Consider the following 57,671-nt stretch of genomic DNA (forward strand, 5'->3'; position numbering starts at 1 on the left):
CAAGGAGCACAACCCACCAAGGGACGTGCTCCTTGTTCTTTTAGAGGGCCAGCCCCTGACAACAAAGTCAGGGACCAGCCCTCTCTTGATCGTTTTGGGGGTTTCTGCATGGAGATTTGTTCCAATCGGGCCATCCAACCTTAAAGGTTGTTCGGAAAGTGACCCGCAGGTGCGCGGTGTTAGCTATGGGGCGCTAGTGTAGGGGAGATAGTTTTGTTTCATTTCATCCCTCACCGTTAGGAGACCCCTTTATGAGTCCAACAAGCAGCGCAGCGGCCCGCGCCGTCGAGCTATTCAAGCAATACGGTCAAGGCGATACCGCAGTTACTGCACTGGACCATGTCAACGTGGAATTCGAGCGCAACAAGTTCACCGCAATCATGGGCCCGTCTGGCTCCGGCAAGTCGACGCTGATGCACACAATGGCGGGCTTGGACTCCGCAACGAGCGGCTCGGCTTTCATCGGCGATACGGACATGTCGCAGCTCAAGGATAAAGAGATCACCGCGCTGCGCCGAGACCGTCTAGGCTTTATCTTCCAGTCCTTCAATCTGGTGCCTACCCTCACCGCTGCAGAAAACATCACTCTGCCGATGAACATTGCGGGCAAGGACGTCGACCAGGCGTGGTTTGAAGAAGTGACCACGCGTCTAGGGCTTGCGCAACGCCTTACCCACAGGCCGGCTGAACTCTCCGGCGGTCAGCAGCAGCGCGTCGCCTGTGCGCGTGCGCTCGTGGCACGTCCAGAGATCATCTTTGGTGACGAACCCACCGGTAACCTAGACTCCAATTCCTCGGCGGAAGTGCTCGATATTCTTCGTACCGCCGTTGACCAGGATGATCAGACTGTGGTCATCGTGACTCATGACGCTAAGGCGGCGTCATACGCAGATCGCGTAATTTTCCTCGCCGACGGCAAGCTCGTTAATGAGCTGGAGAACCCAACCATGGAATCCATCCACAAGGTCATGGCGGAGATTGAGATCTAATGGCAACAAACAACACTATGCGCAAGGTCTCCTTGCGCAATATCATCGCGCATAAGCTGCGACTTGCGCTGACGCTCCTTGCGGTGGTGCTGGGCACCGCGTTCATCGCTGGTTCCTTCATGTTCACCAACTCGCTTTCGAACACGTTTGATGCCGCGGTCTCCAACAGCTTCACCGGCGTTGACGCTGCGGTGAGCAAGAAGGACTCGGGCCCAGAACTCGACGAGAAGCTGCGAAGTGAGCTCGCCAAGGACGCCAAGGTGGGCAACGTTAACATCGAAGGCGCCCAGACGGTCGTTGTGGCGAACGATAAAGCAGAAGCCTTCCAGACCGCCGGGGGCACTGCCCACGTGCGCCCCTATTACCCGGCCGACCAGACCGTGGGCGAGCCCGGCGAGATCGTCGAGGGCGAGGCTCCACAGGGTCCCGGCGAGGTTCTCATCAATGACTCCGCAGCAGAAAAGTTTGGCGTCACGGTGGGGCAGCAGCTCATAGCGGTCCATCCGGACAAGCGTGACGAGGTGAAGGTGGTTGGCATCGAGAAGCCAGCTGTCGACGCAGGTCAGGCGCTGACACTGCAGATGGACAACAAGGCCTTCACAGAGCGCTATGGAAATTCCCAGCAGCTAAAGGTCTCTGCGGCGGAAGGTGAAACCCCCGAGCAGCTCGTGAACCACCTGAACAAGACATACGACGTCGAGGCAGAGTCCGGCGAGAAGCTAGCTGAGGAGATGTCAGAGATGATCTCCTCCGCGCTGAAGTTCGTGAACTATTTCCTTATCGCCTTCGGCCTCATCGCTTTGCTGGTGGGTACGTTCATCATCGCTAATACCTTCTCTATGATCGTCGCGCAGCGCACCAAGGAGTTCGCTCTCTTGCGCGCACTTGGCGCCTCCCGCCGCCAGATCACCCGCTCCGTGGTGGTCGAGTCCTTTATCGTGGGCCTCATCGGTTCCGCGGTAGGCGTCGTCGCAGGCATGGGCTTGGTGGCCATCATCAAGGCAGTGCTGAAGTCCCAGGGCATGCCGATGGACGGCAACCTTGGCTTGAGCCTGAGCGCCATTATCGTCCCCATTTTGTTGGGCGCCGCGGTCACGGTGGTATCGGCGTGGGCGCCGGCTCGCCGCGCCGGTACGGTGGAACCCGTCGAGGCAATGCGCACCACCGAATCGGCCGCTGGTTCCTCGCTGAAGGTCCGCACCATCATCGGCGGTTTGCTCATGGTGCTGGGCGTCATTTTCGTTGTGGTGGGTGTGCTTATCGACGCCGGTACCGGCATCCGCGCCAGCCTCGTCGGCCTCGGAGCCCTCAACTTGATTCTGGGATTTGCCCTCGCAGGCCCGGCGTTGTCGCTGCCCATCGTTCCTACTTTGGGAAGAGTCATCGGTGCACCTTTCGGGGCCGTCGGCAAGCTTGCGTCTACTAACTCCAAGCGCAACCCACGCCGTACCGCTGCTACCGCCTTTGCTTTGACCTTGGGCGTGGCACTGGTGACGGCGATCGGCATGCTTGGCGCCACGATGAAGTCTTCCGTTGCAGATACTCTGGAAAAGGACCTCAGTGCCGATTACCTGCTCTCCGGCCCATCCCAGGGCAATTTCCCGACTCCGGCCGAGACTAGCGAGCGCGCTGCAGAAGCCGAGGGCGTGGGTCAGGTGGTTACGGTGGGTACCGCTCCGGTAGAGATCGATGGCCAGGCCTCGATGCAATATGGCCCGCAATATTCCATGACTGAGACGGTCAGCGGCAATCCGAGCGATGTCTTCAAACTCACGATGACGCAGGGCGATACGGACATCGCCGATGGCGGATTCGTGGCTGATAAGACCACTGCGGAGAAGCAGGGCTGGAAAGTCGGTGAGTCCTATAAATTGACTGGCCCGATTCCTGGCAAGTCCGCCAAGGTGGAGCTCAAGGGCATCTACGAGGACTTCCAGATGCTGCCCAAACTTGCGGTATCCCAGAAGAGCGCCGAGGAGCTCGTGCCTGCCGACGCCATCACGGTCGCCATGGTGGGTGTCAACGGCGAGGAAGGCGTGGATCTCGAGCAGCTGCGCGGCAACCTCGAGGAAGCAGTTAAGGGCCTAGTCGTGGTCCAGGTTGCATCTGGTGAAGAATACGCCGGCGAAGCTGCTGGCATGATCAACCAGATGCTGTCGATCCTTTACGCGTTGCTTGCCCTCGCGGTGATCATCGCGGTGCTGGGCATCGTCAACACGCTTACGCTGGGCGTTATCGAGCGCCGCCAGGAGATTGGCATGCTGCGTGCGGTGGGCACCCAGCGTCGCCAGATCCGCACCATGATCACGCTTGAGTCTGTGCAGATCGCCGTCTTCGGTGCGGTCATGGGCATGTTGATGGGCCTCGGACTTGGTTGGTCCTTCATCAAGGTCTTGGCAGATGAAGGCCTTAATAACGCCGTTGTACCGTGGGGCATGCTGGCAATTCTGCTCGTGGGTTCCGCGGTGGTTGGTGTGCTCGCCGCACTGTGGCCAGCGCAGGGCGCATCGAAGACGCCGCCACTCGATGCCATTGCGGACTAGAAGTTGTTGTAGATAAGCGGGGCCCACATGGCCCCGCGCCAAGCCAGGACCACGCCGAGGGCGAGGGTCCAGAAGAGGTACTGGGTGAATTTCCAGTACCTCTTCTTTTTGATCATTTCGCCTAGCTCCTTGGCCAAGGTCGACCAGGTGGAAAGGCCACCTGCGAAACCTACGATGGCGAGGGGATAGATGGTGTTGGCTAAGGGGGCGTCGACAAGCATGGCGAAGCCATAAGCCAAGCCGATTGCCAGCGCTCCGCACATGTTGGAAGCGAAGGTACAGACCGGCGCGGGGAGCACCTTGGTGAAGCCGTAGCGCCCCATGCCGCCTAAGAAAGCGCCAAACAGGATATAGAAAAGTGTCATCGTGGGGCCACCTTGTCACCGATGAGGTAAGCGCCCACGCATCCAAGCACCGTGGCCACCACGTAGCCCGCAGCGATGGCGGGGGAGGCGCCCGAGGTGAGGTAGGCGAACGTGGCGAAGCTGGTAAAACCTCCCAGCACACCCGTGCCCCAGAAAGGCTTGGGCTTGAAATAGCCCATTAGTGCGCTGCCGAAGATGTTAATAATAAGCAGCGGCAACATCCCGCCGCCTAAGAGTGCGGACAAAAAATAGCGGGCCACGGCGCCAAGTGCGGCGCCGGACCCGACTACTAGTGCTTGAGGCATGCCCTACATGTTACTTCCAGTCCATCTGCTGGGAGCGCACGAACTCCTCAACGTCCTCGATTGGCTTGTTGAGCTTGGGATCGAACTCCAGGTAGGCCTTGGTCTCGCGGGCGATGAGACCGGAGAGGATAAGCAGGCCGATGAGGTTCGGGATGGCCATGAGGCCGTTGGCCAGGTCGGAGAAGGACCATACGACGTCAAGCTCGGTCACCGCGCCGATGAAGACGACGACGGTGAAGAACATGCGGTATGGGATGGTGGCCACGCGGCCGAAGAGGGAGGACAGTGCGCGCTCACCGTAGTAAGACCAGCCGACGATGGTGGAGAAGGCGAAGAAGATGATGGACAGGGAGACAATAGTGCCGCCCCAATGGCCGGGCAGGCCGGCCTCGAAAGCCTTGGCGGTCATGATGCCGGCTTCGTCGCGTCCCATGTCCCACACGCCGGTCACCACGATGACAAGGCCGGTGATGGTCACGACGATGAGCGTATCGATGAATGTCTGAGTCATGGAGACAAGCGCCTGACGGGCTGGGTGCGGGGTCTTGGCGGCAGCTGCTGCGATTGCGGCGGAACCCATACCAGACTCGTTGGAGAAGATACCGCGGGCGACACCGTATTGGATGACCATGATGATGGAGGAACCGATGAAGCCGCCCGCCGCGGAGGTGCCGGTGAAGGCATCAGTGAAGATGAGGCCCAGTGCTTCTGGAATCTGGCTGGCGTTGCCGATAAGGACTACGAGGCCGCCGACCACGTAGATGATGATCATCAGCGGCACGAAGGCGGAGGTGATGCGGCCAATGGCCTGGATGCCGCCCAGAAGAACTGCACCGACGAGTACGAACATGAGCGCGCCGGAGGCTACGGGGGTGACTCCGAAGGTGGATTCCATGTTGGTGGCCACGGAGTTGGCCTGCGTCAGGTTGCCGATACCGAAGGATGCAAATACTGCGAAGATGGCGAAGGCGGTAGCGAGAGTTGTGCCGAGTGGGCCTTTGATGCCGTGTTTGAGGTAGTACTGCGGTCCGCCGGCCTGCTCACCTTTGGAGTCGGTGGTGCGGAAGCGGACACCGAGGTAAGCCTCGGCGTACTTGGAGGCCATGCCCATAAGGCCCGTGAACCAGATCCAGACGAGGGCACCTGGGCCGCCGATGGACAGCGCGGTGGCGACGCCGACGATGTTGCCCACACCGACGGTGGCGGCGAGTGCAGTGGTAAGTGCCTGGTAGTTGGAGATATCGCCTTCTGTGGACTTGTCGTCGGGGTGGTCGACGAAGGCGTGGCGCAGGGCGCGACCGAGCGTGCGGAACTGAATGCCGCCGAGGCGGATGGTCAGCCATAGTCCAGTACCGAGCAGGAGCGGAATAAGGACGAAGGGTCCCCAGACCACACCGCCCACCGTATCGAGAGTATTTTGCACTGAATCCATGCTGAGAAACTACTACATAATAGAAATTCAGTTAAGTGAGTTAGTAATTTGAGTTCGCATTTTCCCCCTTGTGGGGGTTGAAAGTGCTGCGAAATCATGTGGGAAAGGGCAAGCTTGGCAGGAGAATCAATCGCAGACGTCTAAGGAGACTCCCCCCCATGGCCCACGAGCGCGCCGGTCAGTTGGCTCAGCCGAGTGACCTCATTGATATTGCTGAGCTGGTCACCGCGTACTACACCCGTACTCCGGATGTGGAGAATCCGGATCAGCAGGTAGCTTTCGGCACCTCGGGCCACCGCGGTTCCGCCTTGGATACGGCCTTCAATGAGAACCACATTCTGGCGATTACCCAGGCGATCGTGGACTACCGCGCGGAGCAGGGGACTACCGGTGCTATCTTTATCGGTCGCGATACCCACGCGCTTTCGGAGCCAGCAATGGTCTCGGCCTTGGAGGTTCTCTTGGCTAATGGCCTCGAGGTCCGCGTCGATGACCGCGGCCGCTACACCCCGACCCCGGCTGTCTCCCACGCGATTCTCACCAACCTGGGTACCGACGGCATCGTGATTACGCCGTCCCACAACCCACCGCGCGATGGTGGCTTCAAGTACAACCCGCCAACTGGTGGACCGGCCGATACCTCTGCCACGGACTGGATTGCGGAGCGCGCCAACAACTACCTGCGTGCTGACCTTGAGGGCGTCAAGCGCGTGCCTGTCGACGGCGTGCTCGACGAGCGCTGCGTCAAGCACAACTACGTGGATAACTACGTGGCTGATCTGCGCAACGTGGTGGACATGGATGCCATCAAGAAGTCTGGCCTGCGCATCGGCGCGGACCCGATGGGCGGCGCTTCTGTCGATTATTGGGCAGCAATCGCCGCGCACTACGAACTCAACATGACCGTGGTTAATCCGGAGGTAGACGGAACTTTCCGCTTCATGACCCTGGATACAGACGGCAAGATTCGCATGGACTGCTCTTCGCCGAACGCCATGGCTTCTCTCATCGGCAACCGTGACAAGTACGATCTCGCCACCGGCAACGATGCCGACGCTGACCGCCACGGCATCGTCACCCCGGATGCTGGTCTCATGAACCCGAATCACTACCTCGCTGTGGCTATCGAGTACCTGTTTAGCCACCGCCCCAACTGGGGCAATGCCGGCGTGGGTAAGACCTTGGTTTCCTCTTCCATGATCGATCGCGTGGTGGCCAAGCTGGGCCGCGAGCTCGTCGAGGTGCCGGTAGGTTTCAAGTGGTTTGTGCCGGGTCTCGTGGAGGGAACCATCGGCTTCGGTGGCGAGGAATCTGCGGGTGCTTCCTTCCTGCGCTTTGACGGAACCGTGTGGTCGACTGACAAGGATGGCATCATCTTGGACCTGCTTGCGGCCGAAATCACAGCGGTGACTGGAAAGACCCCTTCGCAACGCTACGCGGAGCTGGCCGAAGAGTTTGGTGCGCCTGCCTATGCGCGTACCGACGCCCCCGCCAACCGTGAGCAGAAGGCGGTTCTGAAGAAGCTGTCGCCGGAGCAGGTTACCGCCACTGAGCTGGCCGGAGAGGAAATCACTGCCAAGCTGACGGAGGCGCCAGGCAACGGTGCGGCCATCGGTGGTCTCAAGGTGACAACGCAAAATGCATGGTTTGCCGCGCGCCCATCTGGTACGGAAGACAAGTACAAGATCTATGCCGAATCCTTCCTCGGTGAGGAACATCTCAGGAAAGTCCAAGAGGAAGCACAGGCTCTCGTTTCCCAAGTCCTAGAAGTTTAGGGTTAAACTAAATCGCGTGACCAAGAAAATTGACAAGAAGCTGATTCTGGACGTCGTCAGTGCGTTTGCTCGCTTCTATATGGCTTATATCTGGATTAAGGCCGGCGTGGCCAAGCTTGGCGAACCGCTGTCCGTAATGCAATCCATCAAGGCCTATGAAATCTTTACCCTGGAATGGTCGGGGTACCTGGCCAACATCATCGGACCGCTTGAGATTATCGGCGGAGTGCTTTTGCTCCTCGGCTTGTTCCTGAAGACTTCCGCCAAGGTGGGGACCATCGTTTTGGCGCTGTTCATGATTGGAATTGGTCAGGCTTGGTTGCGTGGTCTTGGGATTGACTGCGGCTGCTTTGAAGCAAACCCGGAGCAGGATGCGCAGGTTATGAACTATATGATGACCTTGTTGCGCGATACCTTCTACATCTTCCTCATGGTGTGGACGATGGTGCGTCCGTTCAAGAAGTTTGCACTCCACCCATAGTCCCACTGATTTCCAAGACAATTCATTGCCAATGTCACGTTTTTTCTGATGGAAATGCCCAGTGTATTGGGTATATTCTCTGTTGAGATCGTGAAACAAAACCCGCGCGAGCGGGCAACCCATAAAGGCTAGGTTTATTCACTATGGCTTCTAAAGCTACAAAAGTTTCGGACCCTAACGCGAAGGGAAGCAGTGGCTTCCTCTGGGCAGTTGGTGTCCTCCTCGTCATCGTCGCCGTGGTCATAGGCTTCATTGTGTGGAAGGGCCAGGGTGCAAAGACCGAGGCTCTCGGCGATATGCCGACTGAAGAAACTTCCATGAGCATGGAGTACGCCGACAACGCGGTTGTCCTCAAGGCTGCTGACGCTAAGAAGGACGCCACTGAGGTTGAGCTCTACGAGGACTACTCGTGCCCTCACTGCGGTGAGCTTGCTATTGCGAGCGACGGCGACATGAAGACTGCCATCGAAGAGGGCAAGCTCATTGTGCATGTCCGTACCCTGAACTTCCTCGACGGTAGGGATATCGAAGGTAACACCGGTCACTCCACTAAGGCTGCCGCCGCGATGGAGCAGATTGCCAAGGCCGGTGACGTTAAGACCTACTGGAACCTCCGCAAGTACCTGATGGAAAACCAGCAGGAAGTTGCTAACCAGTGGTCCTTTGAAGACTTTGCTGATGCTGCTAAGCAGCTCGGTGCTGATGACTCCTTGGTTGACTCCATCAAGAACGTTGACATCAAGAATGGCAACAAGCTGGCCAAGTTCAACTACGACAAGCTGGAGAAGGACACCGGCTCGGTTTCCTCCCCGCGCATCATCAAGGATGGCAAGGACTTCCCGGAAGAAGGCTCCGGCAAGTCAATTATGGAGTGGGTCTCCCTGATCACTGCCTAATGTGCAGGACAATCGGCATCTAACTGGATGCTGTTCTGCTTTTCAAATTTGCGCGCTTGAACACCAGAAATGTTGTTCAAGCGCGCGATTTGGTTGGGTGAAACATTAAACGATATATTTAAACGAGTTGCAACCGTCACGGTTGTATCTCGTAAGAGGGGCTATGGCGCAGTTGGTAGCGCACCACACTGGCAGTGTGGGGGTCACGGGTTCGAATCCCGTTAGCTCCACCGCATCGCAACTACGCGAAGCAACCACAATTTAAATACCTACTCTGGGGCTATGGCGCAGCTGGTAGCGCACCACACTGGCAGTGTGGGGGTCACGGGTTCGAATCCCGTTAGCTCCACCACCTAGAGGGCAGACCGTGATGTCTGCCCTCTCTTTTTGTTTTCCCATGGCCGAGGCGCTGCTTTGGCATTGGATCTGCGTATCTGCCAACGAAGGTGTCAGTTTCTCGTTGGTGGGGCGCTTCGTTGTCAGTTATGCAGGTTTTGGGCCTAGGTAGTCTGGGCGCCATGGATGTTTACACCAAGAAAGTGCGCACCGCCGACCAAGCTGGCGCCGAGGCCGCTGGTCTGCGGTGGCTGGCCGAAGCCCGCCCCGACGTGGTGGTAGAGGTGACGGGGGTTAGTGCGACGTCGATAAGCACGCGGCGTGTTGTGCAAGCGACGCCAACCGCGGAAGCTGCCCGTGCGTTCGGCAGGGCGCTGCGCGAGGTCCATGAAGCAGGCGCCCCGGCATTTGGTGCGCCGCCAGCGGGATGGGAAGGCAAGAACTACATCGGACGAATCGAGCAGGACTGCACGCCCACCAGCAAGTGGGGTGAGTTCTACGTGGAGCAGCGCGTTTTACCCTTTGTGGAAGGCACGGATCTGCCAGGCGACGTCGCAGACGTAGTGCGCCGGGCTGCCGACGCCGTCCGTCGCACGCAGTGGGACGTGTCCCCAGCCCGCATCCATGGCGACTTGTGGGCGGGCAACGTGCTGTTCACGGCAGATAGTGCAGTGATGATCGATCCGGCAGCGCACGGCGGTCACCCGTATACCGACCTAGCCATGCTGGAGCTTTTTGGAACGCCCTTCTACGACGACATCCTCCGCGGCTACGGTGCCGGGGACGATGTGGCGACGTGGATTCCGACGCATCAGCTGCATCCGCTGGCGGTGCACGCGCTTACCCACGGACCGGTGTATTACCGGCCATTGGGTGCGGCAGCGCAGGCTACGTTGGAAGCGCTGGGGGAGAGCTAGCGCGCCAGCGTGTGCGGGCCCGGCGGCATGATGCGCTTGTGCGCGCCGCGGTACCAGAGTTCCTCGATGCGCTGGCGTGCGGCCGCGGGAACATCTTTGCCCTCGAGGTAGTCGTCGATGTGGGTGTAGGAGACGCCGAGTGCTTCTTCGTCGGCTAACTGTGGGCGGTCTTCTTCGAGGTCAGCCGTGGGGATCTTTTTCCAGGTGGACTCAGGAGCGCCCAAGTGCTGGAGCAGCAGTGCGCCCTGGCGTTTGTTGAGGCCCTCGAGTGGGAGCAGGTCGGCGGCACCGTCGCCCCACTTGGTGAAGAACGCCGTGATGTTTTCTGCAGCATGGTCGCTGCCGATAACGAGTGCGCCGACCTCGCCGGCGATGGCGTACTGCGCGGTCATACGCACGCGAGCCTTGACGTTGCCGCGGTTAAAGTCGCCGAGGTTGAACTCGCCGTTGTCAGAGTTGCCGAGTGCAGTGGCGACGGCGTCGTCAAGCTCCTTGGTCGCAGGGGCAATGTTGACCGTAAGGCGGTGATCCGGCTGGATGAAGTCCAACGCAATTTGAGCGTCGTCCTCGTCGGCCTGCACACCGTGCGGCAGGCGCACAGCCCAGAACTGGGTTCCCTCCACGCGCGCCACAGCAAGCTGTGCCAAGCGGCCGGCCAAAGTGGAGTCTTGGCCGCCAGAAATCCCCAGCACGAAGCCCTTCGCGCCAGTCTTGCGAAGGTAGTCTGCAAGAAATTCGACGCGCGACTCCACCTCTTGTTCTGGATCGATCAAGGGCTTTGTACCCAGGTGTTTTATGATGCTGTGCTGCAGTTGCGCTCCGGTCTGTGACATGACGCCCATGGTAGCTGCCTGTAAGGATAAACGAGTGAAAAATCATTCTTTCGTCAAAGCCGTTGCCATCGTTGCCGCGCTCGGTGGGCTGCTCTTTGGCTACGACACCGGCGTCATGTCCGGTGCCCTTTTGTTTATTGGCCCCGAGTTCGACATGAATTCCCACGAAGAAGGCTGGGTCACCTCCATGCTGCTCGTGGGCGCGGCTTTCGGTGCGCTCGTTGCCGGCCGCGTGGCAGATGCGTTGGGCCGCCGCAAGACGCTGATTCTCGGCGGCTGCGTCTTTGTCCTTGGCTCCATCTGGTGTGCCGTGGCCGACTCCGTATTTATGCTGGCCCTGGCGCGCGCGTTTCTCGGCGTGGCGGTCGGTGCGGTATCTATTGTCTCGCCGATGTACATTTCGGAAATCTCACCGGCGCGTGTGCGTGGGCGTTTGGTCTCGCTTAATACCTTGATGATCGTGGTGGGCCAGCTGCTGGCCTATCTGGTCAATTCCGCACTGGCTGGAACCGGCTCCTGGCGCTGGATGCTAGGTCTTGCCGCAGTCCCTGGTCTGCTGCTGGTGGTGGGCATGTTCTTCCTGCCCGATACGCCGGTGTGGCTGCTTAAGAAACGCAGAGTCGATGAAGCCTGGAAGCTGGCTGCGCGCGTGGGCATCCGCGGCACGGAACTCGGCACGGGTGGGGTCCGCGGATAGCGGAGCCGCTGGGGGAGCGGTTAAGCGTAGCGAGTGGCAGCGCCTGAAAGGGGAGCGTTGGCTCCAGGTCACCGTCCTGCTCGCAATGCTCATGGGGCTCACGCAGCAAATCACGGGTGTAAACGCGATTGTCTACTTTGCCCCGACCATGATGAATCAGGTGGGTATTTCCACCTCGAACGCGGTCTACACCTCGATCCTCATCGGCACCGTGTCCGTCATTGCCTGCTGGTTCGGGCTCAAGGCTGTGGACCGCATCGGGCGCAAGCGGCTGCTCATGATCGGCCTCATCGGCAATGTGGTTTCCTTGTTGGTGCTCTCTATCGCCTATCGCTTCGCCGAAGGCTCTACCACGATGGCTTTGGTTTCGCTGGCGTTCATGGCGCTATTCATTGCTTTCCAACAAGCTGCGGTCTCGCCAACGACCTGGCTGCTCATCTCGGAACTCGTACCCGTTGAGGTGCGCGGCATTGGCATGGGCATCGCGGGCCTGTCCCTGTGGGTGACTAACTGGGCGGTGGCGCAGTTCTTCCTGCCAATGGTGGACTGGTTGACTGGCCCGGTTGCTTTCATGGTCTTCGGTTTTCTTGGCATCTTGGCGATTGCCTACACCAAGCTGCTCATCCCGGAAACGATGGGGCGCAGCCTCGAGGATGTGGGCGATGAGATGCAAGCGCGATACGCTAATTAATCAGTGTTTTGGTTATGACGCGCGCGTGGGGTAATATTTTCCCTCGTGTCATGGCCGAGCATCATCTCGGTCACGCTTTAACTATTCAACCGCATGATGTTTGCGCATAACGAAAGGAGCGCCCGATGAAGGTTCGCAAGTCGCTTCGGTCGCTGAAGAAGAAGCCGGGCGCCCAGGTTATTCGCCGCCACGGTAAGGTCTTCGTGATCAACAAGAAGGATCCGCGCTTCAAGGCTCGCCAGGGCTAAGAGTAAAAGGATTTACCTTCCAGACGCCTCCCCGGGACTTCGGTCTCGATGGGAGGCGTCTTTTTGCTTTGGGCTACGTTTGGGCGGCGTTTGGGCGGCTTCTGGGTGGCGTTTGAGCACTGTGCTTGGCGACGTCTTCCTGGGGCACCGGCGGCAAGCGGTACAGGTGGTACGTGAGTGGCTGGAGTGAATGATGGGTTAAAATCCAGGGGCTAAATGTGTTCTTTGTCATAGTTTTAGGTTACGGCCAGGTAAACCTGCAGGAATCTCATCGGTGTAGTTACAGGGCTGATCGACCCTCGGGTCAACATGTGGGGTGTGGCCGGGTTGTATCCTGGGAATATCAGGCATGTAACTACTACATGTAGTGCCGGTTGCGGCTTTTGGGCACAAAGTATAGTGTCATTGATGTTGCTCCGGAGGGCTTAGGGGAGCGCGATAAGCGCACCTGCTCGGCCGGAATCCCAGCACACTGCATACTTGAAAAACGCGTCAAAGGACTTCCCAAAATGAGCATCACCCTCTACACCAAGCCAGCCTGCGTCCAGTGCAACGCAACCAAGAAGGCTCTCGACCGTGCGGGTCTCGAGTACACCTCCGTGGACGTTACCCTCGACGAGGAGGCTCGTGACTACGTGATGGCTCTCGGATACGTCCAGGCTCCAGTGGTTGAGGCTAACGGTGAGCACTGGTCCGGTTTCCGTCCAGAGCGCATCAAGGCCCTGGCTACCGTCGCTGCTTCTGCCTAAGCACCAGCTGCGCTAGGAGTTAAGCAATGCTGGTCGTGTATTTTTCCTCAGCGACGGAAAATACCCGCCGCTTTGTAGACAAACTGGGTCTGCCAAGCGCTCGCATTCCTTTGTATAAGAATGACGAGCCGCTTATCGTGAACGAGCCCTACGTCCTCGTTTGCCCCACGTACGGTGGAGGCGCTTCCATTAGCCACGAGAATTCGCGCCCGGTACCTAAGCAAGTAATTCGATTCCTAAATAATGAGCACAACCGCGGTTTGATTCGAGCCGTCATTTCTGGCGGCAACAGTAACTTTGGCGCAGACTTCGGTAAGGCGGGGGATGTCATCTCCGCAAAGTGCAAGGTCCCTTACGTCTATCGCTTCGAGCTGATGGGCTCAGATGAAGACGTAAAGATCTGCAGGGAAGGCCTCATTTCCCAGGCGGCAGCCCTCGGGCTGGACGCCGCGGCCTAAACCTTGAACAATAGGTAACTGTGAATCGAGCCAAGATGGCTTGGGCCAGTTACCTTACATATTCTCTCCACTATTTTCTCCAGCAGCGCTGCGGCGCTGTTTCACACCTCAAGAGAAAGGCTCCATCAGCCGTGACCACGCAATTGGGCAAGACCGTAGCCGAACCAGTAAAGCCAGAAGAACAGCTGGATTACCACGCGCTGAATGCATTGCTCAATCTCTATGACGAGAATGGAAAGATTCAGTTCGATAAGGATCGCGAGGCTGCGAACCAGTTCTTCCTGCAACACGTCAACCAGAACACGGTCTACTTCCATGACTTGGAAGAGAAGATGCGTTACCTGGTGGAAAACAAGTACTACGAGCCGGAGCTGCTCGAGCAGTATGACTTTGACTTCATCAAGTCCCTGTTTAAGCGCGCCTACTCCTACAAGTTCCGTTTCAAGTCCTTCCTTGGCGCGTACAAGTACTACACCTCCTACACTCTGAAGACCTTCGACGGCCGCCGTTACCTGGAGCGCTTCGAGGATCGTGTCTCCATGACTGCTTTGTTCTTGGCAGACGGTGACACCACCGTGGCTGAGCACTTGGTTGATGAAATCATGACTGGCCGCTTCCAGCCGGCCACCCCAACCTTCCTCAACGCCGGCAAGGCACAGCGCGGCGAGCTGGTTTCCTGCTTCCTGCTGCGCATCGAGGACAACATGGAGTCCATCGGCCGTTCCATCAACTCCGCTCTGCAGCTGTCCAAGCGCGGTGGCGGCGTCGCCCTGCTGCTGTCGAATATCCGCGAGTCCGGTGCGCCGATTAAGCACATTGAGAACCAGTCCTCTGGCGTCATCCCGGTCATGAAACTTCTGGAGGATTCCTTCTCCTACGCTAACCAGCTGGGTGCTCGCCAGGGTGCAGGTGCGGTCTACTTGAACGCACACCACCCAGACATCATGAACTTCCTTGATACCAAGCGCGAGAACGCTGACGAGAAGATTCGCATCAAGACTTTGTCTCTCGGCGTCGTTATCCCAGATATCACCTTCGAGCTGGCCAAGAAGAACGACGATATGTACCTGTTCTCGCCATACGACGTCGAGCGCGTTTACGGCAAGGCCTTCGCTGACATCTCCATCACGGAGCACTACGAAGAGATGGTCGAGGATCCGCGCATCCGCAAGAAGAAGATCAACGCCCGTCACTTCTTCCAGACCGTTGCTGAGCTGCAGTTCGAGTCCGGCTACCCGTACATCATGTTCGAGGACACCGTGAACAAGGCCAACCCGGTCAAGACCGGCTGGATCAATATGTCCAACCTGTGCTCGGAGATCCTCCAGGTTAACTCTCCGTCCGTGTTCGCCGATGACCTGAGCTACGAAACCATGGGTTCCGATATCTCCTGCAACCTAGGCTCGCTCAACATCGCGATGACCATGGACTCGCCGGACTTTGGCTTGACCGTTGAGACTGCTATCCGTGGCTTGACCGCCGTGGCAGACAAGACCGCCATCAACTCCGTGCCTTCCGTGCGCAAGGGCAACGACGACTCCCATGCCATCGGCCTTGGCCAGATGAATCTGCATGGATACTTGGGCCGCGAGCACATCGAGTACGGCTCTGAGGAAGGCTTGGACTTCACCAACGCCTACTTCGCGGCAATCATGTATGCAGCGCTGCGGGCTTCCAACAAGATCGCTCGCGAACGCGGGGAATACTTCTCCGAGTTCCCACAGTCTGAGTACGCATCTGGCGAGTTCTTCGACCGCTACGATCCAGAAGAGTTCAAGCCACGTACCGCACGTGTGCAGGAGCTTTTCGACGCCTCCTCCATCCACACCCCAACCGCTGAGGACTGGGCGGCGCTGAAGGCGGACGTCGCCAAGCATGGCCTCTACAACCGTAACCTGCAGGCAGTGCCGCCAACGGGCTCGATTTCCTACATCAACAACTCGACCTCCTCGATCCACCCGATCGCATCGAAGATTGAGATTCGTAAGGAAGGCAAGATCGGCCGCGTCTACTACCCGGCGCCGCACATGGATAACGACAATCTCGAATACTTCAAGGACTCCTACGAGATTGGCTACGAGAAGATCATCGACACCTACGCTGAGGCCACCAAGTACGTGGACCAAGGCCTGTCCCTGACCTTGTTCTTCAAGGACACCGCCACCACGCGTGACATCAACAAGGCGCAGATCTACGCATGGCGAAAGGGCATTAAGACCCTGTATTACATCCGCCTGCGCCAGATGGCACTGGAAGGTACCGAGATCGAGGGCTGTGTCTCCTGCATGCTCTAGAAATCGGCAGCGTCTAATCAGCAAACGAATCACGCCCCCAGCCACTCACGGTGGTTGGGGGCGTGATTCGGTCTTGTTAAGACTTTTACGGGGGAACTATGGACTTTACGCGTTCTCGTCGACGCTAGCGCGTGCTTCGTCAAGGATGGAACGAGCAATTCGCTCGGCATCGTCAGGGCGGGAATTCTGGATCGCGTGCGCCAAGTCCTGGTGCAGATCGGAAGTGCCGGCGATTGGGTTTCGCTTTTCAGAGCCGAAGACGGACTTGCCCTTGAGCATCGAAAGAAGGGAAGGCGTCAAGGCGGCGAACATCTCGTTTCCTGAAGCATGCAGAACCATGCTGTGGAAACGCAGGTCCGTCGCAAGCTCTTCGCCAACTCGGCGGGAAGGGTTGATCTCAAGTTCGTGGAGGCGATCTGCCAGTTCCACGATCTCTTGCTTCTCGGCCTCTGAGGCGCGGGTAGCTGCCATACGGGCGGCGATAGGCTCGATGGCAAGGCGCAGTTGATTGAGTGAATCTAGCTGTTTTTGGCGGCCTTTTTCGCAGGCTAGACGCCAATTAATGATGGATTGATCGAAGACGGCCCATTCACTTAATGGCAACACAGTGATTCCAACTCGGCGAGATGAAGATACCATGCGCAGTTGCTCGAGTGCACGCATCGCCTCTCGGGCGACTGTACGGGAAATGTCGAAACGTGCACAGATATCTTGCAGGGTAAACCGTTGTCCGGTTTCGATAGTTCCGCTAACAATTTCGGCCCCTATTTGATCGAGCACGGTGGTGAGCAGAGGAACTGGAGACTCGCTGGAATTAGCCACGGTAGGGGGCCTCCTTGTGCAGAATTTGAAAATTAAAAGCGCTTACCGGCAATTGAATGCGAAATCCATATCAAGAAAAGAATGGCCTTGAATTGGCACCCCTTCCATGAAACGTAAATACATCCTAAGGGATGCCAATGTTAACTACCCGTAAGAGCTGTAAAACTATTGAATTGCGTTCAATTTACCGTTTATTCTGGGGTTGAGGAAGTTTTCTTCTGTGGAATGGGCCGAAGTGTCTGTCGAGGCGCGGCGCAGATCTGCCCAATTGCTGCTTTATGGAGCGTTGATACGGCTACCAGTGGCAATGCGTTTAGACAGTCGATTGAGTATGATTGAGCAAGTTAGAGTCCATTTAAATAAAGAGGTGCAAGCCCTTTGTCTCACGAGTATGATGAGTACATCGCAAGCCATGCGGAGCCAGTGAAAGCCATCAACTGGAACACTGTTCCGGATGACAAAGATTCTGAGGTGTGGGACCGTCTCACCGGTAATTTCTGGTTGCCTGAAAAAGTGCCAGTGTCCAATGATCTGCAGAGCTGGAAGACGCTTACCGAGCATGAGCAGCAGACCACCATGCGCGTTTTTGCTGGGCTGACCCTCCTGGACACTATCCAGGGAACCGTCGGTGCGGTTTCCTTGCTGCCTGACGCCAAGACCCCGCATGAAGAGGCGGTCTATACAAACATCGCCTTCATGGAGTCTGTGCACGCGAAGTCTTACTCCAACATCTTCATGACACTGGCCTCCACGCCAATGATCAATGATGCTTTCCGTTGGTCTGAAGAGAATGAGAATCTTCAGCGCAAGGCAAAGATCGTAATGTCTTACTACAAGGGGGCAGATCCGCTGAAGAAGAAGGTGGCCTCCACGCTGTTAGAGTCCTTCCTTTTCTACTCCGGGTTCTACCTACCGATGTATTTCTCTTCCCGTGCGAAGCTGACCAACACCGCTGACATCATCCGCCTTATCATCCGTGACGAGGCAGTGCACGGTTACTACATTGGCTACAAGTTCCAGAATGGCTACAACGAGCTGCCGGCTGAGAAGCAGGAAGAAATTAAGGAATACACCTTCGATCTTCTCTACGAGCTCTACGACAACGAGATTGATTACACCGAGGATCTCTACGACGAGCTCGGCTGGACCGAGGATGTAAAGCGTTTCCTGCGATACAACGCCAATAAGGCGCTGAACAACCTCGGCTTTGAGGGGCTGTTCCCGGCTGACGAGACCCGCGTTTCCCCGGCCATCCTGTCTTCCCTCTCGCCGAATGCGGATGAGAACCACGACTTCTTCTCTGGCTCCGGTTCCTCCTATGTCATTGGCAAGGCTGAGGACACTACTGACGATGACTGGGACTTCTAAGAACTAGAAACCTCAAGGGGGAGTGGACGGCTTTATGGGCCGTCCACTTCTTTGGTTTTCGGGTAAATTAAATGCTGAATAAAAGGTGGAATAGTTCACTGCAGTATTCTCTTTTATGCGGAAATCCCATTGGGTGCACCTGTAACAGGTGAATTGGGGGAGCGGGAGGGACTCGCTGCGCCGCCCGCGAATCAATCTTAAGGATGATTACCTTAGGGGGTGTGTTTTTCCCTTCTGGCTCAAAGGTCCGAATAAAACTTGTGGCGAGGATCACGTGCTTTGAGGTGAGTTTTTGAGCTTATTGCAGAAACGCAGCCCGCGTGCTGGGGGTTCTTTAGTTGGGGTGCCTAAAAACGGGGCTAACTAGCTTTGATGGGCATTGGGGAAAGCTGGAAAATTCACAAGTGAGTCCCCTAATATAAGTCGAGTAAACCTAGGTGTTGTGTCGACAGGTCCATTTACCAGGAGCTGGCGTGCATAACACTTGTTCTTCAGGAGGAATTAAATGACCGCTGTGGCGCCAAGGCTCGACGATTACGTCGCGCCAACTCGTCCAGAGCCGACTGGCAATGCCAAGACCGGCTCTAAGGCTTGGGTAATGCTCACCACCACCGACCACAAGCAGCTGGGCATCATGTACTTGATCATGTCCTTCAGCTTCTTCTTCCTCGGTGGCTTCATGGCCCTGCTGATTCGTGCTGAGCTCTTCAGCCCGGGCCTGCAGTTCCTGTCCAACGAGCAGTTCAACCAGCTGTTTACCATGCACGGCACCGTGATGCTGCTGCTGTTCGCTACCCCGGTTGTCTGGGGCTTCGGTAACTACATCCTGCCGCTCCAGATTGGTGCACCTGACGTGGCCTTCCCGCGTTTGAACGCATTCGGCTTCTGGATCACCCTGACCGGCGGTATCGTCATGCTGCTCGGTTTCGCCACCCCAGGTGGTGCTGCTGACTTCGGTTGGACCATGTACGTCCCGCTGGCTGACTCTGTCCACACCCCGGGTATCGGTGCTGACATGTGGATCGTCGGCGTCGGTGCAACCGGTGTCGGTACCATTGCTTCCGCAGTCAACATGATCACCACCATCCTCACTCTGCGTGCGCCAGGTATGACCATGTTCCGTCTGCCGGTATTCACCTGGTGTATCTTCACCGCTTCCGTCATCGTTCTGATGATCTTCCCGCTGCTGACCGCAGGTGCACTCGGTGTGCTCTACGACCGTAAGCTTGGCGGCCACATTTACGACTCCGCTAACGGCGGCGCGATCCTGTGGCAGCACCTCTTCTGGTTCTTCGGCCACCCTGAGGTTTACGTCCTGGCACTGCCATTCTTCGGCGTTATCTCCGAGGTCATTCCGGTCTTCTCCCGTAAGCCAGTCTTTGGCTACATCGGTTTGGTCTTCGCGGTTCTGGCTATCGGCTCCCTGTCCATGGCCGTGTGGGCGCACCACATGTTCGTGACCGGCGCCATCCTGCTTCCGTTCTTCTCCTTCATGACCTTCCTCATTGCCGTTCCTACCGGCGTTAAGTTCTTCAACTGGGTTGGCACCATGTGGAAGGGCCACATCACCTGGGATACCCCGATGATTTGGGCAATGGGCTTCCTGTCCACCTTCCTCTTCGGCGGCATGACCGGCGTTATGCTCGCTTCCCCAGCACTTGACTTCCACTTGGCAGAGTCCTACTTCCTGATTGCTCACTTCCACTACACCCTGTTCGGTACGGTTGTGTTCTCCGCTTTCGCAGGCCTCTACTTCTGGTTCCCGAAGATGACCGGCCGTATGCTCGACGAGCGTCTTGGCAAGATTCACTTCTGGTTGACCTTCATCGGCTTCCACGGCACCTTCTTGGTCCAGCACTGGGTGGGCAACATGGGTATGCCACGTCGTTACGCTGATTACCTTGAGTCCGACGGCTTCACCGTTTACAACCAGATCTCCACGATCTTCTCCTTCGTTCTCGGCGCTTCCGTTATCCCGTTGGTTTGGAACGTCTTCAAGTCCTGGCGCTACGGCGAGATCGTCACCGTCGACGACCCATGGGGCTACGGCAACTCCCTCGAGTGGGCTACCTCCTGCCCGCCGCCACGCCACAACTTCGTTTCCCTGCCGCGCATCCGTTCCGAGCGCCCAGCGTTCGAACTGCACTACCCACACATGGTTAAGCGCATGCGCGAGGAAGCACACGTCGGCCACACTCCAAAGGATTCCGGTGCTCACTAAAGCTATAGGCTAAGACACCTAACTCCTGGCAAACCGCCTCCCCAACAGCACCACGCGGTGCACTGGGGAGGCGGTTTTGTGATCTCTCCCGAACAAGTGGGCTTAGTTGAGTAACAGAACAGGCCGAATAGCCCCAATTCTTTCCAAAAATATGTCTTGACGTGCGATACTGTGCACGTGGAAAACCAAACTGAAAACAATGTCACGCACGCACAGGCTCCTGAACCGGCCACCAACCTGGATACCTTTGCCGTCATTACGACCTCGGGGCCAGATAAGCCGGGCGTGTCTGCGGCATTCTTTCGAGTGCTGTCGTCGCACAACATCGAACTGGTCGACGTCGAACAAGCCATCTTCTCTGGCCGCATTTCGCTCGCAGCTTACGTGCGCCTCGATAGCGCGCGTCTAGAGCAACTAGAGCAGGGACTGCGCAATACCCTGAGCATCTACAACCAAGTCATCAGTCTCGATATCAAAGCGGATGAAACGACTTCCCGCGCGCGTTCGACCCACTCGGTTGTCATCCTGGGGGAAAGCGTCACAGCGCGCACGATGTCGGCAGTCGCACAGGAGCTAGCAAACTTCGACGCCAACATTGATCGCATCCGCGGCTTGTCTACCTATCCGCTGATGGGCTTCGAGCTCTTTATTAGTCTGCAGGGCTCTGGGGACCCCGTGCGTTCCGCGCTGGCGCAGCTATCGAAGGAACTCAGCGTCGACATCGCAATTGAGCGTGCCGGCCTTCAGCGCCGCGCTAAGCGTCTCGTTTGCTTTGACTGCGACTCCACCCTTATCACCGGCGAGGTCATCGAGATGCTTGCCGCACACGCGGGTAAGGAAGCAGAGGTCGCTGCCGTAACCGAGCGTGCCATGCGCGGCGAGCTCGACTTTGAAGAATCTCTTCGTGAACGTGTTGCCACTTTGGCTGGGTTGGACGCTAGCGTCATCGACGAGGTGGCCGCGCAAATTCAGCTTACGCCGGGTGCTCGCACCACAGTGCGCACTCTCAACCGCATGGGATACCGCACAGCGGTCGTCTCTGGCGGCTTCATCCAAGTGCTTGAAGACTTGGCAGCGGACCTGCAGTTGGATTACGTCCGTGCCAACACGCTCGAGATCGTCGACGGCAAGCTCACCGGCCGCGTCATAGGCAAGGTCGTTGACCGCAAGGCCAAAGAGGAGTTCTTGCGCGAGTTCGCTGCAGACTCAGGTTTGCGCATGAGTCAGACCGTTGCGGTGGGCGATGGCGCTAACGATATCGACATGATTAGTGCCGCTGGCTTGGGAATTGCCTTCAACGCAAAGCCAGCGCTGCGCGAGGTCGCGGATGCGTCAGTCAGCCATCCATACATGGATGAAATCCTGCAGATTCTCGGAATCCCAGCTGAGGAGGTCGTCAGTGAGTGACCCCGAGTCACTGCGGGTAGCCCACGAGCGGCTGGTGCGAGCTTGCGATGATCGGAGCTGGCGAGAAGACCCTGAGGATCCCGATCGCCCTGAGACCATCCAGGCCATGCAGCTGGCGCTGAACCTGCCGAAGGAGGATACGCCTGCACGCTCGGTGGTCCTAGAGTCCGCCGCTCGTGCCGTCGTGGCGCTGTGCTTAGACGACCGCGCCGGCCAGGACTCAGCCTTTGCTGCGGCCCTGGGCCAGTGGTACGGCCATCGTATCCGCAAGGTAGCGCGTCGCGCGCGTAACAAGGCATGGACGGACGTTCAAACGGTCCCCGGTGTCACCGTAGATAATATCGCCCGCGCCTTCGTACCATCGGCGGTCTCCGAGGTAGATCCGCTCGTGCGCAAGCTCCAGATCGGGCACACCGATCTGGAAAAGGATGAGCCAGGAGCCCCGCTTGGCGACGCTCCGGTAATCTACGTCGATTCGAGCCTTGAGATGAGCGCAGGAAAAGCCGCGGCCCAGGTGGGCCACGGCTCCATGTTGTTGGCTGCGAAGATGAGCTTCGAGGAAGTTAAGCGATGGGCAGCACGCGACTTCGTGCTGTCTGTGCGCGAGATCGACTCTGAGGGCTTCCTCCGTGCGTGCGCAGCGCCTGGGGCAGTCGTGGTGCGTGACGCCGGATTCACCGAAGTTGCGCCCGACTCAGCTACGGTCTGCGCGTTGCGCGCGCCGCTGAGCTAGCGGTCCGTAACGAGGCGCTGCAATGCCCCCTGGACCACCGTGGAGTCGGTGGTCTGCCAGAACTGCGGCATCGATGCCTTGAGGAACCCACCGTAGCGTTTGGTTTCGAGGCGGTTATCGAGGACTGCGACGACGCCACGATCAGTAACTGAACGCAGCAATCGCCCAGCCCCCTGTGCCATGAGGAGTGCCGCATGGGTTGCGGAGACCTCCATGAAGCCGTTGCGTCCAGCGGCCTGGGCGGCTTCGGTGCGCGCCTGCATGAGGGGATTGTCCGGGCGGGGGAACGGGATTCGGTCGATGAGGACCAAAGAGCAGGCGGGGCCGGGCACGTCGACGCCCTGCCACAAGGTGAGGGTGCCAAAGAGGCAAGAATTCTCGTTCTTAGAGAAGCGCTCCACCAGCGCGCCGATTGAGTCCTCGCCTTGGACGAAGACGTCGAAAGGCAGCTTTGGTTTGAGCTCTTGCGCAGCCTGCTCGGCAGCACGACGCGAGGAGAACAACCCTAGCGTGCGCCCGCCGGCGGCCGTGATGAGCTCGCGCATCTCCTCGATGGTCTCCGGTGCAAGGCCATCGCGGCCGGGCTGTGGCAGATGCTTGGCTACGTAGAGAATGCCCTTCTTAGCAGGATCGAAAGGATAGCCCACGTCGAGTGAGTCCCAGGTTCCCTTCGGCATGCCCCACTGCGCGGCCATAGCATCGAAGCGCCCGCCGAGCGCCAAGGTCGCGGAGGTAAGCACCACGGTCTGTTCGCCGAAGAGCTTCTCGTGCAACATGCCGGCGATGGAAAGCGGTGCCACGGCAAGGGTGTCGGTGAAGCTGCGTTCGTCGCGCTCGAGCCAAACCACGTCTTCGTGGGCCGAGGGGTCCCCGGTGGCAAAGACGTCAAGGATGCGAGCTACGGCCTCGGCCATGGTGGCGAGGTGGTTGGCCAAGTTCTGGCGCTCAGCAAACTTCTCCGGATCATTGGCCTGCTCGCCTTCGGGAGTCCGGGCAATTGCCTCGCGGCATTCGCGCAGGGTGTCGCCTAAGGCAGTGAGCTGAGACTTGGCGTTGTCCGGCATGTCTGTCCAGCGGCCAGGCCCGAATTCGCTGAGGAGGATGGTGAATTCATCGGCGAGTTCCGCCAAGCGCTGGTCTTTGCCGTTCGCGCCCAGGCTCTTGGCACGGTTGGCAGCCATCTTGATGGCGCGGGAGGTGATCTCTGCGGTGGACACCGAGGTGATTCGGCCATCGAGCTCGTGGGCCTCGTCCACGATGACTACCTCGTGCTCGGGTAGCACGTTGACATCAGAGACGGCGTCGATTGCCAGAAGCGCGTGGTTGGTCACCACGACGTTGACGTCCGCGGCCTTGCGGCGAGCCAGTTCGGCGAAGCACTCCTCTCCGTGAGGGCAACGCGTGGCACCGAGACACTCCGCGGAAGTTACCGATACCTGGCGCCACGCTAAGTCCGGAACACCTTGGTCCAGATCGTCGCGGTCGCCAGTCTCGGTCTCATCAGCCCAGTCGTAGAGCCGCTTGATGTGGCGGCCTAGCCGTGAGACTTCGTGCTCTTCGAGCAGTTCGCCTTGTTCCTCAGCGAGCTCGTCGGCGCGTGCTACTTTGTTGAGGCACAGGTAGTTGGAGCGTCCCTTCATGATTGCGAAGGTGGGCTTGGACTCCATGACGGGCTCGAGAGCGTCGACAAGCCGCGGCAAATCGCGCTCGACCAGCTGACGCTGCAGTGCCAGGGTCGCGGTCGAGACGATGACGGTGTGCCCGGTGTTTTGGGCGTGACGAATAGCGGGCACCAAGTAAGCAAGGGACTTACCAGTACCGGTGCCGGCCTGGACGGCTAAGTGACGCTCGGATTCCAGGGCCTTGGTGACGGCGTTAGCCATTTTCAGCTGCCCCTCGCGGCGCGCGCCGCCGAGGGATTCAACGGCGGCGTCGAGAAGCGTCTCAGTGCTTTGGTTTAAAGGCTCGTCACTCACTCGGTCGAGTTTAGCGCAGCCGCAGAATCTTTCAGGAAGCCCGCAAGCCCCAGGCTCTTCCAGGTAACCTTCGTGACCAACTAACGCGAGGTGGGCTTAAAACCCACCATGCGGGTTGGCACTGCAGGCTCGTCGCGGGTCAGCGCGAGGCCTTCCCACGGCAAGGTGGTGATTGCCTTGGCCCGGTACTCGCGGGATTCCTGCAGGGTGGGCAGGTCCTTGACGATCTCGCCGTCGCGCATCAGCGGAACGGTGATCTCGCGCGCGCTAAGAGTGCCCGTCTCTGGGTCTGGGGCGCCGAATGGAAGCACGAGCTCCTCTACGGCAACACCCGTGGAGCGGTAGGTACGGATTGCGCGCTTGGCACCGCCCTGGGACTTCTTGGAGGAGGAACGCTTCGCCACCGGGTGGCCCTCAACCTCAACGACCTTGTAGACCATGCCCGCGGTAGGGGCACCGGAGCCGGTGACCACGGAGGTGCCGACACCGTACACGTCAACTGGGTCGCCTCGTAGTCCGGCGATGGCGAACTCGTCGAGGTCGGAGGAGACTACGATCTTGGTGTTGTGGTTGCCTAGTTCGTCGAGCTGCTTGCGCACACGGCGGGTCACAGGGCCGAGGTCGCCGGAGTCGATGCGCACGCCGCCGAGCTCAGGGCCGGCCACCTTTACTGCGGTCTCGACGCCCTTGGTGATGTCGTAGGTATCGACCAAAAGCGTGGTCTCTACGCCGAGGGTCTCAATCTGGGTGCGGAAAGCTGCTTCCTCATTAGGGGTGCCGTCTTCGTTGACGTGTGCGAGGGTCCACGCGTGTGCGGCAGTGCCGGAGACTGGGATGTCGTAGCGGTAGCCAGCCTCGAGGTTCGACGTGGCCTGGAAGCCCGCGAGGTAAGCGGCGCGTGCTGCGGTTACCGCAGCGTACTCGTGGGTGCGGCGCGAGCCCATCTCAATGATCGGGCGGCCATCGGCAGCGACCACCATGCGGGATGCGGCGGAGGCCACAGCGGAGTCGGAGTTCATGATGGAGAGGATGACCGTCTCCAAGATGAGACACTCGCCAAAAGTGCCGCGCACCGTCAGAAGCGGGGAGTTAGGGAAATAGATCTCGCCCTCACGGTAGCCATCAATCTGCCCAGAGAAACGGTAATTGCGCAGGTATTCCTTAGTCTGCTCATCCAAGAAATCCATCTGGGCTAGCTGCTTTGCGGTGAATTGGAAGTCACGCACTGCGCGCAGCACGCGCTCGGTTCCAGCCACCACACCATAACGGCGCTCGTTGGGGAGGCGGCGTGCGAAGACCTCGCAGGCCACTTGACGATGCGCAGAACCGTCCTTGAGCGCCGCTTGGAGCATGGTTAGCTCGTATTTATCAGTCAGCAGCGCGGTAGAGCGATCGGTAGTGGAAGGATGGCTGGGGATAGTTTCGGAGATGTTAGTCACATCGCAAATGGTACCTAGCGGGTGATTGCCTTGCAGCTATTGCTCCCAAAAGAGGTAGATCTATTTCTCCAGCTGAATGACCACGTACACCTGGCCGTTGGCGTAGGCGGTACCCACGGCAGCGAAAGTAGCGTGCGGATCGCGCAGAACCGCGACGTGTTCAGGCGACTGGCGCCACGCCTCGATGAAGGCGTAACCACTGGCTTTGCTCAGGGGTAGATGGTGCTGGACCATCGAGACATTTTCACTGGTGAAGCTCTCTGTCCCGGTTGCTGCGTTGTACTCTGCCTTCTTGCGTGCCGCAGATTGGCGGTCAATCCATGGGGAAAGTGGTGCGCTCCCTGCGTCTATGCGCCATTGATTGAGGGCCTCGTTGATATCGATCGCAATTGCATCGAGTTGCAGCTGAATCTCTGGAGAAGGCGCCTCGTAATGGTTTTCGGGCGAGTCTTGAGAAGAACCATTCGGATCTCCGCTGCCAGGGGCACTCGATGTGCCTAACCCGATGCCCGCCATGATGATTGTGCCGAGAAGCGCCGCGATGGTGATCACGCCTTGTGCAAGGCGCACGATCTCTTCATAGCTAGGCATGCGCCCTTCCCGGATAGCCGTGAATGCGGGTGGAATTGAGGAGAGGTTCATCGTTGGGTATTCCTGAAGCTCGGGAAACATGAAATACAGTGAGAATCCCCGTCAGTCTATCGTGAATTTTCAATGTCGGGGGCGAAAATTGGTTAGGGTAGAGGGCATGAATCCGCACTTTGCCCAATTAGTTGCCCTGCCAGGCGGTGGAGTCCGCCTCGGGTCACCGATGGCTACTCCTGAACTGGATGAGGCCATTGAGGTCGATGTTGCATCCAGCGAAAACCTGCCTTGGATGTGCATCGTTTGGGATGATCCAGTCAACCTGATGAGCTATGTTTCCTACGTCTTTCAGACGGTTCTGGGCTATGACAAAAAACGCGCCAATGAGCTGATGATGCAAGTCCACACCGAGGGTAAAGCCGCGGTGTCCACGGGCGAGCGTGACAAAGTAGAAGCCGACGTCAAAAAGCTCCAGATCGCTGGCCTTTGGGCCACGATGCAGCAGGCGGGCTAAGGGAGTAACTACAGCTAATGCAGGCTTGGAAAAAGAAGAAGTCGCTCATGCGTGCCGCCAAGTTCACCACCGTCTTGGAGCCCATGGAGCGCGAGGTTTTAGGTGATCTCACGGCCACCGTCTCGGAAGCAATCATCGCCCGTGCACAGTCCGCCCCCAAGGATGAGCTGGCACAAATGCTGGACATGCCCACCGGCCACACAGAGGCTCCAGAGGATCCTTCCCTGGCGCGCCTGTTCCCAGACTTTGAAAAACCTGGGGACGAAGAATACGACGGCGACAATTCGCTGCTGCGTTCCTTGCACGAGAATGACATTGCCCGTGCGAAGCTGCAGAACCTGCAGGTCATCAACGCCGCGCTCGGTCCAACCGGTGGGGTAGAGGTCACGATCTCCGAAGAGGAAGCGCATGCGTTCCTAGTTGGTCTCAATGATCTGCGCCTTTTCGTTGCCGCCGGTGACGTCCCCGAAGAGTCGATGCAGGATGACCGCGACACATTGGTGGAATGGCTGGCTTATTGCCAGGATTCCCTTCTCCAAGTGTTGATGGGATAGACAGTGTCTGACGCAACATCGCTTGCCACAACATCCAACCTCTTTGGTCCCACCGGAGTGTCGATTGGCCACGTCAGCCACAACAACACGGGCGTGACGGTTCTGTACTGCGGCTCGCAAGGCGCGGTCGCTAGTATCGACGTGCGCGGCGGCGGCCCAGGCACCCGCGAGACGGATCTGCTGGAACCACATAACACCGTCGAGCGCGTCCATGCCATCACGTTGGCGGGCGGCTCGGCCTTTGGCTTGGCTGCTGCTGACGGCGTCATGCGCGAGCTGGAATCCCAGGGAATTGGTTTTCCAGTCCTAGGCGAGGGCAAGCCAGGTCCGCGCGTTCCCATCGTGCCCGGCGCGGTCATCTTTGATCTGCTACTGGGTGACGAGCGCCCCATCGCTGAAGATGGTGCGGAGGCCGTAAAGCGCGCCGTCGCCAAGCATGATGCGTCAACCGGAACCGTGGGCGCGGGAGTGGGCGCAACCGCCGGAAAGATGCGCGGCGGCTTTGGCTTGGCCGAGTTGCCAGTGGAAACCCTGCAAGGGACCTTCGCTGTGGGTGCCGTGGTGGTGGCCAATCCGGTCGGTAGTGTCGTGGACCCGCGCACAGGCCGTCTGTTCGGCGCCCCAGATGAGCAGGCGGTGAACCTGGAGCGTTTCGCGGCGCTGCGTCACCCGGCGGAGTCCAAGCTCAACACCACCATCGGAGCTGTGCTTTGCGACGCCCCACTGACCAAGGCCCAAGCCAAGCGCTTGGCGCTGACAGGGCACGATGGAATCGCACGCGCGATTCACCCGGCGCACTCGCCGCTGGACGGGGATACGCTCTTTGCACTGTCGACGGCGTCAGATACCGCAACGCGGGGCGTCGACACCCCAACCATGGCGGCGCTGTGCCGGGCTGCGGCCGAAGCCGTGGAACAAGCAATCGTTGCGGCAATCGTGAAAGCTAAGCCTGGCCTGGGATTAGAGACCTATTCTTCGTTGCTGGACTAGAGTTGTTGCCATTATGACTTCAGGTGGCACCTCTGGATATTCCTTCCCTAATTCAGCCTTCGGGGCAAACCAGCCCCACGGCGCTTCTTCGCCCGTGCGCACAAATCGCGGCGACTCGAAGAACTACACGCGCGGTGGCCGCATCCGCACCGGCATCAGCCTCGCCGTGGGCTTCCTCGTAGTGGAATGGCTCGTCCAGATAATCAACTTCCTCATCTTCGGCGGGGCGCTGTCGAACTACGGCATTCGCCCCCTCGACTTCAACGGCATCTGGGGCATTTTTACCGCCCCGCTCTTGCACGCGAACTTCGAGCACCTCATCGGTAACTCTGTGCCGGGTGCAATCTTCTGCTTCCTCATCGGCTTGTCCGGGCGCAAGGCCTGGTGGGAAGTCACCATTATCACCGTACTGGTCGCCGGCATCGGCACATGGTTGCTGGGTGGACCGGGTACCTCCCACATCGGCGCATCCTCGCTGGTCTATGGCTGGCTGGCCTACCTTATTGTCCGCGGCCTGTTTAACCGTTCCTTCTCGCAGACGGCACTGGGCGTGGTTCTCGGCTTTGCCTACTCCGGCCTGGTGTGGGGCGTGCTGCCGGTCTATGAAGGCGTGTCCTGGCAGGGCCACCTTTTCGGTGCAATTGGTGGCGTGATTGCCGGCATGATTATCACCTCAGATGACCCAGTAAAGGTGGCAAAGCGCTAATGCCAGACGCAACCTCGCCTATTGGGATTTTCGACTCGGGCGTGGGCGGACTTACCGTGGCGCGCACGATTATTGAGCAGCTGCCCAACGAGTCGGTGATCTACATCGGCGACACCGAGCATTCCCCGTATGGCCCGCGTCCCATCGCGGAGGTGCGCGAGCTCTCCACGAAGATTGCTGACGAGCTGGTGGAGCGCGGCTGCAAGATGATCGTCATCGCCTGCAACACAGCTACTGCGGCCTTCTTACACGATGCCCGCGAGCGCTACGACATCCCGGTGGTGGAGGTCATCCGCCCAGCAGTGCGCCGTGCGATTGCCACGACCCGTAACGGAAAGATCGGCGTCATCGGTACCGAAGGCACCGTGAACTCCGGGGCTTATCAGGACCTCTTTGCCGTTAACCCGCACGTGGAGGCCCACGCCGTCGCCTGCCCTGACTTCGTCGGTTTCGTTGAGCGCGGCATTACCGCTGGGCGTCAGATCCTAGGTGTCGCCGAGGGCTACCTTGCGCCCCTGCAGTCCGTAGGCGTGGATACATTGGTGCTGGGATGTACCCACTACCCGTTGCTGACCGGCGTTATTCAGTTGGCGATGGGGGACAACGTCACTTTGGTCTCCTCTGCGGAGGAAACGGCCAAGGACGTCATGCGAACTTTGACGGAGACCGACATGCTGGCGCCGGAGGGACAAGAAGCGGTGCGCAAGTTTGAGTCCACCGGAGACCCAGAGACTTTCTCCCGCCTGGCCACGCGTTTTCTAGGCCCGCAGATCTAAAATGCACGGCTCACGTGCGTGAGCCTGGTGTTGCAGGCAGGCGCCTGTCCTAGAAATGTGACCTGTGGCTGCTTAGACCGCTTTAGGTCTTTTTCACCCCAAATCCAGCAATCGAGAAGGTTTCGTGGAACTATTGAACCCATGAAGCTGACGATTCTTGGCTGTTCCGGCTCAGTTCCCGTCCCGGGAAACGCTGCCTCCGGATACGTTGTGTCCTTCCCGGACGCGCCATCCATCGTGATGGACATGGGCCCGGGCACGCTTGCTCGCCTCCAAGAAGTGCAGGATCCTTGCGATGCGCACATCACTTTTAGCCATCTCCACGCTGATCACTGCCTGGACTTTCCGTCCCTGATGGTCTGGCGCCGCTTCCATCCCACCGCGCCTGCGGCTTCACGCAACTTCTGCATTGGGCCGGAGCATGCGCCTCGCCATCTGGGGCGCTTGTCCGCTGATGAGGTCGATGGCGTCGACGACATGTCGGATACCTTCGCTTTTTCCCCGTGGATCGACCGCGAGCGCCAGCTGCTCGATGACGTCTACATGACGCCCTTTAGGGTCATCCACCCAGTTGAGGCGTATGCGTTGCGCATGGAACATGCCAAGACGGGCAAGACCATTGCTTACTCTGGGGATACGGCGTTTACGCCTGCGCTTGTCGACGCCGCACGGGGCGCCGATGTGTTTCTTTGCGAAGCCGCCTGGGGCGAGACCTCTGAGGGCAAGGCCCCGAACATGCACATGTCGGGTGCGGAAGCGGGACGCGTGGCACGTGAGGCCGGCGCTGCAAAGCTGGTGCTCGTTCACCTGCAGCCCTGGGGCGATACCGCGGCAACGTTGCGTGCTGCGCAAGCGGAATTTAAGGGGGAGATCATCCTGGGCGCGCCGGGCATGGAGTTTGAGCTCTAGCTAAGCCGGTAGGGTGGTGGGCATGACTGATTTTTCTCGTGCCGATGGTCGCGCGCTCGACCAGATGCGTAGCGTTCGCATTACCCGTAACTTCACCACCAACCCGGCGGGCTCCGTGCTCGTTGAGTTCGGCAACACCCGCGTGATGTGCACTGCCTCCGTGGAGTTCGGTGTGCCGCGCTTTAAGAAGGATTCCGGTGAAGGCTGGCTGACCGCTGAGTACTCCATGCTGCCGGCTGCCACCCACGACCGCATGCCGCGTGAGTCCATGAAGGGCAAGGTCAAGGGGCGCACCCACGAGATTTCCCGCTTGGTGGGTCGATCTCTGCGTGCCGCCGTGGACCTTTCTGAGCTGGGTGAGAACACCATTCAGCTCGACTGCGATGTGCTCCAGGCTGATGGTGGTACCCGCACCGCGTCCATCACCGGTGCTTATGTGGCCTTGGCGGATGCGATTGAGTACTTGAAGTCCGAGGGCGTCGTCCCTGGTGAGCCTCTCTTGGACCCGATTGCTGCGGTTTCCGTGGGCATCATCGACGGTCAGATTTGCCTGGACTTGCCATATGAGGAGGACTCCCGCGCGGAAGTTGACCTCAACGTGGTCATGCAGGAAGGCGGTGACTTCGTGGAGATTCAGGGCACCGGCGAGCACGGCCTGTTCGGCCGCGACGAGCTGAACTCCATGCTCGATGTGGCGCAGAAGGGCTGCGAGGAGCTGATCGCGGCACAGAAGGCAGCGCTGGGATGGTAAAGCTCCTTGTCGCCTCGAATAACAAGAAGAAGCTAGGAGAGCTCGAACGCATCCTCGCAGACGCGGGAATCGAAGGCGTCGAACTGTTGCCGCTTTCCGCTGTGCCAGCGTATGACGAACCGGTGGAGGACGGGCGCACGTTTGCCGATAATGCACTGATTAAGGCCCGTGCTGGCGTTGCCAATACTGGTATCGCCACGATTGCGGATGACTCGGGTATCGCCGTCGAAGAGCTCAATGGAATGCCGGGCGTGCTCTCGGCACGCTGGTCCGGGCAGCACGGCAATGACCAGGCGAATAATGACCTGTTGCTCGCGCAGATGTCCGATGTTCCTGACGAGCGTAGGGCAGCTGCATTCGTTTCGGTCTGCGCGCTCGTGGCACCGGACGGCAAGGAGTACGTTGCCGAGGGTCGCTGGCCAGGGACCCTCCTGCGCGCGCCGCAGGGCGAGAACGGCTTTGGCTATGACCCGCTCTTCCAGCCGGAAGGCGAGCAGCGTTCCTCCGCCGAGATGAGCCCCGAGGAAAAGAACGCGGTTTCTCACCGCGGCCGTGCGCTGGCGCAGCTCACCGACGTCATCGCTCAGCTCGCAGCCATCAACCAATAAGCAGGCTGCAAGCACTAATATCGCACAACAAAAAGCAGGGAGGCACCGGCGCTAGCCGGAGCCTCCCTGCTTATTTTAAGTTTTGTGCGCTTTAACGCTCAGTCATGCTTGAGCATGGAAACGCTGCTTATGGCCGCGCTGGCATTAGCGGTTGAGCTGGAACTGTTCCGTGACCTCGAGGCGGCGCTTGTGCTCCATCCAGAAGGAGAGGAAAGGAACAACACCAGCGAGGGCGGTAGTGATGAGCTTGCCCGCCGGCCACAGTGCACGTGGTCCGAGGATCAAGATGGAGACCAAGTAGACCATGTACGCGAGGCCGTGGGCCTGCGCGATGTAGGTGGCCCAGTGCGGAATCTCGACGCCGACGATGTACTGCAGGATCATGCGGGCTACGAGGATGAGCAGGAAGATACCGGTAATCGTTGCCGCGATGGAAAAGAACTTCAGCGGGCCGCGGATGCGGGCCTGGCGGTCTGGGTGAACTTGGTTAGTCATGGATTCTCTTTCTAAAACTGATCATCGTAGGCGGCGCCGCGCTTGCGGCGCTGTTGGTTCATGGCATTGAAAGTCTCCACGTCCATCTGCGGACGCTGCGGAAGGAAGTCCTCATCGATCTTGGTGACCTCACCGCGTTTTTCTTTCTCGGCTGCCGCTTCATGTTTATAGTCGGTAATGCCCATGGCGGAGGCTTCATTTTCAGCCTCAATACGCTCGTTCTCGTAGCTCAGTGCTGTCTTGTAGGCGTAGACCACAAAGACTGCGAAGAGCGGCCATTGGAGGGCATAGCCCAAGTTCTGGAATGTGCCCGACCCGGAGCGAAAGCGGGTCCACTGCCAGTAGGCGAGGAACAAAAAGAGCACTACGAAAAAAGCGATGAGGACGATATGCCACCATCGCACCTTCAACTTCTGCTTTTTCGGCATGCTGTCATTGCTCACCCGTAATAGCCTACCCATTGTTTTGGGAAAAGTGGATTTATGCTTTAGCCTGCACGATTGTGGGGCAGCGCACGGTTGTGAGAAGGAACGGGTGCGTCCCCGCGCGTGCCTGGGTTTAGTGATACTGAAATCAGTGTGTAAACTACTGTCGCAGTTGCATTGCGGTACTCCTCCCCGCACTTGAGTGGAGTGGTGGTTCCAATGTAATGAATGCGCCCGTGGCGGAATTGGCAGACGCGCTAGATTTAGGTTCTAGTGTCTTATGACGTGAGAGTTCAAGTCTCTCCGGGCGCACAGCAGGCCTCCGCATTGCTGCGGGGGCCTTTGTTTGTGCCCGGATTAGGGCAGAATCTGGCGCTTTTTTATGTCCGTTTAGTAACGAATAGACCACAACTATGTCCGATGGGGAATCGGAAGAGATGGGGCGTCGATGACCTCAATGGACAACAAACTTTGCTGACCTCCCCGTGCGCATCTCGGCGCGTATCCCAAGTATGTGCTGCGATTGCCCGCCACGGGAAAGACGGCCGCCAATTCATTGACAGTGAGGAAGTAAACCGCCATGAAAAAGTTCAAGACAGCCCTGATTGCCATTCTTTTGGTCGCCGTAGTGGCGCTTGGCGGGGTTGCAATTTTGCAGAACAAGGGCATCATTGGCACCCAGGGGGATGCGTTGAACACACAGGTTATCAAGTCTGTGGAACGGGAAGAACAGGTTGTGCTGCTTAGCCTGGGTATCGAGGGCTTGGCCGAAAAATCATCGAATAAAGAGGTACTCGGCGTCGGTATTCCGTGGACTGACCGTACCCAGTTCGTGCAATACTCTTACAAGGCCAAACTTGGAATCGAAGGCAAGGACGTAAAAGTCGAGCAAACCGGCGAGCACGCCTACAAAGTGACCATCCCGAGGTTCATTTTCATTGGCCACTCCGATGAGCATTTTAAGACCGCCGTCAACGATAATGGTGCTCTTAGCTGGATTACCCCCGAGCTCGATGCTGCCGATACGGTTTCGAAAATTCTTGACGAAGGTGAGAAAAAACAGAACATTTCGGACAACCGGGGTGTCTTGCAGGACCAGGCAAAAGACTTCTACACGGGAATCATTAGGTCAGTAGATAATAATGCTGAGCTGGAGTTTAGCTTCAAGTAGGAGTGGAAAATGATGGGGTCGCTACGGCGACCCTTTGCTCGTTTCGATGATAAAAAATCTATCAATTTAACGTGCGGAAACTCACGTTCGGGGGTAAAATACCCCCGATATAAACGGTATATTCGTCTTTTTTAAAATGGGTGACCTGCAAGGGGGCTGATTTGTTACGGATGTGCCCTGTTACACATTTTCTCAAGTAGGAGGGGTGCAGTCACGGCTTCTAAACTTGGAGACAAGAGGCGCTCGTCGCTTAGAAGGTGAGACCAAAGTTTCCGGCAGGAAACGTGTGGAACACAGTGACAGGTAACAGCGGCAAGGCGCCCCGACTCACTTGAATGAAACGTGTCAAACAAGAAGGGAGTCACAACAGTGACCACCGCAACGCAACCGCTGCAGTTTGAAGCCTGGAAGGGATTCGAGCCTGGCCCATGGGCTGAAGGCATCAACGTCAGGGACTTCATCCAGCGCAACTACACTCCGTACGATGGAGACGCTTCCTTCCTCGCGGGCCCAACCGAAAAGACTCAGCGCACGTGGGACACCCTCGAAAAGGACTACCTGTCAGTAGAGCGCCAAAAGCGCATTTTCGATGTCGACACTCACACCCCAACCGACATCGACGCTTTCCCAGCCGGCTACATATCAGAGGACGATGACGTCATCGTCGGGCTGCAGACCGACACCCCGTTGAAGCGTGCCATGATGCCGAACGGTGGTTGGCGCATGGTCGAGCAGGCCATCCGCGAAGCGGGCAAGGAGCCAGAGGCTGAGATCAAGAAGATCTTCACTCGCTATCGCAAGACCCACAACGATGCCGTCTTCGACATCTACACTCCGCGCATCCGTGCTGCCCGATCATCACACATCATCACCGGTCTGCCTGACGCATACGGCCGCGGCCGCATCATCGGTGACTACCGTCGTGTCGCCCTCTACGGCGTTGACTACCTCATCGCCGAGAAGGAAGCCAAGAAGAACGAGGTCAGCGACTTGGGCTTCAGCGAGCACTGGGCACGCTACCGTGAAGAGCACGCAGAGCAGATCAAGGCCCTGAAGAAACTCAAGATCATGGCAGAGTCCTACGGCTTTGACATCTCCGGCCCTGCAAAGACCGCTCATGAGGCAGTCCAGTGGACCTACTTTGGTTACCTGGCTTCCATCAAATCCCAGGACGGCGCCGCAATGTCCATCGGCCGTCTGTCCGCATTCTTCGACTGCTACTTCGAGCGTGACTTGGCCGCTGGCCTCATCACTGAAGAGGATGCACAGGAAATCATCGACCAGCTCGTCCTGAAGCTGCGCATCGTTCGCTTCCTGCGCACCGAGGACTACGACCAGATCTTCTCCGGTGACCCATACTGGGCAACCTGGTCCGACGCTGGCTTCGGCAACGACGGCCGCCACATGGTCACCAAGACTTCCTTCCGTCTGCTGCAGACCCTGGTCAACCTTGGCCCATCACCAGAGCCGAACATCACCATCTTCTGGGACCCGGCACTGCCAGAGGGCTACAAGAAGTTCTGTGCTCACATCTCGATCACCACTTCTTCCATCCAGTACGAGTCTGACAAGCAGATTCGTGAGCAGTGGGGCGACGACGCAGCGATTGCTTGCTGTGTTTCCCCGATGGAAGTTGGCAAGCAGATGCAGTTCTTCGGCGCTCGCGTTAACGCTGCAAAGGCCCTGCTTTACGCCATCAACGGCGGTCGTGACGAGGTCACCGGCAAGCAGGTCGTCGAAGGCTACGACGCAATCCAGGGCGACGGCCCACTGGACTTCGACGAAGTCTGGAAGAAGTACGAAGAGATGCTGGACTGGGTAGTCGGCACCTACGTCGAGGCACTGAACATCATCCACTTCTGCCACGATAAGTACGCTTACGAGGCAATCGAGATGGCCCTGCACGACTCCAACATCGTCCGCTCCATGGGCTGCGGCATCGCAGGTCTGTCCATCGTTGCTGACTCCCTGTCCGCCATCAAGTACGCAAAGGTTTACCCAGTGCGTGACGAGACCGGCCTGATTGTGGACTACAAGACCGAGGGCGACTTCCCGTTCTACGGCAACGACGATGACCGCGCCGATGACATCGCCGCCACCATCGTCCACACCGTGATGGCAAAGATTAAGGCCATCCCGATGTACCGCAACGCAATTCCAACCCAGTCCGTTCTGACCATTACCTCCAACGTGGTCTACGGCAAGGCAACCGGTGCCTTCCCATCCGGCCACAAGGCTGGTACCCCGTTCGCACCAGGTGCTAACCCAGAAAACGGCGCCGACAGCCACGGCATGGTCGCTTCCATGCTGTCCGTGGGCAAGCTGGACTACAAGGATGCGCTGGATGGCATCTCGCTGACCAACACCATCACCCCGTCTGGTCTCGGCCGCACTCCGGAGGAGCGCATCGACAACCTGGTGGGCGTTCTGGATGCAGGCTTCATCATGGAGTCCGAGTAAGCCACCCGCAGTCAATCAAGTTTCCCAAACCAACCTCAACCAATTTCAAGGAGAAAACCATGGCAACCCCAACCTTCGACGAGCGTCTTGCAGCCATGAAGGCAAACCGTGACGAGCACCAGATGAACTCAGGTCTCTACCACGCAAACATCAATGTTCTGGATAAGGCAACCCTCGAGGACGCTGTCGAGCACCCAGAGAAGTACCCGAACCTGACCGTTCGTGTTTCCGGCTACGCAGTGAACTTCGTCAAGCTCACCAAGGAGCAGCAGCTCGACGTCATCTCCCGTACCTTCCACCAGGGTTCATAAACAATGGCTGATGGCATTACTGGAGTGGTGCACCTCGACCCCCAAGCGGGCGAGAAGGTGCGCGGTGCGGCCGCCGGCCTAGGTACCGATAACTCCCTCGACGAGATCAAGCGCCCAGAGCTCATGGAGGCACGCCGTACTGGCGACATCGCCCTCGTACACTCCTGGGAGCTAGTAACCTCCGTCGATGGTCCCGGTACTCGCATGACGATGTTCATGTCTGGATGCCCGCTGCGCTGTCAGTACTGCCACAACCCTGACACCATGGAGATGAAGGTGGGCACCCTCGAGCGCATCGAGGACGTCGTCAAGCGCATCAAGCGCTACAAGCCCATCTTCAAAGCCTCCGGTGGCGGACTGACCATCTCAGGTGGCGAGCCGCTGTTCCAGATTGCGTTCACGCGACGTGTGCTCAAGGAAGTCCACGATGCTGGTATTCACACCACCATCGATACCTCCGGTTTCTTGGGCTCTCGCCTGCGGGACGAAGACCTGGAAAACATCGACCTCGTCCTCCTCGACGTCAAATCTGGTGACGAGGAAACCTACAAGTTGGTCACCCGCCGCGAGCTGCAGCCGACCATCGATTTCGGTGACAGGCTGTCGGCGATGGGTAAGCCGGTGTGGATCCGCTTCGTAGTGGTTCCAGGACTTACGGATTCCCCTGAAAACGTGCGAAACGTCGCCGAGATCGTGGGACGTTGGAGCAACAACGTCGAGCGTATCGAGGTGCTTCCGTTCCACAACATGGGTGCTGATAAGTGGCATGAGCTGGGCTATCCGTACACGCTGGAAGACACGAAGCCACCAAAGCCGGAGGATATCGAAGCAATTCGTGACGTCTTCCGTGCGAAGGGATTCACCGTTTACTAAACGAGTCTTCCCTGAATAAGAAAAGTTTTTAGCGCTGCGCCACTATGGTGCGGCGCTAAACTTTTATCCATGACTCGTCGATTTGGATACCCAGTAAAAGAGCACACACTTTCCGTCCCGTGGGACTACAACGACCCGCAACAGGGCACGTTTGAGCTTTATGCCCGCGAAATCGGTGCCCCGGATAAGCCCGCCATTCTCTATAACCAGGGCGGGCCAGGCTTCCCAGCCCCGCGTCCACTGGGGGCGTCAGGTGTCATCGGCAAGGGCCTGGAGCGCTACCGCTGGATCCTCATGGATCAGCGTGGCACCGGCCGCAGCCATCGCATTGATGAGCTTTCCGACGCCGCCGACTTAAGCGTCGAGCGCCTTAAACTACTGCGCCAGGACAACATCGTGCGCGATGCGGAGCGGCTGCGTGAGTACCTTGGCATCGACAAGTGGTCTTTGTTCGGCCAGTCCTTCGGCGGATTTTGCATCACGAGCTACGTCTCCTTGTTCCCTGAGTCTGTGGACAAGGCCTTCCTGACCGGCGGCCTCCCGACCTTGGACAAGGGCGCAGACGATCTTTACCGTTCCACGTTCACCAAGCTCAAGGTGCGCCAACAGCGCTTCTTCGACTACGTACCTTTCGCGCAGCAGCGCATCGCGGAAATCATCGATCACCTGGACAACTCGCAGGAGGTTTTGCCTACTGGGGAGCGCTTGAGCTCGCTTCGCTTCCGCACCATCGGCATCGAGCTGGGCCGTGGCTCCGGATTCGATTCCCTGGGCTACCTGCTTGAGGAGCCTTTCCGCACCGTGGGTGGGGAGAAGCGCTTGCGCTCCGATTTCCTCCACGAGGTCGGTGCTCGCGTGAGCTTCCAGGGTGGGCCATTGTATGCGGCCATCCACGAATCTATATATGGCAGTGTGGGCGGCCAGCACGTCACGGGCTGGGCGGCGCACCGCGTGCGCGAGGAGTTCCCGGAGTTTGCTGAGTCAGGCACGTGGCTGACAGGCGAGCACATCTTCCCGTGGCAGTTCGATGAGGATCCGGCGCTGCATGCTTTCAAGGATTCGGCAGGAGCGTTGGCGCAGCTTGAGTGGGACGCTGCGCCTTACGACGCCGCGGCATTGGGCAACGCCGAAGTGCAGGCCGCCGCAGCTGTCTATCTGGATGACATCTTCGTGCCCTTCGAAGAGTCGATGCAGACCGCTAGCGCCTACCGTGACCTGCGCCCAATGGTGACTAACAAGTTCCAACACAACGGAATCGGCCACGACGGCGCGGGCATCCTGGGCGAGCTCTTCCGCTTGGTTGATGACCACTAGAACGCCCGTTTGCGTCGGCCGGCCCCCGGGGCCGGTCCTCGCTGCCTAGCCCCTTGTCTTGTTCGATAGCAGTTTCATTAAGATTTTTCTTTCCCGCTCGCGCACTTATTCAAGGTGTGGAAAGGTGAGGCGTGAATCAAACATTGAACGAGGAATTGAACGAGAGGAAGAACCAATGTTCGGAATGATTTTTGTCGGCGTTGTTCTGCTGGCGATTGTTTTGACCATTTTCGATGGTTACTACATCGTGCGTACCCGTGAGGCTGCCATTGTGGAGCGCCTGGGTAAGTTCGTGACCGTGGCGCACGCTGGCTTGCACTTCAAGCTGCCGTGGGTTGATCGCGTGCGCGACAAGATCAGCTTGCAGGTGCGCCAGCTCGATGTCATGGTGGAGACCAAGACCAAGGACAACGTCTTCGTGCAGATTCCGGTCGCCGTCCAATACGAGGTTGTGCAAGGCCGTGAGCGCGAGGCCTACTACATGCTCTCCAACCACGAACAGCAGATCGTGGCTTATGTCCAGGACAACGTTCGCTCTTCCGTGGCGAACATGGACCTGGATGATTCCTTCTCATCCAAGGACACCATCGCGCAGAATGTTGCGATGTCGCTGCGCGACAACATGGCTGCATATGGCTGGCACTTCGTGAACACCCTGGTCACCGATATTCGTCCGGATACCCGCGTGCGCGAGTCGATGAACTCGATTAACGCTGCGCAGCGTGAGCGCGAGGCGGCTATCGCACAGGCTGAGGCGGAGAAGATTCGCGTGGTTAAGGAAGCCGAAGGCGCCGCTGAGGCTAAGAAGCTGCAGGGTCGCGGTGTGGCTGAGCAGCGTAAGGAAATTGTTGAGGGTATCGCGCAGCAGTACGAGATGCTGCGTGCGGCTGGCGTTCAGGAAAACCCAGAGACCCTGATGCTGGTTTCCCAGTACCTGGACGCGATGGTCGACGTCGCCGACCGTTCTCACACTAACGTCCTTTACATGCCGTCCAACCCAGGCGGCATGCAGGATCTCTTCGGCGGCATGCGCGACGTACTGCTGTCGACTCAGGCTATTAACAACGAAGCCTCTGGTGGGCTCGACCGCGAGCAGCGCGAGCGCTTGGAGCAGCTGCGTGCGCAGAAGGCGCAGCGCGCGCAGCAGGCGGCGCGCGAGGCGCAGCAGCAAGCCCAACAGAGCGCGCAAGCTATTGAGCAGCCGCCGTACTCCGGCGGTGCACCACAGAGCAATACACCGCAGACGGCACGCCAGTATTTCGACGAGCTGCGTGACCAGCTCAAGGGCGATAACTAGGGCGATTACTAAAACAAAAAGCTGGCTCCACTCAATGACTCTTTGTCAACGAGTGGAGCCAGCTTTGTTTGCGGCTGAGGCTTTACTCGGTGTAGCCGATGTCTTCGACCTCGAGTACAGCGAAGGAAGCAGCACCGAAGTTAGCTAGCTTCGGGCTGGTAGCGACCATGGCCGGGCCGTTGTAGATAGGCATGATGCCATAGGTGGACAGAGCCTCACGCTCCAGCTCGTTGCCCTTCTTGATCTGCTCGTCAGGATCTGCGATCTTGGCCAGCTCTTCGATCTTCTTATCCATCTCCGGGGTACCGGTGCCGGACTTGTTCAGCTCGGAGTCGGAGCGGTAGACCTGACCAAAGTACGCGATGCCGAATGGATCGCCGGCGGTGAACCCCATCGGGAAGATATCGAAATCCTTCTTGGTGGCGATCTCCGAGAAGTCGGAGGAAGGACGCTCTTCGACCTTCAGATCGATTCCGATGTCCTTGAGCATCTTCTGCGTTGCGGTGGCCATTGCTTTGCTAATGACGCTGTCACCTAGCAGGGTATAGCGCAGCGAGAGCTTCTTGCCGCTCTTCTCGCGGATTCCGTCGGCTCCTTCCTTCCAGCCGGCTTCTTCCAGCAGCGACTTGGCCTTTTCGGCGTCGAACTTCACGACGGCACCAACGTTGTCCTCGTAGCCCTTCTGGGTCTGATAGAGGTTGAGGGAGCCCGGCAGCTCTTCCTTGTAACCGTTGAGACCGTTGAAGCGAATGGCTGCCAACTGGGAGCGATCGATGCCGGTCAACACTGCCTCGCGGACCTTGATGTCCTTCAGCATCTCGTTGCCAGAGTTCAAAACAATCAGGGAGTTAGAAGGCATCATTGCGGTGCGGATCTCAATGTCATTCATGTCCTTAACCGCAGCTAGGCGATCCTTATTGCCCACGCCGGTGGCGTCGATTTCGCCTGCCTTGAAGGCATTGATGGAAGCTTGGTCTTCCATCTGGCGGTAGGTGACTTTGTCGAGGAATGGCTTGTCACCCCACCACTTTTCGTTTGGCACGAAGGAAACCGTGCCACCGACGAAGTCGACGTTGTCGACCTTGAACGGGCCAGCACCCCACTCTGGGCGCAGCTTGCCCAGGTATGCCTTGTTGAACTTCTCTGCGGAGTCGACCTGCGGAGGAAGCAAGAAGTTGAACAGGCCCTGCCACCATGGGTATGCATGCTTGTAGGTGACCACAGCTTGCTTGTCGGTCTTGCCCTTGGTCACAGATTCGATGAGCTCGTAACCTTCGGTGCTGGAGACATTGAGGGACTTATCCTCGCCGTTGTTGTACTTCCAGGTGTGCTCGAAGGACTTCCAGTCAATCGGCGTGCCGTCGTTGTACTGGGCCTTGTCATGGATGGTGTAGGTGATGACGGTCTTGCCGTCCTTCTCCTCTTCTTTGATGTCGGTGATGTAGTCGTTGTTGGGGTGGAACTCACCGGAGCCGTCGAAAAGCCCGATTTGCGGGTTGTAGTACTTCCACACATCGTTGGTATACCGGGTGCCGTCAGCCTGGAATGGGTTTTCCTGCTGGGAAATCTCATCCAGTGCCAGGCGAAGTTCGCCGCCTTCCTTCAGCTCGGAGCGGTCCTTTGGGTTGTAGGAACCGTTGAGCTTGACGTCGATGGCTTCGCCCGAGGAGCCTGAATCGCTGCTAGAGCAGCCGGAGATGACGAGAGCGGAGGCAGCGATGACCGCCAAAGTAGCATTACGGAGCTTAAGGTTCATGGTTCGAATCTTCCTTGTGAGAGGGGGAGGAATTACAAAGAGATGAAATATTAAGTTTTAGGTCGAGCGTGGGGTTTCTAGGAGGCATGTTCCTCGTAGATCACCCGCTTGCGGTTGCGTTCCACGGCAGGATCCGGGATAGGGATAGCGGACAGCAGCGCCTTGGTATATGCGTGCTGCGGGTTATCGAAGACCTCGTCGGTGGCGCCGTATTCCACGAAGTCGCCCTTGTACATGACGGCGACTTTGTCGGAAAGATTGCGCACCACGGATAGGTCGTGAGCTACGAAGACCAGGGAGATGCCCAGGCGGTTTTTCAGGTCATGCAGCAGATTGATGATGCCGGCCTGGATGGACACGTCCAGAGCAGAAACAGGCTCGTCGAGGACGATGATTGACGGGCTTGTAGCCAGTGCGCGGGCCAGGCCGATGCGCTGACGCTGACCGCCAGAGAAGTGCCCCGGGAAGCGGTCTACTTGATGAGATTCCAAGCCGACGAGCTTCATTAGCTCGCTCACACGCTTGCCGACGTCGCCTTCGTAACCCAACGATTCCAGTGGTTCCGCGATGATCTCGCGGATTGTCATGCGCGGGTTCAGCGAGCTCATTGGGTCCTGGAAGACGATCTGGATGTCTTTACGCAGGCTGCGGCGAGCTGAGCTGCTAAGACCGGAGGTGTCGGTGCCGTTAACAACGATGGTGGAACCCTTAGGTGGGTTAAGATCCATGATTTCCAGCAGGGTGGTGGTCTTGCCGGAACCGGATTCGCCCACGATGGCGAAGCACTCGCCCTGGTGCACCGTGAAGCTGATGTTGTTGACCGCATGCACGGTGCCCACGCGACGCTTGAGGATGGCGCCCTTGATGAGCGGGAATTCCTTGACGAGGTTTTCTACCTCCAGGGTCACGGGGCGCTCGTCATACGGGGTATCGCCTAGGGCATCGGGGGAAATCTGTGGCAGCGGGTACATTCGCTCGCCACCGATGCTGCCCTGATTGATCTCATCGGAGCGCAGGCAAGCGGCAGCGTGCCGCGGGGCGTCGTCAAGCGCACGCAATTCAGGCTCCTGCTTCCAGCAGCCTTCCTGCGCCACGGGACAGCGGGCAGCAAACGAGCATTCCGGCACAATCTCGATTAGGCGCGGCGGGGTGCCGTTAATCGGTACGAGGGGCTCGTCGCTCGACTTGTCCACGCGCGGGGTAGAACCGAGCAGTCCCACCGTGTAGGGCATCTTGGGGTTGCTAAAGATGGTGTCTACGTCGCCATATTCGACGGCGCGCCCGGCATACATGACGAGGACGTCATCAGCAGTGCCCGCCACAACGCCCATGTCGTGGGTAATCATGATCACCGCAGCGCCGGTTTCGCGCTGAGCGACCTTGAGGACCTCAAGAATCTGCGCCTGGATGGTGACGTCGAGAGCGGTGGTTGGCTCGTCGGCGATGATGACTTTGGGGTTGTTGGCCATCGCGATAGCGATGACCACGCGCTGGCGCATACCGCCGGAGAATTCATGCGGGAAGGACTTGATGCGCTTTTCAGGCTCGGGGATACCCACCAAGTCCAGAAGGCGGATGGCCTCTTGCTCGGCTTCCTTATCCGACAGTGAGCGGTGAATCTGGATGGCTTCCTTGAGCTGGTCACCGATGGAAAAGACGGGAGTCAGCGAAGAGAGCGGATCCTGGAAAATCATGGCGATGTCTTGGCCACGGATTTCGGACATCTTTTTGTCGGACATTCCGATCAGCTCAGTGTCCTGGAATTTAACAGAGCCCTCAACCTTGGCGTATCCAGGCAAAAGCCCCATAATGGCCATCGACGTCACGGACTTGCCGGAGCCGGATTCACCCACAATCGCGAGGGTGCGCCCTGGCAGAAGATCGAAGTTGACGCCACGGACAGCATGGACCGAACCAGCTTCAGAAGGGAAGGTGACGGCGAGGTCGCGGACTTGCAGCAATGGGGTAGTAGGCGTTGTCATGCGCGGCCTCCGGAGTTCGAGTTGGGGTCAATGGCATCGCGCAGGCCATCCGCGATGAATGCCATGGACACAGTGAGTAGGGTCAGCACGCCCGCTGGGAAGTAGAACTGCCAAGGCGAGGATTCGACGGCGTTGGCGCCGACGGAAAGCAGCGTGCCCAAAGAGACGTCGGGAAGCTTCACACCCAAACCCAAGAAGGACAGTGCTGTTTCTGACATGACGGTGCTCACGACGCCCAGTGCGAACTGGATGATGAGCAGCGATCCGATGTTGGGCACGATGTGGCGAACGATGGTGCGGAAGCGCGATACGCCCATGTAGTCGGCCGCTCGCACGTAGTCGTTTTCGCGCACGGACAGCGCCATCGCCCAAATAACACGGGCGGGGTACATCCAGCCAAAGGCGATGAGGACCACGATGAGCAGCTTCCAATCGCCGCCGGAATCCGCCACCACGAGGGCGATGAGCAGGAAGGTCGGGATGGCGAGCAAGAAGTGGATAATAGCCAGAATCGCCTTTTCGATGCGTCCGCCGTACATGGCTGCGGCAGCGCCGATGAGCGCCGAAAGGACGGTCGTGGCAATGGAGACGACCAACGCGATGATGAGCGAGCGCCCCAAGCCATGAACGGTTTGGGCGAAAAGGTCGTTGCCAGAATCGGTGGTGCCAAACCAGTGCTCCGGCGAAGGTCCTGTGGCGAGGTTTAAGAAGTCAGGCTCGTCGTAAGGCCACTTGGCAACAAAGCCGCCGAAGAGAGCCAACAAGGTTAGAAGCAGGAAGATGATTGCGCCGATTAAAGCGAACTTGTTGCGGAAGAAGCGCCGCGTGTACAGCTTCAGCTTCGACGTGCCGCGGAATACCTCTTCCTTTTCGTCTCCGTCGTTGCCTGTGAATTGGCGGCGTTGGGCGTCATCGACGTCAACACCGGAAGCCAGTGCAGATTGGGCGCTTGGCTCCGAGGCCATGCTGAAGTCGGCCGTGGCGGTGTGTGGGCGAACACCGAGGTTATCCGCCGCGGAGTCGATAGCGAGGTCGTTGCGGCGATGGCGTTCTGGGTGGCGTGCCGAAGCGCGAGGAGTCGTGGACTTTTTCTCTGGGGACATTTAGCTCACCCTCACTCGTGGGTCGAGTGCTACAACGACGAGGTCAGCAAGAATTGCAGAGAATGCAATCATCACTGCGCCGAAGGCGGCGACCGCGGTGGTGCCGTTGACGTCGTTGCGGCTGATGGTTTCGATGAAGTACTGGCCCATGCCTTTCCACGCGAAGATCTGCTCGGTCATGATCGCGCCAGTGAAGATTCCAGGCACAGAGAAAGCAACTGACGTTGCCACCGGGATGATCGAGGTTCTTAGCGCGTGCTTGCGGATGGCTTGAGCACGGGTTAGCCCTTTCGCGCGGGCAGTGCGAACGTAGTCGGCATTGAGGTTGTCCAGCAGGAGAGTGCGCTGCATCATGTGGTAGCCGGCGTAGCTGATGACGACCAGGGCGATGGTGGGCAGGATGAGGTGCTGGGCGTAGTCGATCAGCTTGGGGATAAAACCAGTGGTGTCCGGATTAGCAGAGCCAGTGACGTAGACGATGCGGTGCCCAGTCACACGGTTTAGCCACAGGCCACCTGCGACCACCAAGATAGAAGCGACAACGACGTGGGTGTTCATCGTGATGATGGATATGCCCTGCCATACGCGGTCGGCAGCCTTGTACTGGCGCGCAGCGGTGTAGACGCCCAAAGCAACACCGATGACAACAGAAAGCACGGTTGCTAGGAGGAGAAGCTGGGCAGACACGAGCGCACGGTGGCCGATTTGGGCGCTGACTGGGTCTCCCAAAGGGGAGCTGCCCCAGTCCCAGTGGAACAAAATCCCACTAAACCAGTTCCACCAGCGCTCAAGGAGGGGCGTTTCTGGGTCGAGGCCCAATGGCTGGAGGATATTGGAGATTTCTTCCGGGCGAAGAGGCGGGTTGCGGCCTATGTAATTCGAACGCGGATCAAGGAAGGTTGCCGCGAGAAAGTAGGCGATGTTGGTCGCGAGGAAGATAACTAGCAACCAGCTAGCGGTCTTCTTCAGGATGTATTTGAACATCGGGTGGGTTCCGTTCGCAGAGACGACAGTTGAGAGTTGCGTCTTTGAGTCCCTCGGCACATACGTGAGAGAAATGTGACTTGGCTATCAATTTCGCTGAAGTTGATACTAGGAAATTGGAAAAGGGTTGGCCGCCTATTTGTTCAAATTTTTAAAGTTTGGGGGTGAAACTTATTAGCCCCGGATTGTATTTATTTCGGGTCTTTATATAAGCCGTTACTTTGCTTGGGTGCCCACGTTTTCCGTGATATACAGGCATATAGTCTAAAAGGTATGCCCTATTTTAGGGTTAAACTATGCGCAAAATATGCAGATTCTTGGCAGGTAAAAAGTGGGGGTAGCTCAAGGGCAGGTTGCTAGCTGGTTAGCGAGCGCGTCATATTCGGCCTGTGTTACCCACAGCCCGTAGGTAGCTTTAACTTCAATAATTTTCTGCGCGTAGGTGCAACGGTATTCCTTGCTTGGCGGAAGCCAGGTGGCTGCGTCGCCTGCGGATTTCTGCTGATTAAGTGGGCCGTCGACCGCGAGGAGGTTGCGCGGGTCGTTGGCAAAGTCGCGGCGCTTTTCCGGTGACCATTCTTGGGCGCCTTTTTGCCAGGCGTCGGCAAGCGGCACGATGTGATCAATCTGTACCAACTCGGAGGTGCCTTGCCCGCGCTGGAAGCTGATATCAGTGCCGGAATAGGGATCATGCAGTGTACCTGTCAGGACCACGCAGTCATGAGTGTTTTCTTTGAGCGTGATATCCACGAGGTCACGGCGCAGAATGTCGTTTCGCGTATCGCAGCCGTTGTGGCCAAATTCCACGGTGACATCGTCAGACCATGCCTGTCCGAACTGCTTACGTTCGTAGCCAGTCTTTGGCGCGCGGCCCTTAACCGGCAGGGCGGTGAGCTGTTCTAATGCTGGATTTGGTGCAGGTGCCGCAGGGGGTTCGGGGGCTGCCGGAGCTGCGTCTGAAGCTGTTGCTGGAGCCGGTGCCGTGGGGGTGTTGGGTGCAGTCGCTGAGGTGGACGAAGTCGGGGCGTCGAGAGTTGCGCCAAAGATGACGAGAGCTGCGACGATGAGGTTGAGGATGCCGACTATGTAGTACGGGCGAAAAGGGGAGCGGGCTGCCATGATGGTGATGATTTTAGCGGCTAGACTGGCGCCGGTAATGAGTATCGATAAGTTCTTTGATGAATACACGCAACAGCGCGGGATTGTCCGTAGTGCGCCTGTGGTTCCGGCGAGTGCATGCGAGATTTATGCAGAAGTAGAGCCCGAAGGCCCTGTCGGGGATGGCGTGCGCCGGGGTCAATCGCGCGTGGAACTAGAGCGTGCTAAAGAGCTAGTTTCCCGGCTCTTGGGTGATTTCTAGCCGTATCCTCGCCACCGTGATTTACGGGCAGCATCCACACACGCCGTCAAAAGATGATGGTTTCCTCATGATTTTGTGGCATGCTGTATCTCTGACTTTCTGATACGAAACAATTCTGGCCGCACTCGCATAGGAGCAGCAACCACAGTGAGTACCACCCCGCGTACCGAAACTACGTCCATTACCCAGCCGCTTTCCACAGGCAAACGCTTGGTTAACCGCCTAGACGCCGAACCCTTCGCGCTGTCATTTTCAGGCCAGGGCTATGCCTGGCTTCCCAATCTGCAGGCATCCATCGCCGCAGGCGCAGGCACCCGCCTTGCCGGGCACCTGAAGCAGGCGGAAAAGATCCTCGAGCCACTCGCAGACGATCTCGCCGCCGCCTTCCCACACGGCTTTGCCCCGCTCGAGTGGGCAGCACCAGCGAACTCACCGCGCATTAACCTGGCGGATTCTGCTATCTCTACCCCGGGCATCGTCACCGCCCAGGTTGGTGTGCTTGAAGCGCTTGCTGCCCAGGGGCTCGCCGTCTCGCAGGCGGTCGCGGTCATTGGTCATTCCCAGGGCACCTTGAGCACGTTTGTTGCCACCGGCCGCGCCGAAGCCGGCGAGGTCATCGCCTTGGCGCAGCTCATCGGTGCCGCTATCACGCGTACAGCCCGCACTTATGGTTTGGTCCGCAACGCTGAGGGTTCTCCTATGGTGGCAGTCTCCGGTGCCACTCAAGAGCAGATTGAAAAGGCTGGCGGTCGCATCGGCCTGCGCAATGGCCGCGACAAGTTCATCATCGTCGGTACCCCGGCGGAGGTAGCCGCAGTTCAGGGCCGCCTCGAAGCGGCGGCCTCCAAGGACGCCAAGCTCGTCGAATCCAAGCAGCGCGGCGGTGCCCCGTTCGCACCTCGCTTTAGCCAGCTCGACATCCAGGCTGCCTACCACCACCCGGCAATGGAAGAGGCCGTTGCGCAGGTCATCGAGTGGGGCAAAACCTCAGGTCTTGACCCCGTGCTCGTGGAGGAGGGCGCCCGCGCCGTCCTCACCGACATCGTCGATTGGCCAGCCCGCGTCACCGAGGCCATCGAGGCAGGCGCCCGCTGGATCTTCGAGTGCGGCCCTGATGGCGGCGTCGAGCCGCTGACCCGAGACATCGTCGCAGGACGAGGAACCGGCTCCTTGGTGGTGTGTGGTTCGCAAGGGCAGTCGCAGCTTTTCGACGCCGGCCAGGCACCTGCCCTGCCCATGTCCTGGGAGCGCTTCCGCCCGACCCTGCGCGCAGGTCGCCTTTCCACCAAGTTCACCGAGGCAACCGGCTACTCGCCAGTCATGCTGCCCGGCATGACCCCTTCCACCGTCGACCCAGAAATCGTGGCTGCCGCAGCCAACGCTGGTCACTGGGCGGAGCTCGCAGGCGGTGGCCAGACCACCAACGCCTTGCTGGCACGCAACTTGGAGAAGCTAGAGGAACTCCTCGAGCCAGGCGTGAACGCACAGTTCAACGCCATGTATCTCTCCGCAACGCAGTGGCGCCGCCAGATCGCAGGCGAGCGCGCCCTACCCAAGGCACGCGCAAACGGTGCGCCCATCAACGGCGTGGTTGTCTCTGCTGGTATCCCACCGCTCGATGAGGCCGTGGAACTCGTAGAGTCCCTGCACGCGGACAACTTCCCGTGGGTCGCATTCAAGCCAGGCACCATCAAGCAGATCGACCAAGTACTGCGCATCGCCGAGCAGGCCCCAGGACTTATCATCATGCAGGTCGAAGGCGGTCACGCCGGTGGCCACCACTCGTGGGAGGACCTCGACGAGCTGCTCGCTGCCACCTATGGCCGCATCCGCGAGCACGACAACGTGGTGCTGGCCGTCGGCGGCGGCATCGGCACCCCAGCCCGCGGTGTTCAGTACCTGCTAGGCACCTGGGCACACAAGCAGGGGCTGCCGGATGCGCCTGTCGACGCCATCATGGTGGGCACCGCCGCCATGGCGACCAAGGAATCCACCGCTTCCGAATCCGTGAAGCGCGCACTCGTGGCCGCGCAGCCGACTGTCCAGAACGACGGCTGGGCCGGCGTGGGCGCTGCAGCCCAGGACTTCGGCGGCTCCGTGACCTCCGGACTGTCCCAGCTGGGCGCGGACATCCACGAGATCGACAACTCCTTCGCACGCGCCGGGCGCCTGCTCGACGAGGTCGCGGGCGACGCTGCGGCCGTGGCCGCACGTCGTGACGAGATCATCGAGGCCATCGGCAAGACCTGCAAGCCTTACTTCGGCGACCTTGACTCTATGACCTACACGCAGTGGCTCGAGCGTTACCTTGAGCTTTCCTACATGGGGCAGTGGGTCGACGAATCCTGGTTCCAGCGCTTCGTCGCAATGGTGGAGCGCACCGAGGCCCGCCTCAACCCGGCGGACCACGGTGAGATCGAACTTCAGGTCACCGCAGAGCGCGAGAACCCGGAGCAGGCAGTCAAGCAGCTGCGCGAGCTCCTGGGCAGCGCCGCCCTCGACCAGCTCGTCCACCCAGGCGACGCCGCGTGGTTCCTGCAGCTGCTCAACCAGAAGGGCAAGCCCGCCAACTTCGTCCCCGTAATCGACGCGGAGGTCCGCCGTCTGTGGCGCCAGGACTCCCTGTGGCAGGCCCATGACGAGCGCTACGACGCCGACCAAGTCTGCATCATCCCAGGCACCACCGCAGTTGGCGGCATCGAGCGCGTTGACGAGCCGGTGGCTGAGCTGCTTGCCCGCTTCGAGCAGGCCGCAACAGATGAGCTGACCCAGGCCGGTGTGCAAGACAAACCAGAGCACTCGGACTTCGACAAGATCCTCAAGGCACCAATGGTCAATTGGGCAGGCCGCGAGCAGCTCAACCCTCTTCGCCTCGTGCTTGACACCGGCCAGTTCCTGGCGGAGTCGATCGAGAGCAAAGACAACGGCTCCCGCTTTGAGAAGCTTGCCGAAGGCGAGTACTGGCTGAGCGTCCCGCTCAAGGGCGCGATTGCAGGCGCGCAGCTGCGCCTGCGCATCACCCCACCGCAGATTCCGGGCGCCTCGCCGCTTATCACCGAGGCCGATGCCGCTGAGTCCATGCGCGAGCTGGCTCGCGTCGCTGCCGGCGGCACCCTGCCGGAGGTAACCGGTGGCACCGCCATCTGGTCCGGCGAGCTCAGCGCCGCGGATTCCGCGGACTATGAAAACGTCACCGCGGGCTATGCGCCTGCCGACGCCCTTTCCGCAGACGTTGCCGAGGGCGCACATGTGGCCCCAGACGTCCTCGTGGGCAAGGCCTGGCCAGCCGTGTTCGCGGTCATCGCCGATGCAGTTACCGAAGACGGAACTAACGTCGTTGAAGGCCTGCTCAACCTGGTCCACTTGGAGCACAACCTCGAACTCAAGTCCGCGCTGCCGCGCGAGGCGAAGCTGCGCATCACCGCCACCGCGGGCGAGGTCCGCGACACCCCAGTCGGCCGCGTCGTCGACGTCGCAGTAGATATTGAGACGGCCACCGATGGTGCTTCCGCAGCTGGTGCAGACACCGCAGGCACCCCGGTTGCACGCCTCTTCGAGCGCTTCGCCATCCAGGGCCGTCGCGGCGAGCAGGAACTCGGCGCAGCGGACTCCGTCGCAGGTGCAGCGTCCACCACTGCGGAAAAGCCGCGCAGCTTCCGCCACGAAATGACCGTGACCGCCCCGCAGTCGATGCACCCATTCGCCGTGGTCACGGGCGACCGCAACCCCATCCACGTTGCCGATCTCGCCGCCCAGCTGGCTGGCCTGCAGGACGGCGTCATCGTCCACGGCATGTGGACCTCCGCGCTGGCGCAGCTGGCCGCCGCTTTCGACGGCGCCGCAGTCCGTGAGTGGAGCGCCACCATGCAGGCGCCTGTCCTGCCCGGCGCGCAGGTCACCTTCGTGGTCGAGCGCGTGGGCCTGGACACCCGTCCAGGCTTCGGCGAGGTCCGAGCCGTCACCGCTTCCGTCGACGGCGTTCCGGTCCTTGAGGCTCGCGCGACTGTCGCTGACAAGCTGACCTTCTACGGCTTCCCCGGCCAGGGCATCCAGTCGCAGGGGATGGGCATGGACGCCTTCGCGGCGTCGTCAAGCGCCCGCTCCGTATGGGAACGCGCGGACAAGCACACCCGCTCCAAGTTGGGATTCTCCATCCTGGAGATCGTGCGCAACAATCCGCAGTCCGTCACTGTGCGCGGCGAGGAGTTCACGCACCCGGACGGCGCTCTTTTCCTGACCCAGTTCACGCAGGTAGCCATGGCTACCCTGGGCTGCGCGCAGATCGCCGAGATGCAGGAGGCCGGCGTCCTTGACTCCGGCGCCTACTTTGCGGGCCACTCCGTGGGCGAGTACAACGCCCTCGCCGCCTACGCGCAGGTGCTCTCCCTCGAAGCAGTCGTAGAGATCGTCTACGCCCGTGGCCTGACCATGCACCGCCTGGTCGAGCGCGACGCCGAGGGCAACTCCAACTATGGACTGGCGGCGCTGCGTCCGAACAAGATCGGCGTCTCCGCCAAGGACGTGTTCCCGTACGTTGCTGAGATTTCCGCGCAGACCGGCGAGTTCCTGGAGATCGTCAACTACAACATTGCAGGCGTGCAGTACGCCGTCGCCGGTACTCGCGCGGGGCTTAACGCCCTGCGTGCCGACGCCGAGCGCCGCGCGCCGGGGGCGCGTGCCTTCATCCAGATCCCGGGCATCGACGTGCCGTTCCACTCCTCTCATCTGCTGGACGGCGTGCCTGCCTTCCGCGAGCACCTCGATTCCCTCATTCCGGCGGACATCGACCTGGATATCCTCGTGGGCCACTACGTGCCGAACCTGGTTGCGCGTCCATTTGAGCTCACTGAAGAGTTCGTGCAGGCCATTGACTCCGTGGTGGACTCTGATCCCGTCAAGGCCATCCTGTCTGACTTCGCGGGCGCCCTTGAGAACCCGTTTCAGTTGGGCCGCACCCTGCTCATTGAGCTTCTGGCCTGGCAGTTCGCTTCACCTGTCCGATGGATCGAAACCCAGGATCTCCTGCTTAGCGAGCCGGGCGCCATCGGCGGCGCCGGCACCCCGGGCCTGGGCGTGGAGCGCTTTGTCGAGGTGGGCGTGGGTTCCTCGCCAACGCTGGCGAACATGCTGGGCCAGACCCTGCGCCTGCCGCAGTATGCAGGCCACGGCATCGAGGTGCTCAACATCGAGCGCGACCGCGGCGTCGTCTTCGCTGAGGATGCCATCGCTCGCCCGGAGCCGGAGCAGACTGCGGCGGCGGATGCAGCGGCTGAATCTGGCGCTGAGGATGGTGCCGAATCTGGCGCTACCGCAGCAAGCCTGGTCTCTGAGACCCCGGCAGCAGCGGAGACCGCGACCCTCGTGGCTCCGGTTCCGGCACCTGCTGCGGGTGGGGAGACCCCAGCGGATAAGCCGCTGAGCGCGCAGTTCGCCACCGAAATGCTCGTGGCGGTGTGGACCAAGGTCCGCCTGGATCAGATGGGTCCTGCCGATACCATCGAACTGCTCGTCGAGGGGGTGTCCTCCCGCCGCAACCAGCTCCTGCTGGATCTGGGTGTGGAGTTCGGCCTGGGCGCTATCGATGGCGCGGCCGATGCTGCGCTGTCGGAACTCAAGGAGACTGTCGCAGGCATGGCCAAGGGCTATAAGACCTTTGGCCCGGTCCTGGGCGGGCAGGTCGCTGATGCGCTGCGCCGCCTGACTGGACCTGCTGGAAAGAAGCCTGGCTACGTGGCTGAGCGCGTCACCGGCGCCTGGGGCTTGGGCGAAGGCTGGGCAGATCGCGTCATCGCTGAGCTTGTCCTCGGCACTCGCGAGGGCGCGTCCCTGCGTGGCGGCGACCTGGCCACGCTCGGCACGGGCGCTGCGAATGCCAAGGAGCTGGATGCGCTTATCGACGCCGCCGTGACCCTCGCCGGACAGCGCGAGGGGATTAGCATCGCGCTGCCTTCCGCGGGTGGTGCTGCGGGCGGTGGGGTAGTGGACTCCGCTGCTTTGGATGCCTACACCGCGGAAATGACTGATACCCTTGCGGAGACCGCCCACACCTTGCTGTCCAAGCTGGGAGTTGCGGCGCCTGCCACCGAGTTTTCAGAAGTAGATGAGAACGCCGCACTGGCGGAGCTAGTCTCCCGTGAGCTGGGCTCCGATTGGGCTAAGCAGGTCGCGCCGTCCTTCGATGCGGATAAGGCAGTGCTTCTCGACGACCGCTGGGCTTCTGCCCGCGAGGATCTTGCGCGTGTTGCCGCGGGCGAGCTCAATGCTGCGGACGTCGATGTTCTGGGCGCTGGCGAAGCCGTGGCGCGGCTGGCGGAGCACTTTGGACTGCCGGATCACGCGCAGGAAGCGCGTGTGGATGCCGCTAGCTTGACCATGAGCAACGACGTTGCCGTGGTTACTGGTGGCTCCCCGAACTCGATTGCGGCCGCTGTCATCGGCGAGCTGCTCAACGAGGGCGCCACCGTGGTGGCAACCACCTCGCGCCTAAACCATGACCGCGTGGAGTTCTACAAGGAGCTCTACCGCACGCACGCCGCTGGTTCCGCCGCGTTGTGGGTGGTCCCTGCGAACTTGAGCTCCTTCAAAGATCTCGACGCCTTGGTGGAGTGGATTGCTAACGAGCAGACAGCCACAGTGGGCGGCAAGTCCAAGCTGGTCAAGCCGGCGCTGGTGCCGACCTTGCTCTTCCCGTTCGCTGCTCCGCGCGTGCAGGGCACGCTGGCCGACGCCGGCGCCCAAGCCGAGTCGCAGATGCGTCTGCTGCTGTGGTCGGTGGAGAAGCTCATCGCGGGCCTGTCTCAGCTGGGCGCGGATACCCACGTGGGCCAGCGCCTGCACGTGGTGCTGCCAGGTAGCCCGAACCGTGGCCGCTTCGGTGGCGACGGCGCCTATGGTGAGGCCAAGGCGGCACTCGACGCCCTGGTTACCCGCTGGAAGGCGGAGCCTGTCTGGGGCGAGCGTACCTCGCTGGTCCACGCCCACATCGGTTGGGTACGTGGCACTGGCCTGATGGGCGGAAACGACCCAATGGTCGAGCTGGTCGAGGCCAAGGGCGTGGAAACCTACTCCACCGAGGAAATGGCTATCAAGCTGGTCGACGGCGGCGCCAACGCCGACGTGCGTGAGCAGGCGGCCCAGGGCCCAGTCACCCTTGACTTCACCGGCGGTCTGGGCGAGGCCGACCTCAACCTGCCTGAACTGGCCCGCGAGGCCGCACGGCGGGCGGAGCAAACAAGCGCATCCAATGGCGGCGTCATCCAGGCCCCGAAGACGGTGCAAGCACTGCCGAACCCGCTGTCCCCGTTGCAGTGGACCACGCCAGACTTCAGTGGCGTGACGCAGTCGCTCGATGACATGGTCGTCATCGTCGGCGCAGGTGAGCTCGGCCCGCTGGGTTCCTCGCGTACCCGCTTCGAGGTCGAGCTTACCGGCGAGCTTTCCGCTGCCGGCGTGCTTGAGTTGGCCTGGACCACGGGCCTCATCGAGTGGGATGCCCAGTCGGCCCAGTGGACCGTGCTGGAGACCGGCGAAGCCATTGCCGAGGAAGACGTCTACGAACAGTTCCATGACCAAGTGATGGCCAACATCGGGGTGCGCCGCTACCACGATGACTTCGGCCCGCACATGCCGATGGTGGACAACCTCGCTCCTGAATTGACCACCATCTACCTGGAGAAGCCGCTGACCTTCACCGTGGACGATGAAGCAACCGCCAAGTCCTTCGTAGAAGAAGTTGAGGGCGCTACGGCGCACTTCGATGGTGAGGAATGGCAGGTTACCCGCCCGGCCGGCTCGCCAGTGCGTGTGCCGCGCCGCGTGGCAATGTCGCGCTTCGTCGGCGGCCAGGTGCCGACCGGATTCGACCCGGCGGTCTATGGCATCCCGGCCGACATGATCGACAACCTCGACCGTGTGGCGCTGTGGAACATCGTGTGCACCGTGGAGGCATTCCTTTCGGCGGGCTTCAGCCCGGCAGAGCTGCTCGCGAGCGTTCACCCCGCACGCGTGTCCTCGACGCAGGGCACCGGCATGGGCGGCATGGCCTCCCTGCGCTCGCTCTACGTGGATAAGCTGCTGGCGCAGTCGCGCCCGAACGACATTCTGCAGGAAGCCCTGCCGAATGTGGTGGCAGCGCACGTGATGCAGTCCTACGTGGGCGGCTACGGCCAGATGATCCACCCGGTTGCAGCCTGCGCTACCGCTGCGGTCTCCGTGGAGGAAGCGATGGATAAGCTGCGCCTGCACAAGGCAGACTTCGTGGTCGCTGGTGGTGTCGATGACCTTTCTATTGAGGGCATCACCGGCTTCGGAGACATGGCGGCTACAGCGGATTCCGCAGAGATGGAAGCCAAGGGCATCGACCACAAGTACTTCTCCCGCGCCAACGACAGGCGCCGCGGAGGCTTCATCGAGTCTGAAGGTGGCGGCACCCTGCTGCTGGCCCGTGGCTCATTCGCCGCGGAGCAGGGACTGCCGGTTCTGGGCGTGGTGGCCTTCGCGGAGTCCTTCGCGGATGGCGCTCACACCTCCATCCCTGCGCCGGGATTGGGCGCGCTGTCTGCTGCCCGTGGCGGCGTGGATTCCCGCTTGGCACAGGTCCTGCGTGCGCATGGCGTCACGCCGGATGAGGTGTCCATCATCTCCAAGCACGACACCTCGACCAATGCGAATGACCCGAACGAGTCGGATCTGCACGAGCGCATTGCTGCCGCGATGGGACGCAACAACGGCAACCCGATGTACGTGATTTCGCAGAAGACCCTGACTGGCCACGCCAAGGGTGGTGCCGCCGCGTTCCAGATGGTTGGCCTGACGCAGGTCCTGCGTGAGGGTATCCTGCCGCCGAACCGCTCCCTGGATTGCGTGGATCCGGTGCTGGCTAAGCATGAGCACCTGGTTTGGCTACGTCATCAGCTGGACCTGCGCGGTCGCGACGAGTATGCACCGAAGGCAGGCCTGGTTACCTCCCTGGGCTTCGGTCACGTGTCTGCGCTAGTGGCAATCGTGCACCCGGGCGCATTCCTGGCTGCACTGGCTAAGGCACAGGATGCGGAGGCCGTTGCTCAGTGGCAGCAGCAGGCGCACGAGCGTGAGCGCGCCGGGCTGCGCCGCATCGAGTCTGCGATGCGCGGTGGGGCAGTTCTCTACGAGCGTCCGGTGGACCGCAACCTGGGCGGTACTGGTGACGCTGTGAAGGAACGTGAGGCCGCAGTGCTGCTTGACGACGCCGCTCGTCTGCGCGACGGAATCCTTGAAACTGGGCAGATGCTGAACTAAGTCCTCTACTCCAGCAGCGGGCCATTCCAACGGCGGAGAAGGCTTCCCAGAAATGGGGAGCCCTCCCTTTTGTGTATTTGTGGCTTTGTGTTGGGGTATTTAGGAAGCTGTAACGGGGGTAAAAACGGCGTCGAAAGTGCCAGCTTGCGCCACCTGAAACGATAAAGATGCAGGTCAGCGGTTTGAGTCCCTGTTGTGGGTGGGGCACTATGCAAGCATGAACTTCAACGTTAAAGCTTGCAAGATTGTGGGAACCGGGGTGGCTTTGGCCGCCATGCTAGCAGTGGCGGGATGCTCCTCCACCGGTGGTGCACCGAGGGAAAACAGTGAGAACGAACTCGCCGGGGGAGTGGACACCGAGCGCATCGTCGTATCGATGATCTCCCACGGTGCCCCTGGCGATACCTACTGGGATCTCGTGCGCAAGGGCGCCGAGGACGCAGCCAAGAAGAACAACATAGAGTTGCGCTACTCTTCCGATCCGCAGGCCCCTAAC

General features: G+C 59.6%; 46 protein-coding genes, 3 tRNA genes and 1 pseudogene (1 of these 50 running past the window's edge). 35 read left to right on the forward strand and 15 right to left on the reverse strand.

What is annotated here, in order from left to right; all coding sequences use genetic code 11:
- The first annotated feature begins 251 nt into the window (after positions 1–251).
- Positions 252–989, forward strand: a complete 738-nt coding sequence (locus tag CHU71_RS02795) for an ABC transporter ATP-binding protein (RefSeq protein ID WP_147760124.1) — start codon at positions 252–254, stop codon at positions 987–989.
- Positions 989–3,532, forward strand: coding sequence for an ABC transporter permease (locus tag CHU71_RS02800; RefSeq protein ID WP_147760125.1), 2,544 nt, complete (start codon positions 989–991; stop codon positions 3,530–3,532). The genes CHU71_RS02795 and CHU71_RS02800 overlap by 1 nt, the downstream gene beginning before the upstream one ends.
- On the opposite strand, the gene CHU71_RS02805 is transcribed toward CHU71_RS02800, so the two are convergent.
- The 3 genes from CHU71_RS02805 to CHU71_RS02815 are packed head-to-tail and all read right to left on the reverse strand — an operon-like array spanning position 3,529 to position 5,634.
- On the reverse strand, positions 3,529–3,897 hold the full coding sequence (locus CHU71_RS02805) for a CrcB family protein (RefSeq protein WP_005532180.1): 369 nt from the start codon (positions 3,895–3,897) through the stop codon (positions 3,529–3,531). The genes CHU71_RS02800 and CHU71_RS02805 overlap by 4 nt on opposite strands.
- The gene (locus CHU71_RS02810; protein ID WP_046645824.1) at positions 3,894–4,202 is read right to left on the reverse strand and encodes a fluoride efflux transporter family protein; all 309 of its coding nucleotides are present in this window, start codon (positions 4,200–4,202) and stop codon (positions 3,894–3,896) included. Before CHU71_RS02810 ends, CHU71_RS02805 begins: the two co-directional genes overlap by 4 nt.
- 10 nt (positions 4,203–4,212) lie before the next feature.
- Positions 4,213–5,634 (reverse strand): sodium:alanine symporter family protein, encoded by a 1,422-nt coding sequence (locus CHU71_RS02815; protein ID WP_147760126.1) that lies wholly within the window; start codon positions 5,632–5,634, stop codon positions 4,213–4,215.
- Between the two features lie 158 nt (positions 5,635–5,792).
- Between CHU71_RS02815 and pgm the strand changes: the two genes are divergently transcribed.
- From pgm to CHU71_RS02845, 6 genes are all read left to right on the forward strand, one after another.
- Positions 5,793–7,409: a phosphoglucomutase (alpha-D-glucose-1,6-bisphosphate-dependent) gene (gene pgm, locus CHU71_RS02820; RefSeq protein ID WP_147760127.1), complete on the forward strand. Its 1,617-nt coding sequence runs from the start codon at positions 5,793–5,795 to the stop codon at positions 7,407–7,409.
- A gap of 16 nt (positions 7,410–7,425) precedes the next feature.
- A complete protein-coding gene (locus CHU71_RS02825; RefSeq protein ID WP_005532189.1) occupies positions 7,426–7,890 on the forward strand; it encodes a MauE/DoxX family redox-associated membrane protein in 465 nt (154 codons plus the stop codon).
- Between the two features lie 143 nt (positions 7,891–8,033).
- Positions 8,034–8,786: a thioredoxin domain-containing protein gene (locus CHU71_RS02830; RefSeq protein WP_147760128.1), complete on the forward strand. Its 753-nt coding sequence runs from the start codon at positions 8,034–8,036 to the stop codon at positions 8,784–8,786.
- 157 nt (positions 8,787–8,943) lie between these two features.
- A tRNA-Ala gene (locus tag CHU71_RS02835) sits at positions 8,944–9,016 on the forward strand.
- 46 nt (positions 9,017–9,062) lie between these two features.
- Positions 9,063–9,138, forward strand: a tRNA-Ala gene (locus CHU71_RS02840).
- Between the two features lie 166 nt (positions 9,139–9,304).
- Entirely contained in the window at positions 9,305–10,039 is a 735-nt protein-coding gene (locus tag CHU71_RS02845; protein WP_187272007.1) for a fructosamine kinase family protein, read from the forward strand.
- On the opposite strand, the gene nadE is transcribed toward CHU71_RS02845, so the two are convergent.
- Positions 10,036–10,881, reverse strand: a complete 846-nt coding sequence (gene nadE, locus CHU71_RS02850) for an ammonia-dependent NAD(+) synthetase (protein ID WP_147760129.1) — start codon at positions 10,879–10,881, stop codon at positions 10,036–10,038. The two genes, CHU71_RS02845 and nadE, sit on opposite strands and share 4 nt — an antisense overlap.
- On the opposite strand from nadE, the pseudogene CHU71_RS02855 reads away from it, so the two are divergent.
- From CHU71_RS02855 to nrdE, 5 genes and pseudogenes are all read left to right on the forward strand, one after another.
- Positions 10,880–12,260 (forward strand): annotated as a pseudogene (locus CHU71_RS02855) (sugar porter family MFS transporter). The gene nadE and the pseudogene CHU71_RS02855 sit on opposite strands and share 2 nt — an antisense overlap.
- Before the next feature lie 125 nt (positions 12,261–12,385).
- Positions 12,386–12,508: a type B 50S ribosomal protein L36 gene (gene ykgO / locus CHU71_RS02860; protein WP_003847162.1), complete on the forward strand. Its 123-nt coding sequence runs from the start codon at positions 12,386–12,388 to the stop codon at positions 12,506–12,508.
- 509 nt (positions 12,509–13,017) lie between these two features.
- Positions 13,018–13,257, forward strand: coding sequence for a glutaredoxin-like protein NrdH (nrdH, locus tag CHU71_RS02865; protein ID WP_005531104.1), 240 nt, complete (start codon positions 13,018–13,020; stop codon positions 13,255–13,257).
- A 26-nt stretch (positions 13,258–13,283) separates the two neighbouring features.
- Positions 13,284–13,715: a class Ib ribonucleoside-diphosphate reductase assembly flavoprotein NrdI gene (gene nrdI / locus CHU71_RS02870; RefSeq protein ID WP_005531103.1), complete on the forward strand. Its 432-nt coding sequence runs from the start codon at positions 13,284–13,286 to the stop codon at positions 13,713–13,715.
- A gap of 131 nt (positions 13,716–13,846) precedes the next feature.
- Complete coding sequence (nrdE, locus tag CHU71_RS02875; protein ID WP_005531102.1) at positions 13,847–16,009, forward strand: class 1b ribonucleoside-diphosphate reductase subunit alpha; 2,163 nt, start codon at positions 13,847–13,849, stop codon at positions 16,007–16,009.
- A gap of 105 nt (positions 16,010–16,114) precedes the next feature.
- On the opposite strand, the gene CHU71_RS02880 is transcribed toward nrdE, so the two are convergent.
- A complete protein-coding gene (locus CHU71_RS02880; RefSeq protein WP_147760130.1) occupies positions 16,115–16,831 on the reverse strand; it encodes a FadR/GntR family transcriptional regulator in 717 nt (238 codons plus the stop codon).
- Between the two features lie 378 nt (positions 16,832–17,209).
- On the opposite strand from CHU71_RS02880, the gene nrdF reads away from it, so the two are divergent.
- From nrdF to CHU71_RS02900, 4 genes are all read left to right on the forward strand, one after another.
- Positions 17,210–18,199, forward strand: a complete 990-nt coding sequence (nrdF, locus tag CHU71_RS02885) for a class 1b ribonucleoside-diphosphate reductase subunit beta (protein WP_046645813.1) — start codon at positions 17,210–17,212, stop codon at positions 18,197–18,199.
- A 505-nt stretch (positions 18,200–18,704) separates the two neighbouring features.
- Complete coding sequence (gene ctaD / locus CHU71_RS02890) at positions 18,705–20,420, forward strand: cytochrome c oxidase subunit I (RefSeq protein WP_147760131.1); 1,716 nt, start codon at positions 18,705–18,707, stop codon at positions 20,418–20,420.
- 171 nt (positions 20,421–20,591) lie between these two features.
- Positions 20,592–21,827, forward strand: coding sequence for a phosphoserine phosphatase SerB (gene serB, locus CHU71_RS02895; protein WP_370450478.1), 1,236 nt, complete (start codon positions 20,592–20,594; stop codon positions 21,825–21,827).
- Positions 21,820–22,560, forward strand: a complete 741-nt coding sequence (locus CHU71_RS02900; protein WP_172453819.1) for an aminoacyl-tRNA hydrolase — start codon at positions 21,820–21,822, stop codon at positions 22,558–22,560. The genes serB and CHU71_RS02900 overlap by 8 nt, the downstream gene beginning before the upstream one ends.
- Here the strand turns inward: CHU71_RS02900 and CHU71_RS02905 are convergent.
- The 3 genes from CHU71_RS02905 to CHU71_RS02915 all read right to left on the reverse strand — a co-directional run bounded on the left by CHU71_RS02905 (position 22,557) and on the right by CHU71_RS02915 (position 26,566).
- Positions 22,557–24,536 carry an ATP-dependent DNA helicase gene (locus CHU71_RS02905; protein WP_147760132.1) on the reverse strand — a complete coding sequence of 660 codons (1,980 nt, stop codon included), beginning with the start codon at positions 24,534–24,536 and terminating at the stop codon, positions 22,557–22,559. The genes CHU71_RS02900 and CHU71_RS02905 overlap by 4 nt on opposite strands.
- A gap of 80 nt (positions 24,537–24,616) precedes the next feature.
- Complete coding sequence (locus CHU71_RS02910; RefSeq protein WP_370450479.1) at positions 24,617–25,975, reverse strand: nicotinate phosphoribosyltransferase; 1,359 nt, start codon at positions 25,973–25,975, stop codon at positions 24,617–24,619.
- A gap of 60 nt (positions 25,976–26,035) precedes the next feature.
- The gene (locus CHU71_RS02915; RefSeq protein WP_255456379.1) at positions 26,036–26,566 is read right to left on the reverse strand and encodes a CAP domain-containing protein; all 531 of its coding nucleotides are present in this window, start codon (positions 26,564–26,566) and stop codon (positions 26,036–26,038) included.
- A gap of 157 nt (positions 26,567–26,723) precedes the next feature.
- Between CHU71_RS02915 and clpS the strand changes: the two genes are divergently transcribed.
- The 8 genes from clpS to rdgB all read left to right on the forward strand — a co-directional run bounded on the left by clpS (position 26,724) and on the right by rdgB (position 32,368).
- Positions 26,724–27,074 carry an ATP-dependent Clp protease adapter ClpS gene (gene clpS, locus CHU71_RS02920; protein WP_083280983.1) on the forward strand — a complete coding sequence of 117 codons (351 nt, stop codon included), beginning with the start codon at positions 26,724–26,726 and terminating at the stop codon, positions 27,072–27,074.
- A 17-nt stretch (positions 27,075–27,091) separates the two neighbouring features.
- A complete protein-coding gene (locus tag CHU71_RS02925; protein WP_086890798.1) occupies positions 27,092–27,628 on the forward strand; it encodes a DUF2017 domain-containing protein in 537 nt (178 codons plus the stop codon).
- Positions 27,629–27,631: 3 nt separating this feature from the next.
- The gene (locus tag CHU71_RS02930) at positions 27,632–28,618 is read left to right on the forward strand and encodes a P1 family peptidase (protein ID WP_255456380.1); all 987 of its coding nucleotides are present in this window, start codon (positions 27,632–27,634) and stop codon (positions 28,616–28,618) included.
- A 13-nt stretch (positions 28,619–28,631) separates the two neighbouring features.
- Positions 28,632–29,324 carry a rhomboid family intramembrane serine protease gene (locus CHU71_RS02935; RefSeq protein WP_049063346.1) on the forward strand — a complete coding sequence of 231 codons (693 nt, stop codon included), beginning with the start codon at positions 28,632–28,634 and terminating at the stop codon, positions 29,322–29,324.
- Positions 29,324–30,100, forward strand: a complete 777-nt coding sequence (gene murI / locus CHU71_RS02940; protein ID WP_005531080.1) for a glutamate racemase — start codon at positions 29,324–29,326, stop codon at positions 30,098–30,100. Before CHU71_RS02935 ends, murI begins: the two co-directional genes overlap by 1 nt.
- 141 nt (positions 30,101–30,241) lie before the next feature.
- Positions 30,242–31,009 carry an MBL fold metallo-hydrolase gene (locus CHU71_RS02945; RefSeq protein ID WP_046645811.1) on the forward strand — a complete coding sequence of 256 codons (768 nt, stop codon included), beginning with the start codon at positions 30,242–30,244 and terminating at the stop codon, positions 31,007–31,009.
- A 22-nt stretch (positions 31,010–31,031) separates the two neighbouring features.
- Positions 31,032–31,760 carry a ribonuclease PH gene (rph, locus tag CHU71_RS02950; RefSeq protein ID WP_046645851.1) on the forward strand — a complete coding sequence of 243 codons (729 nt, stop codon included), beginning with the start codon at positions 31,032–31,034 and terminating at the stop codon, positions 31,758–31,760.
- Positions 31,754–32,368, forward strand: a complete 615-nt coding sequence (rdgB, locus tag CHU71_RS02955) for an RdgB/HAM1 family non-canonical purine NTP pyrophosphatase (protein ID WP_147760133.1) — start codon at positions 31,754–31,756, stop codon at positions 32,366–32,368. Before rph ends, rdgB begins: the two co-directional genes overlap by 7 nt.
- A 144-nt stretch (positions 32,369–32,512) precedes the next feature.
- On the opposite strand, the gene CHU71_RS02960 is transcribed toward rdgB, so the two are convergent.
- Positions 32,513–32,863 carry a DUF3817 domain-containing protein gene (locus CHU71_RS02960; protein WP_147760134.1) on the reverse strand — a complete coding sequence of 117 codons (351 nt, stop codon included), beginning with the start codon at positions 32,861–32,863 and terminating at the stop codon, positions 32,513–32,515.
- An 11-nt stretch (positions 32,864–32,874) separates the two neighbouring features.
- Positions 32,875–33,324, reverse strand: coding sequence for a hypothetical protein (locus CHU71_RS02965; RefSeq protein WP_046645809.1), 450 nt, complete (start codon positions 33,322–33,324; stop codon positions 32,875–32,877).
- A 194-nt stretch (positions 33,325–33,518) separates the two neighbouring features.
- Here CHU71_RS02965 and CHU71_RS02970 point away from each other — a divergent pair.
- The 7 genes from CHU71_RS02970 (at position 33,519) to CHU71_RS03000 (ending at position 40,714) form a co-directional block, all read left to right on the forward strand.
- Positions 33,519–33,600, forward strand: a tRNA-Leu gene (locus tag CHU71_RS02970).
- 268 nt (positions 33,601–33,868) lie between these two features.
- Positions 33,869–34,459, forward strand: a complete 591-nt coding sequence (locus CHU71_RS02975) for a hypothetical protein (protein ID WP_049063353.1) — start codon at positions 33,869–33,871, stop codon at positions 34,457–34,459.
- 369 nt (positions 34,460–34,828) lie between these two features.
- The gene (pflB, locus tag CHU71_RS02980) at positions 34,829–36,919 is read left to right on the forward strand and encodes a formate C-acetyltransferase (RefSeq protein ID WP_147760135.1); all 2,091 of its coding nucleotides are present in this window, start codon (positions 34,829–34,831) and stop codon (positions 36,917–36,919) included.
- Between the two features lie 14 nt (positions 36,920–36,933).
- Positions 36,934–37,230: an autonomous glycyl radical cofactor GrcA2 gene (gene grcA2, locus CHU71_RS02985; RefSeq protein WP_255313662.1), complete on the forward strand. Its 297-nt coding sequence runs from the start codon at positions 36,934–36,936 to the stop codon at positions 37,228–37,230.
- Between the two features lie 3 nt (positions 37,231–37,233).
- A complete protein-coding gene (gene pflA / locus CHU71_RS02990) occupies positions 37,234–38,103 on the forward strand; it encodes a pyruvate formate-lyase-activating protein (protein ID WP_005531070.1) in 870 nt (289 codons plus the stop codon).
- A gap of 69 nt (positions 38,104–38,172) precedes the next feature.
- Positions 38,173–39,417 (forward strand): alpha/beta fold hydrolase, encoded by a 1,245-nt coding sequence (locus tag CHU71_RS02995; protein ID WP_147760136.1) that lies wholly within the window; start codon positions 38,173–38,175, stop codon positions 39,415–39,417.
- Positions 39,418–39,592: 175 nt separating this feature from the next.
- A complete protein-coding gene (locus CHU71_RS03000; RefSeq protein WP_147760137.1) occupies positions 39,593–40,714 on the forward strand; it encodes an SPFH domain-containing protein in 1,122 nt (373 codons plus the stop codon).
- Between the two features lie 82 nt (positions 40,715–40,796).
- Here CHU71_RS03000 and CHU71_RS03005 read toward each other — a convergent pair whose 3' ends face one another.
- The 5 genes from CHU71_RS03005 to CHU71_RS03025 form a co-directional block, all read right to left on the reverse strand.
- Entirely contained in the window at positions 40,797–42,470 is a 1,674-nt protein-coding gene (locus CHU71_RS03005) for an ABC transporter family substrate-binding protein (RefSeq protein WP_147760138.1), read from the reverse strand.
- A gap of 77 nt (positions 42,471–42,547) precedes the next feature.
- Complete coding sequence (locus tag CHU71_RS03010; protein ID WP_147760139.1) at positions 42,548–44,452, reverse strand: ABC transporter ATP-binding protein; 1,905 nt, start codon at positions 44,450–44,452, stop codon at positions 42,548–42,550.
- On the reverse strand, positions 44,449–45,555 hold the full coding sequence (locus CHU71_RS03015; RefSeq protein WP_147760140.1) for an ABC transporter permease: 1,107 nt from the start codon (positions 45,553–45,555) through the stop codon (positions 44,449–44,451). Before CHU71_RS03015 ends, CHU71_RS03010 begins: the two co-directional genes overlap by 4 nt.
- Entirely contained in the window at positions 45,556–46,539 is a 984-nt protein-coding gene (locus tag CHU71_RS03020; RefSeq protein ID WP_147760141.1) for an ABC transporter permease, read from the reverse strand. It abuts the gene before it with no gap.
- A gap of 342 nt (positions 46,540–46,881) precedes the next feature.
- Positions 46,882–47,658 (reverse strand): HNH endonuclease family protein, encoded by a 777-nt coding sequence (locus tag CHU71_RS03025; RefSeq protein WP_147760142.1) that lies wholly within the window; start codon positions 47,656–47,658, stop codon positions 46,882–46,884.
- Between the two features lie 37 nt (positions 47,659–47,695).
- Here CHU71_RS03025 and CHU71_RS03030 point away from each other — a divergent pair, with 37 nt between their 5' ends.
- From CHU71_RS03030 to CHU71_RS03040, 3 genes are all read left to right on the forward strand, one after another.
- Complete coding sequence (locus tag CHU71_RS03030; protein ID WP_129721038.1) at positions 47,696–47,899, forward strand: hypothetical protein; 204 nt, start codon at positions 47,696–47,698, stop codon at positions 47,897–47,899.
- 147 nt (positions 47,900–48,046) lie between these two features.
- A complete protein-coding gene (locus CHU71_RS03035) occupies positions 48,047–57,175 on the forward strand; it encodes a type I polyketide synthase (protein ID WP_147760143.1) in 9,129 nt (3,042 codons plus the stop codon).
- 274 nt (positions 57,176–57,449) lie between these two features.
- Positions 57,450–57,671 carry the 5' end (the start) of a substrate-binding domain-containing protein gene (locus CHU71_RS03040; protein ID WP_370450481.1) on the forward strand. It continues 723 nt past the right edge of the window, so 222 of the gene's 945 nt are visible here — the first part of the coding sequence; the start codon lies at positions 57,450–57,452; the stop codon falls past the right edge of the window.

Origin of the sequence: Corynebacterium sp. LK14 (assembly GCF_008042215.1) — a bacterium.
GTDB lineage: Bacteria > Actinomycetota > Actinomycetes > Mycobacteriales > Mycobacteriaceae > Corynebacterium > Corynebacterium striatum.

Bases quoted from the DNA above. Each gene is read 5' to 3' on its own strand.
- CHU71_RS02795 (WP_147760124.1), top strand. From the start codon at position 252: ATGAGTCCAACAAGCAGCGCAGCGGCCCGCGCCGTCGAGCTATTCAAG.
- CHU71_RS02800 (WP_147760125.1), top strand. From the start codon at position 989: ATGGCAACAAACAACACTATGCGCAAGGTCTCCTTGCGCAATATCATC.
- CHU71_RS02805 (WP_005532180.1), bottom strand. From the start codon at position 3,897: ATGACACTTTTCTATATCCTGTTTGGCGCTTTCTTAGGCGGCATGGGG.
- CHU71_RS02810 (WP_046645824.1), bottom strand. From the start codon at position 4,202: ATGCCTCAAGCACTAGTAGTCGGGTCCGGCGCCGCACTTGGCGCCGTG.
- CHU71_RS02815 (WP_147760126.1), bottom strand. From the start codon at position 5,634: ATGGATTCAGTGCAAAATACTCTCGATACGGTGGGCGGTGTGGTCTGG.
- pgm (WP_147760127.1), top strand. From the start codon at position 5,793: ATGGCCCACGAGCGCGCCGGTCAGTTGGCTCAGCCGAGTGACCTCATT.
- CHU71_RS02830 (WP_147760128.1), top strand. From the start codon at position 8,034: ATGGCTTCTAAAGCTACAAAAGTTTCGGACCCTAACGCGAAGGGAAGC.
- CHU71_RS02845 (WP_187272007.1), top strand. From the start codon at position 9,305: ATGGATGTTTACACCAAGAAAGTGCGCACCGCCGACCAAGCTGGCGCC.
- nadE (WP_147760129.1), bottom strand. From the start codon at position 10,881: ATGGGCGTCATGTCACAGACCGGAGCGCAACTGCAGCACAGCATCATA.
- ykgO (WP_003847162.1), top strand. From the start codon at position 12,386: ATGAAGGTTCGCAAGTCGCTTCGGTCGCTGAAGAAGAAGCCGGGCGCC.
- nrdH (WP_005531104.1), top strand. From the start codon at position 13,018: ATGAGCATCACCCTCTACACCAAGCCAGCCTGCGTCCAGTGCAACGCA.
- nrdI (WP_005531103.1), top strand. From the start codon at position 13,284: ATGCTGGTCGTGTATTTTTCCTCAGCGACGGAAAATACCCGCCGCTTT.
- ctaD (WP_147760131.1), top strand. From the start codon at position 18,705: ATGACCGCTGTGGCGCCAAGGCTCGACGATTACGTCGCGCCAACTCGT.
- CHU71_RS02915 (WP_255456379.1), bottom strand. From the start codon at position 26,566: ATGCCTAGCTATGAAGAGATCGTGCGCCTTGCACAAGGCGTGATCACC.
- clpS (WP_083280983.1), top strand. From the start codon at position 26,724: ATGAATCCGCACTTTGCCCAATTAGTTGCCCTGCCAGGCGGTGGAGTC.
- CHU71_RS02925 (WP_086890798.1), top strand. From the start codon at position 27,092: ATGCAGGCTTGGAAAAAGAAGAAGTCGCTCATGCGTGCCGCCAAGTTC.
- CHU71_RS02935 (WP_049063346.1), top strand. From the start codon at position 28,632: ATGACTTCAGGTGGCACCTCTGGATATTCCTTCCCTAATTCAGCCTTC.
- murI (WP_005531080.1), top strand. From the start codon at position 29,324: ATGCCAGACGCAACCTCGCCTATTGGGATTTTCGACTCGGGCGTGGGC.
- CHU71_RS02945 (WP_046645811.1), top strand. From the start codon at position 30,242: ATGAAGCTGACGATTCTTGGCTGTTCCGGCTCAGTTCCCGTCCCGGGA.
- rph (WP_046645851.1), top strand. From the start codon at position 31,032: ATGACTGATTTTTCTCGTGCCGATGGTCGCGCGCTCGACCAGATGCGT.
- rdgB (WP_147760133.1), top strand. From the start codon at position 31,754: ATGGTAAAGCTCCTTGTCGCCTCGAATAACAAGAAGAAGCTAGGAGAG.
- CHU71_RS02960 (WP_147760134.1), bottom strand. From the start codon at position 32,863: ATGACTAACCAAGTTCACCCAGACCGCCAGGCCCGCATCCGCGGCCCG.
- CHU71_RS02965 (WP_046645809.1), bottom strand. From the start codon at position 33,324: ATGGGTAGGCTATTACGGGTGAGCAATGACAGCATGCCGAAAAAGCAG.
- CHU71_RS02975 (WP_049063353.1), top strand. From the start codon at position 33,869: ATGAAAAAGTTCAAGACAGCCCTGATTGCCATTCTTTTGGTCGCCGTA.
- pflA (WP_005531070.1), top strand. From the start codon at position 37,234: ATGGCTGATGGCATTACTGGAGTGGTGCACCTCGACCCCCAAGCGGGC.
- CHU71_RS02995 (WP_147760136.1), top strand. From the start codon at position 38,173: ATGACTCGTCGATTTGGATACCCAGTAAAAGAGCACACACTTTCCGTC.
- CHU71_RS03000 (WP_147760137.1), top strand. From the start codon at position 39,593: ATGTTCGGAATGATTTTTGTCGGCGTTGTTCTGCTGGCGATTGTTTTG.
- CHU71_RS03005 (WP_147760138.1), bottom strand. From the start codon at position 42,470: ATGAACCTTAAGCTCCGTAATGCTACTTTGGCGGTCATCGCTGCCTCC.
- CHU71_RS03010 (WP_147760139.1), bottom strand. From the start codon at position 44,452: ATGACAACGCCTACTACCCCATTGCTGCAAGTCCGCGACCTCGCCGTC.
- CHU71_RS03015 (WP_147760140.1), bottom strand. From the start codon at position 45,555: ATGTCCCCAGAGAAAAAGTCCACGACTCCTCGCGCTTCGGCACGCCAC.
- CHU71_RS03020 (WP_147760141.1), bottom strand. From the start codon at position 46,539: ATGTTCAAATACATCCTGAAGAAGACCGCTAGCTGGTTGCTAGTTATC.
- CHU71_RS03025 (WP_147760142.1), bottom strand. From the start codon at position 47,658: ATGGCAGCCCGCTCCCCTTTTCGCCCGTACTACATAGTCGGCATCCTC.
- CHU71_RS03030 (WP_129721038.1), top strand. From the start codon at position 47,696: ATGAGTATCGATAAGTTCTTTGATGAATACACGCAACAGCGCGGGATT.